This is a genomic window from Streptomyces diastatochromogenes (assembly GCF_002242805.1).
Classification (GTDB): domain Bacteria; phylum Actinomycetota; class Actinomycetes; order Streptomycetales; family Streptomycetaceae; genus Streptomyces; species Streptomyces diastatochromogenes.
The window spans coordinates 55,087-108,891 of sequence record NZ_MCGQ01000013.1 but is presented as its reverse complement, the minus strand read 5'-3'; the positions used below and the strand labels follow the sequence as shown (position 1 = coordinate 108,891).

General features: G+C 71.5%; 61 protein-coding genes (2 of these 61 cut by a window edge). 21 read left to right on the top strand and 40 right to left on the bottom strand.

All coding sequences use genetic code 11. The annotated features are described in order from the left end of the window. Window positions 1-134, top strand: partial view of a PP2C family protein-serine/threonine phosphatase gene (locus BEK98_RS15275; protein WP_094217061.1) — the 3' end only. 1,165 nt of this gene lie to the left of the window's left edge; 134 of the gene's 1,299 nt are visible here — the last part of the coding sequence; its start codon lies off the left edge, out of view; it ends in the stop codon at window positions 132-134. A 39-nt stretch (window positions 135-173) separates the two neighbouring features. Here BEK98_RS15275 and BEK98_RS15270 read toward each other — a convergent pair whose 3' ends face one another. From BEK98_RS15270 to BEK98_RS15250, 5 genes are all read right to left on the bottom strand, one after another. Next, a complete protein-coding gene (locus BEK98_RS15270; RefSeq protein WP_208643127.1) occupies window positions 174-521 on the bottom strand; it encodes a DUF2516 family protein in 348 nt (115 codons plus the stop codon). A gap of 106 nt (window positions 522-627) precedes the next feature. Beyond that, a complete protein-coding gene (locus BEK98_RS15265) occupies window positions 628-1,224 on the bottom strand; it encodes a hypothetical protein (protein WP_094217059.1) in 597 nt (198 codons plus the stop codon). A gap of 88 nt (window positions 1,225-1,312) precedes the next feature. Then, complete coding sequence (locus tag BEK98_RS15260) at window positions 1,313-1,804, bottom strand: helix-turn-helix domain-containing protein (RefSeq protein ID WP_094217058.1); 492 nt, start codon at window positions 1,802-1,804, stop codon at window positions 1,313-1,315. Window positions 1,805-1,926: 122 nt separating this feature from the next. Continuing rightward, window positions 1,927-2,652: a class I SAM-dependent methyltransferase gene (locus BEK98_RS15255; protein ID WP_094217057.1), complete on the bottom strand. Its 726-nt coding sequence runs from the start codon at window positions 2,650-2,652 to the stop codon at window positions 1,927-1,929. A 66-nt stretch (window positions 2,653-2,718) separates the two neighbouring features. After that, window positions 2,719-3,516, bottom strand: coding sequence for an MBL fold metallo-hydrolase (locus BEK98_RS15250; RefSeq protein ID WP_094217056.1), 798 nt, complete (start codon window positions 3,514-3,516; stop codon window positions 2,719-2,721). A gap of 86 nt (window positions 3,517-3,602) precedes the next feature. Here BEK98_RS15250 and BEK98_RS15245 point away from each other — a divergent pair, with 86 nt between their 5' ends. From BEK98_RS15245 to BEK98_RS15225, 5 genes are all read left to right on the top strand, one after another. Next, window positions 3,603-4,196, top strand: coding sequence for a CGNR zinc finger domain-containing protein (locus BEK98_RS15245; protein ID WP_094217055.1), 594 nt, complete (start codon window positions 3,603-3,605; stop codon window positions 4,194-4,196). Window positions 4,197-4,297: 101 nt separating this feature from the next. Continuing rightward, window positions 4,298-5,158: a GNAT family N-acetyltransferase gene (locus tag BEK98_RS15240; RefSeq protein ID WP_094217054.1), complete on the top strand. Its 861-nt coding sequence runs from the start codon at window positions 4,298-4,300 to the stop codon at window positions 5,156-5,158. 106 nt (window positions 5,159-5,264) lie between these two features. Continuing rightward, complete coding sequence (locus BEK98_RS15235) at window positions 5,265-5,648, top strand: DoxX family protein (RefSeq protein WP_094217053.1); 384 nt, start codon at window positions 5,265-5,267, stop codon at window positions 5,646-5,648. Between the two features lie 43 nt (window positions 5,649-5,691). Next, the gene (locus tag BEK98_RS15230) at window positions 5,692-6,897 is read left to right on the top strand and encodes an NAD(P)/FAD-dependent oxidoreductase (RefSeq protein ID WP_094217052.1); all 1,206 of its coding nucleotides are present in this window, start codon (window positions 5,692-5,694) and stop codon (window positions 6,895-6,897) included. Window positions 6,898-7,016: 119 nt separating this feature from the next. Next, on the top strand, window positions 7,017-7,913 hold the full coding sequence (locus BEK98_RS15225) for an RNA polymerase sigma-70 factor (protein WP_094217051.1): 897 nt from the start codon (window positions 7,017-7,019) through the stop codon (window positions 7,911-7,913). Here BEK98_RS15225 and BEK98_RS15220 read toward each other — a convergent pair. From BEK98_RS15220 to BEK98_RS15210, 3 genes are all read right to left on the bottom strand, one after another. Next, entirely contained in the window at window positions 7,850-9,250 is a 1,401-nt protein-coding gene (locus BEK98_RS15220; protein ID WP_094217050.1) for an MFS transporter, read from the bottom strand. The genes BEK98_RS15225 and BEK98_RS15220 overlap by 64 nt on opposite strands. Before the next feature lie 174 nt (window positions 9,251-9,424). Next, complete coding sequence (locus tag BEK98_RS15215) at window positions 9,425-9,910, bottom strand: HAD domain-containing protein (protein ID WP_094217049.1); 486 nt, start codon at window positions 9,908-9,910, stop codon at window positions 9,425-9,427. Window positions 9,911-9,921: 11 nt separating this feature from the next. Further along, window positions 9,922-10,545, bottom strand: a complete 624-nt coding sequence (locus BEK98_RS15210) for an RraA family protein (RefSeq protein WP_094217048.1) — start codon at window positions 10,543-10,545, stop codon at window positions 9,922-9,924. A gap of 158 nt (window positions 10,546-10,703) precedes the next feature. Here BEK98_RS15210 and BEK98_RS15205 point away from each other — a divergent pair, with 158 nt between their 5' ends. Then, complete coding sequence (locus BEK98_RS15205) at window positions 10,704-11,543, top strand: nitroreductase family deazaflavin-dependent oxidoreductase (RefSeq protein WP_094217047.1); 840 nt, start codon at window positions 10,704-10,706, stop codon at window positions 11,541-11,543. 18 nt (window positions 11,544-11,561) lie between these two features. Here the strand turns inward: BEK98_RS15205 and BEK98_RS15200 are convergent, their stop codons facing one another. From BEK98_RS15200 to BEK98_RS15180, 5 genes are all read right to left on the bottom strand, one after another. Further along, on the bottom strand, window positions 11,562-13,619 hold the full coding sequence (locus BEK98_RS15200; RefSeq protein WP_094217046.1) for a HelD family protein: 2,058 nt from the start codon (window positions 13,617-13,619) through the stop codon (window positions 11,562-11,564). Between the two features lie 40 nt (window positions 13,620-13,659). After that, window positions 13,660-14,286: a TetR family transcriptional regulator gene (locus BEK98_RS15195; RefSeq protein ID WP_094217045.1), complete on the bottom strand. Its 627-nt coding sequence runs from the start codon at window positions 14,284-14,286 to the stop codon at window positions 13,660-13,662. A gap of 9 nt (window positions 14,287-14,295) precedes the next feature. After that, entirely contained in the window at window positions 14,296-16,554 is a 2,259-nt protein-coding gene (locus tag BEK98_RS15190) for an aminoglycoside phosphotransferase family protein (RefSeq protein ID WP_094217044.1), read from the bottom strand. A 193-nt stretch (window positions 16,555-16,747) separates the two neighbouring features. After that, window positions 16,748-17,488, bottom strand: a complete 741-nt coding sequence (locus tag BEK98_RS15185) for an HAD family hydrolase (RefSeq protein ID WP_244201863.1) — start codon at window positions 17,486-17,488, stop codon at window positions 16,748-16,750. A gap of 32 nt (window positions 17,489-17,520) precedes the next feature. After that, window positions 17,521-18,372: a winged helix-turn-helix domain-containing protein gene (locus tag BEK98_RS15180; protein ID WP_094217043.1), complete on the bottom strand. Its 852-nt coding sequence runs from the start codon at window positions 18,370-18,372 to the stop codon at window positions 17,521-17,523. Between the two features lie 157 nt (window positions 18,373-18,529). Between BEK98_RS15180 and BEK98_RS15175 the strand changes: the two genes are divergently transcribed. Then, complete coding sequence (locus tag BEK98_RS15175) at window positions 18,530-18,718, top strand: hypothetical protein (RefSeq protein WP_094217042.1); 189 nt, start codon at window positions 18,530-18,532, stop codon at window positions 18,716-18,718. An 11-nt stretch (window positions 18,719-18,729) separates the two neighbouring features. On the opposite strand, the gene BEK98_RS15170 is transcribed toward BEK98_RS15175, so the two are convergent. The 3 genes from BEK98_RS15170 to BEK98_RS15160 form a co-directional block, all read right to left on the bottom strand. Then, entirely contained in the window at window positions 18,730-19,638 is a 909-nt protein-coding gene (locus BEK98_RS15170; RefSeq protein ID WP_094217041.1) for a winged helix-turn-helix domain-containing protein, read from the bottom strand. A gap of 303 nt (window positions 19,639-19,941) precedes the next feature. Further along, a complete protein-coding gene (locus tag BEK98_RS15165; protein ID WP_094217040.1) occupies window positions 19,942-21,219 on the bottom strand; it encodes a GNAT family N-acetyltransferase in 1,278 nt (425 codons plus the stop codon). A gap of 59 nt (window positions 21,220-21,278) precedes the next feature. Further along, on the bottom strand, window positions 21,279-21,869 hold the full coding sequence (locus BEK98_RS15160) for an RsiG family protein (protein ID WP_094217039.1): 591 nt from the start codon (window positions 21,867-21,869) through the stop codon (window positions 21,279-21,281). Window positions 21,870-22,028: 159 nt separating this feature from the next. On the opposite strand from BEK98_RS15160, the gene dtd reads away from it, so the two are divergent. Beyond that, on the top strand, window positions 22,029-22,454 hold the full coding sequence (gene dtd / locus BEK98_RS15155) for a D-aminoacyl-tRNA deacylase (protein ID WP_094217403.1): 426 nt from the start codon (window positions 22,029-22,031) through the stop codon (window positions 22,452-22,454). Here the strand turns inward: dtd and ygfZ are convergent. The 6 genes from ygfZ to BEK98_RS15120 all read right to left on the bottom strand — a co-directional run bounded on the left by ygfZ (window position 22,451) and on the right by BEK98_RS15120 (window position 26,991). Further along, window positions 22,451-23,416, bottom strand: a complete 966-nt coding sequence (gene ygfZ, locus BEK98_RS15150) for a CAF17-like 4Fe-4S cluster assembly/insertion protein YgfZ (protein ID WP_094217038.1) — start codon at window positions 23,414-23,416, stop codon at window positions 22,451-22,453. The two genes, dtd and ygfZ, sit on opposite strands and share 4 nt — an antisense overlap. Window positions 23,417-23,426: 10 nt before the next feature. Continuing rightward, window positions 23,427-23,864, bottom strand: a complete 438-nt coding sequence (locus tag BEK98_RS15145; RefSeq protein ID WP_094217037.1) for a Fur family transcriptional regulator — start codon at window positions 23,862-23,864, stop codon at window positions 23,427-23,429. Between the two features lie 16 nt (window positions 23,865-23,880). Further along, window positions 23,881-24,456 (bottom strand): heme-binding beta-barrel domain-containing protein, encoded by a 576-nt coding sequence (locus tag BEK98_RS15140; protein ID WP_094217036.1) that lies wholly within the window; start codon window positions 24,454-24,456, stop codon window positions 23,881-23,883. A 209-nt stretch (window positions 24,457-24,665) separates the two neighbouring features. Further along, a complete protein-coding gene (locus tag BEK98_RS15130; protein WP_094217035.1) occupies window positions 24,666-25,508 on the bottom strand; it encodes a hypothetical protein in 843 nt (280 codons plus the stop codon). Beyond that, window positions 25,505-26,275, bottom strand: a complete 771-nt coding sequence (locus tag BEK98_RS15125) for a hypothetical protein (RefSeq protein ID WP_094217034.1) — start codon at window positions 26,273-26,275, stop codon at window positions 25,505-25,507. Before BEK98_RS15125 ends, BEK98_RS15130 begins: the two co-directional genes overlap by 4 nt. Further along, window positions 26,272-26,991 (bottom strand): hypothetical protein, encoded by a 720-nt coding sequence (locus BEK98_RS15120; RefSeq protein ID WP_244201862.1) that lies wholly within the window; start codon window positions 26,989-26,991, stop codon window positions 26,272-26,274. The genes BEK98_RS15125 and BEK98_RS15120 overlap by 4 nt, the downstream gene beginning before the upstream one ends. A gap of 113 nt (window positions 26,992-27,104) precedes the next feature. On the opposite strand from BEK98_RS15120, the gene BEK98_RS15115 reads away from it, so the two are divergent. Next, window positions 27,105-27,467: a DsrE family protein gene (locus tag BEK98_RS15115; RefSeq protein ID WP_094217032.1), complete on the top strand. Its 363-nt coding sequence runs from the start codon at window positions 27,105-27,107 to the stop codon at window positions 27,465-27,467. Between the two features lie 10 nt (window positions 27,468-27,477). Here the strand turns inward: BEK98_RS15115 and BEK98_RS15110 are convergent, their stop codons facing one another. The 7 genes from BEK98_RS15110 to BEK98_RS15080 form a co-directional block, all read right to left on the bottom strand. Then, window positions 27,478-27,741, bottom strand: coding sequence for a DUF3099 domain-containing protein (locus BEK98_RS15110; RefSeq protein ID WP_094217031.1), 264 nt, complete (start codon window positions 27,739-27,741; stop codon window positions 27,478-27,480). Window positions 27,742-28,004: 263 nt separating this feature from the next. Continuing rightward, window positions 28,005-28,292, bottom strand: a complete 288-nt coding sequence (locus tag BEK98_RS15105) for a DUF1416 domain-containing protein (protein ID WP_010351646.1) — start codon at window positions 28,290-28,292, stop codon at window positions 28,005-28,007. Window positions 28,293-28,336: 44 nt separating this feature from the next. Further along, window positions 28,337-29,182, bottom strand: a complete 846-nt coding sequence (locus tag BEK98_RS15100; protein WP_094217030.1) for a sulfurtransferase — start codon at window positions 29,180-29,182, stop codon at window positions 28,337-28,339. Window positions 29,183-29,315: 133 nt separating this feature from the next. Then, window positions 29,316-29,396: an Ms5788A family Cys-rich leader peptide gene (locus BEK98_RS51270; RefSeq protein ID WP_350751515.1), complete on the bottom strand. Its 81-nt coding sequence runs from the start codon at window positions 29,394-29,396 to the stop codon at window positions 29,316-29,318. Window positions 29,397-29,594: 198 nt separating this feature from the next. Continuing rightward, entirely contained in the window at window positions 29,595-30,290 is a 696-nt protein-coding gene (locus BEK98_RS15090) for an LmeA family phospholipid-binding protein (RefSeq protein WP_094217029.1), read from the bottom strand. 113 nt (window positions 30,291-30,403) lie between these two features. Continuing rightward, entirely contained in the window at window positions 30,404-30,679 is a 276-nt protein-coding gene (locus BEK98_RS15085) for a hypothetical protein (RefSeq protein WP_094217028.1), read from the bottom strand. Beyond that, window positions 30,676-31,050, bottom strand: a complete 375-nt coding sequence (locus BEK98_RS15080) for a hypothetical protein (protein WP_094217027.1) — start codon at window positions 31,048-31,050, stop codon at window positions 30,676-30,678. Before BEK98_RS15080 ends, BEK98_RS15085 begins: the two co-directional genes overlap by 4 nt. Window positions 31,051-31,213: 163 nt before the next feature. Between BEK98_RS15080 and BEK98_RS15075 the strand changes: the two genes are divergently transcribed. Then, the gene (locus BEK98_RS15075; protein WP_094217026.1) at window positions 31,214-32,053 is read left to right on the top strand and encodes a helix-turn-helix domain-containing protein; all 840 of its coding nucleotides are present in this window, start codon (window positions 31,214-31,216) and stop codon (window positions 32,051-32,053) included. Next, window positions 32,035-32,241, top strand: coding sequence for a DUF397 domain-containing protein (locus tag BEK98_RS15070; protein ID WP_094217025.1), 207 nt, complete (start codon window positions 32,035-32,037; stop codon window positions 32,239-32,241). Before BEK98_RS15075 ends, BEK98_RS15070 begins: the two co-directional genes overlap by 19 nt. 32 nt (window positions 32,242-32,273) lie before the next feature. Here BEK98_RS15070 and BEK98_RS15065 read toward each other — a convergent pair whose 3' ends face one another. The 4 genes from BEK98_RS15065 to BEK98_RS15050 all read right to left on the bottom strand — a co-directional run bounded on the left by BEK98_RS15065 (window position 32,274) and on the right by BEK98_RS15050 (window position 36,029). Beyond that, entirely contained in the window at window positions 32,274-33,305 is a 1,032-nt protein-coding gene (locus BEK98_RS15065; RefSeq protein WP_094217024.1) for an SGNH/GDSL hydrolase family protein, read from the bottom strand. A 442-nt stretch (window positions 33,306-33,747) separates the two neighbouring features. After that, window positions 33,748-34,866, bottom strand: a complete 1,119-nt coding sequence (locus BEK98_RS15060) for a hypothetical protein (RefSeq protein ID WP_094217023.1) — start codon at window positions 34,864-34,866, stop codon at window positions 33,748-33,750. 4 nt (window positions 34,867-34,870) lie between these two features. Then, on the bottom strand, window positions 34,871-35,125 hold the full coding sequence (locus BEK98_RS15055; RefSeq protein WP_094217022.1) for a MoaD/ThiS family protein: 255 nt from the start codon (window positions 35,123-35,125) through the stop codon (window positions 34,871-34,873). 52 nt (window positions 35,126-35,177) lie between these two features. Next, window positions 35,178-36,029, bottom strand: coding sequence for an alpha/beta hydrolase family protein (locus tag BEK98_RS15050; RefSeq protein WP_094217021.1), 852 nt, complete (start codon window positions 36,027-36,029; stop codon window positions 35,178-35,180). A 181-nt stretch (window positions 36,030-36,210) separates the two neighbouring features. Here BEK98_RS15050 and BEK98_RS15045 point away from each other — a divergent pair, with 181 nt between their 5' ends. The 6 genes from BEK98_RS15045 (at window position 36,211) to BEK98_RS15020 (ending at window position 41,782) form a co-directional block, all read left to right on the top strand. Beyond that, window positions 36,211-36,990 carry a winged helix-turn-helix transcriptional regulator gene (locus BEK98_RS15045; RefSeq protein WP_094217020.1) on the top strand — a complete coding sequence of 260 codons (780 nt, stop codon included), beginning with the start codon at window positions 36,211-36,213 and terminating at the stop codon, window positions 36,988-36,990. Between the two features lie 97 nt (window positions 36,991-37,087). After that, on the top strand, window positions 37,088-38,113 hold the full coding sequence (locus tag BEK98_RS15040; RefSeq protein WP_094217019.1) for a LacI family DNA-binding transcriptional regulator: 1,026 nt from the start codon (window positions 37,088-37,090) through the stop codon (window positions 38,111-38,113). A gap of 94 nt (window positions 38,114-38,207) precedes the next feature. Next, window positions 38,208-39,221 carry a S1C family serine protease gene (locus BEK98_RS15035; RefSeq protein ID WP_094217018.1) on the top strand — a complete coding sequence of 338 codons (1,014 nt, stop codon included), beginning with the start codon at window positions 38,208-38,210 and terminating at the stop codon, window positions 39,219-39,221. A 30-nt stretch (window positions 39,222-39,251) separates the two neighbouring features. After that, window positions 39,252-39,482, top strand: a complete 231-nt coding sequence (locus tag BEK98_RS15030) for a hypothetical protein (RefSeq protein ID WP_094217017.1) — start codon at window positions 39,252-39,254, stop codon at window positions 39,480-39,482. Between the two features lie 90 nt (window positions 39,483-39,572). Continuing rightward, the gene (locus tag BEK98_RS15025; RefSeq protein WP_094217016.1) at window positions 39,573-40,307 is read left to right on the top strand and encodes a response regulator transcription factor; all 735 of its coding nucleotides are present in this window, start codon (window positions 39,573-39,575) and stop codon (window positions 40,305-40,307) included. Then, entirely contained in the window at window positions 40,304-41,782 is a 1,479-nt protein-coding gene (locus tag BEK98_RS15020; RefSeq protein ID WP_094217015.1) for a sensor histidine kinase, read from the top strand. The genes BEK98_RS15025 and BEK98_RS15020 overlap by 4 nt, the downstream gene beginning before the upstream one ends. A gap of 52 nt (window positions 41,783-41,834) precedes the next feature. On the opposite strand, the gene BEK98_RS15015 is transcribed toward BEK98_RS15020, so the two are convergent. Then, window positions 41,835-42,155 carry a hypothetical protein gene (locus tag BEK98_RS15015; protein WP_094217402.1) on the bottom strand — a complete coding sequence of 107 codons (321 nt, stop codon included), beginning with the start codon at window positions 42,153-42,155 and terminating at the stop codon, window positions 41,835-41,837. Between the two features lie 129 nt (window positions 42,156-42,284). Here BEK98_RS15015 and BEK98_RS15010 point away from each other — a divergent pair, with 129 nt between their 5' ends. Then, on the top strand, window positions 42,285-44,336 hold the full coding sequence (locus BEK98_RS15010; RefSeq protein ID WP_094217014.1) for a pectinesterase family protein: 2,052 nt from the start codon (window positions 42,285-42,287) through the stop codon (window positions 44,334-44,336). 68 nt (window positions 44,337-44,404) lie between these two features. After that, on the top strand, window positions 44,405-45,124 hold the full coding sequence (locus BEK98_RS47940) for a hypothetical protein (RefSeq protein ID WP_107428275.1): 720 nt from the start codon (window positions 44,405-44,407) through the stop codon (window positions 45,122-45,124). Between the two features lie 11 nt (window positions 45,125-45,135). Here the strand turns inward: BEK98_RS47940 and BEK98_RS15000 are convergent, their stop codons facing one another. The 3 genes from BEK98_RS15000 to BEK98_RS14995 form a co-directional block, all read right to left on the bottom strand. Continuing rightward, window positions 45,136-46,917: an ABC transporter ATP-binding protein gene (locus BEK98_RS15000; RefSeq protein ID WP_094217012.1), complete on the bottom strand. Its 1,782-nt coding sequence runs from the start codon at window positions 46,915-46,917 to the stop codon at window positions 45,136-45,138. A 94-nt stretch (window positions 46,918-47,011) separates the two neighbouring features. Then, a complete protein-coding gene (locus BEK98_RS50850) occupies window positions 47,012-47,134 on the bottom strand; it encodes a hypothetical protein (protein WP_279635466.1) in 123 nt (40 codons plus the stop codon). 167 nt (window positions 47,135-47,301) lie between these two features. After that, window positions 47,302-49,095: a bifunctional metallophosphatase/5'-nucleotidase gene (locus BEK98_RS14995; RefSeq protein WP_094217011.1), complete on the bottom strand. Its 1,794-nt coding sequence runs from the start codon at window positions 49,093-49,095 to the stop codon at window positions 47,302-47,304. A gap of 170 nt (window positions 49,096-49,265) precedes the next feature. Here BEK98_RS14995 and mshD point away from each other — a divergent pair, with 170 nt between their 5' ends. After that, window positions 49,266-50,192, top strand: a complete 927-nt coding sequence (mshD, locus tag BEK98_RS14990) for a mycothiol synthase (protein ID WP_094217010.1) — start codon at window positions 49,266-49,268, stop codon at window positions 50,190-50,192. A 7-nt stretch (window positions 50,193-50,199) separates the two neighbouring features. On the opposite strand, the gene BEK98_RS14985 is transcribed toward mshD, so the two are convergent. The 3 genes from BEK98_RS14985 to BEK98_RS14975 all read right to left on the bottom strand — a co-directional run. Beyond that, window positions 50,200-51,726 (bottom strand): ABC transporter permease, encoded by a 1,527-nt coding sequence (locus BEK98_RS14985; RefSeq protein ID WP_094217009.1) that lies wholly within the window; start codon window positions 51,724-51,726, stop codon window positions 50,200-50,202. Further along, window positions 51,723-52,589 (bottom strand): ABC transporter ATP-binding protein, encoded by an 867-nt coding sequence (locus tag BEK98_RS14980; RefSeq protein ID WP_094217008.1) that lies wholly within the window; start codon window positions 52,587-52,589, stop codon window positions 51,723-51,725. The genes BEK98_RS14985 and BEK98_RS14980 overlap by 4 nt, the downstream gene beginning before the upstream one ends. 553 nt (window positions 52,590-53,142) lie before the next feature. Next, window positions 53,143-53,805: the 3' portion of a zf-HC2 domain-containing protein gene (locus tag BEK98_RS14975; protein WP_094217007.1), read on the bottom strand. It continues 177 nt past the right edge of the window; the window shows 663 of its 840 coding nt (coding positions 178-840); the start codon falls outside the window, past its right edge — the gene reads right to left on this strand; its stop codon occupies window positions 53,143-53,145.

Sequence of the window (53,805 nt, the reverse complement as noted above, 5' to 3'; positions counted from 1 at the left end):
TGGTCCGCCGGCAGCTCTCCGAGGGGCTGCGGGGCGAGGAGCTGCTGCGGGCCGCGGTGAGTGAGGTGCGGGACCTCAATGGGGGCGAGCTGACGGACGACGTGGCCGTGGTGCTGCTGGATCGGGCGCCGTAAGGGGCCTCGCGCCGTAGGAGTGACTCCCTTTGGGGCGCTTCAGCGGCCGCCGTTGTACGGGCCGTACGGGCCGTCGCTGCTGCTTCCGCCGCGGCGGCGGTTCCAGCCGCTGCCGCCGGAGACCCGCTTGAGCGCGGGGCGGACGTCGACGATGTAGACGATGCTGGCGACCAGGCCGGCGATCGGCAGGATGCCCAGGATCGAGAACAGGTAGCTGACCACGAGCGCGATGCCGAGGATGATCAGCCAGAAGATCTTGTTCTGCTTGTCGGCCGCGCGGAAGGCGTCCTCGCGCCGGAACGCGGCGTCGAAGAGCCCGAATGCGGCGAGGGCCATCAGGATGATCTTCAAGATCCCCATGAACCCCGCGAAGCCCAACATCAGCATGCCGTCCACCGCCCGCCGTCTCCCGATCCGTACCTCGCCACCGTACCCATAGAACGGGCCGGACACCCCAAAGGTGCCCGGCCCGTCCACGCCTCGTCGGTGGGGATCACTTCGCCGGCGGGGTCGTCTTCTTCGCGGGGGCGGCCTTCCGCGGGGCCGGGGTCTTCCTGGCCGCGGGCTTCTTCGCCGTGGCGGGCTCGGTCTTGGCCTCGGCCGGCTTCGGCTCCTCCTCGGCCTCGGCCTGCTCGGACCTGCCCTCGACGGTGATGGCCAGTTCCTCGATCTCCTCGGCGGCCTCGCCGCGCCAGGTCTTCACGGCCTGCTCGCCGTGCTCGGCGACCCGCTCGTAGGTCTCGCGGGCCTTGACGGCGTACTCGGCGGCGACGCCGACACCGCGCAGGGCGAGGTCCTGGGCGTTGTCGCCGAACTTCTTCAGGTCGACGTCGAGGGTGCTGATGAACTCGTTGACCTTGGTCTGCAGGGTGGCCTGCGCCTCCTTGGCCCGGGCGGCGGCCTTCTCCTGCACGGCCTTCGGGTCGGTGTTGCGCACAGCCTCGATCCGGGCCGGGGCCTCGGCGCGCAGCTGCTCGACCAGGCCGGGCACCTTCTTGGCCTGCTGGAGGGCGAGGTCGGCGGTGCCGGCGGCGAAGTAGAGCGGGGTCGGGTCGCTGAGGGTCTTGCGCAGGTCGTCGGTGATGGCCATGGTGATGGTCCTCCCGGATTCGCGTTCGGCTGAGGGTTGGTGTGGTCCGCGGTGTCGGCGGCCGGAGGCTGACTTGTCGAGGGCCTGCCTATCCGGCCGTCCGCCGCGGACCGGCATCACTGCCGCCGGCCGTGCGGGTGCCGCGTACGTCGGTGTCGCTCGGGTCATCGGTGTCGCCGGGCGGTTCCTCCCCAGCCCCCTCACCGAGGTCCTCGGCCGGGTCGCCGACCCCGAATCCGTTCTCCTTGCGGAAGGACTCGTAGATCTGGAGCAGCACCTGCTTCTGCCGCTCGTTGAGCGAGGGATCGGCGAGGATGACGGCGCGGGTCTCCACGTCGTCCCGGTCCCGTTCGGCGTCGAGGATGCCGGCGCGGACGTACAGCGTCTCGGCGGAGATGCGCAGGGCCTTGGCGACCTGCTGGAGCACCTCCGCGCTGGGCTTGCGCAGCCCGCGCTCGATCTGGCTCAGGTACGGATTGGACACCCCGGCGGCGTCGGCGAGCTGCCGCAGCGAGAGCTGGGCGTTGCGCCGCTGCTCGCGCAGGTACTCACCGAGATTGCCGACGTTGAGCGATGCCATGCCCCCACCTTGCACCACCCGCGCTAACTATTGCAAGCACCTGCTTGCAATAGTGCGCCACGCCACGCCCGGACTTCACCCGGACGCCGCAAGGGTGCCCGTTCGGTCTCCCGCAGGTCGTCCTACGGCCGCCGCGCGACGAAGACGAACTCCCTGCCCGGCCGGTCAGGAGCGTCGCGCACGCTCTCGACCACATACCCCTGCGCGGCCAGCTCGGTCTCGATCTCCTGCCGCTCGCGGAAACGCAAGGTGGAGTCCGATGTGAGCACCTGCCCGTCCGCGGCGAACACATAGGTCCAGCGGAACGTCACCAGCGGCTCGCTCACCTCGATCAAATGGACCCAGCTCTCGACGGCGCCGACGCCCGGGATCTCCGTGACCCGGTACGAAGCCTCACGGTTCCACTCCTCCCAGGCGCGCCTGGCCGGATCCCTGGTCTCGAACACCAGATACCCGCCGGGCCGCAGCGCCTCGTAGGCGCCTCGCAGGGTCTTCCGCCACGCCGGTGGATCGGCGATGGCCTGGGCGACGTTCGCCGTCATGGTCGCCAGGTCGACCCGCAGCGGCGGAAGTGTCGTCGCATCGCCGCAGATCCAGCGCACGCGCTCGCCGCCCGGCTTGCCGCGGGCCACGTCGACGGACGCCCGGGCGGGATCGACGCCGACCACGTCGATCCCGCGACCGGCCAGCAGGAGGGCGAACACGCCGGTCCCGCAGCCGATGTCCAGCACCTGACGCGCCTCGAACTCTTCCGTCATGCGGACGTACGCGTCGAGATCGCCGCGGTCGGGGTCGAGTGGGTCGTAGATCGCGGCGAGGCGTGGGTGCCCGAAACACTCGTCAGCCATGCGGACGAACGTAGAGGTGGCCGAGCTTGGGCGCCTACTCGCTTTCCAGCAGTCCTGGTGCCCCCCTCAGCGGCCCCAGTCCAGGCGGTCGGCCAGACCGGCGGCGGTGAAGGCGGCTGCCAGCTCGTCGCGGCCTTCGGTGAAGTGGGCCCAGCTGTCGTAGTGGACGGGGACCACGCGGCGGGCGCCGAGGATCTGGGCGGCCTCGGCGGCCTGGGCGCTGCTCAGGACGATCAGCTCGTTGTCGAAAAGTGCGCGGAAGCGGGGGGCGCCGGCGAAGAGGAGGGCGGTGTCGACGGGGGCGAAGCGCTCGGCGATCTCCTTGACCGCGTCGAGGGAGGCGTTGTCGCCGCTGACGTAGACGGTCGGCAGACCCTCGCCGGTCAGGACGAAGCCGACGACCTGGCCGGTGATCGGCTCGACCTCCGCACGCGGGCCGGGGCCGTGGACGGCGGGGACGCCGGTCACGGTGATCGTGCCGCCGTCGGGGCGGTCCAGCTCGACGGACTCCCAGTCGGCCAGGCCCTTGACCTGCTCGCCGAGGGTTTCGCCCAGGCGTTCGCCGCCGCCGGGCGTGGTCAGGGTGCGGGGAACGCCGACGAGCAGAGCCCGGCCGGAGATGTCGAGGTTGTCGGGGTGCTCGTCGTGCGAGAGCAGGACCACGTCGACGGGGCCGAGGTCGGCGGGGGTGCCGGTGGAGGGGGCCGTCTTGGTCAGGAACCGGCCGTCGGGACGGGCGTAGTCGCCGGGGGCGTCGAAGGTCGGGTCGGTCAGGAAGCGCAGGCCGCCGTACTCGAAGAGGGCGGTCGGGCCGCCGAAGACGCGGACCGGGAACGGGTTGGTCGTTGCGGGGAGAGAAGACACAGAGCACCTCACGGATGAAAACCATCGAACCGTGAGACGACCGTAGCCGCTTCTCACGGATGCGCGCAAGCCATACCATGAGGAGTATGAAGGAGCCCGTGACCGAAAAGCCTGGCCTGCCACCCGCGCAGGGCGAGGACGAGCACCTCTCTCTCGCCCTGGCCAACAGTGCGATGGCGCTGCCCGGCGGACTCACAGTCGATCTTCTGGGCACTCCCGCGCAGGCGAACCAATGGCTGACGGAACGCGGTCTCGCTCCGGTCGACGCCGGCATGCGGGAGATGTGCGCGACACAGCTGCGCTCGCTGCGCGAACAGATCAGGTCGCTGTTCGCCTCCCGCGCCGAAGGTCTGCCCGCCCTCCCCGCCGCGGTCAGGGCCGTCAACGACGCGATGACCCGCGTCCCCACCGCCCCGCTGCTGCAGTGGGACGACAGGACCGGCCCCTACCGCACCGCCCCCCACCCCACCACCGCGCTCGTGGACCACGCCCTGGCCACCCTCGCCGCCGATGCCGCCGACCTGCTCACGGGCCCCGACGCGGACCGCCTCACCGCCTGCGGCTCCGCCCCCTGCAACCGCTACCTGCTCCGCCACGGCCGCCGCCACTGGTGCTCCACCCGCTGCGGCGACCGCGCCCGCGCCGCCCGCGCCTACGCCCGCCGCACGACCTCCCCATGACGCCGCGGCGATGGGGGGCGACCGCGGGCCGGTCGCCGAGCTCGGATGTCGCCCTGGCGGAAAACCACGGGGCACGCCCGCGGCATGGGGAATCATGAAGCATGCGCCCGGATGACTGGCACCTCACCGAAGACGTCGACGACTTTCTCGCCCGAGCCGGGGACTTCCTGCGCTCGCGGCCCGGCACGCACATCATGCAGCTGACGTGGGCCGAGAGAGTGCGCACGCGCGGGGCGGCCGCGTTCGGCACCGCAGCCCCCGTCTTCGGCGTGCTGGAGCGAGCGGGCGAGGTCCACGCCACCTTCTACCGCCTCCCGCCCCGCGCTCTGGGCCTCTCTCCGCTCTCGCCCGAGCAGGCCGACTCCCTCGCCGCCCGCCTGGCCGCCCTCGGGCACTCCCTCACCTCCGTCAGCGCGGACCACGGCACCGCCACCGCTTTCGCCGAGGCCTGGCAGCGGCACACCGGCGCGACGCCGAAACTCCGCGACACACAGCTCCGTCTGTACCGACTCGGCACGCTCACCCCACCGGAGCCGCACCCGGCGGGCCGTGGCCGCGTCCTGGGCGAGCGGGACCTTGAGCAAGTCATGTTCTGGTGCGGTGAGTTCGCCAAGGCCGTCGGGGAAGCCGTCTCCATCGACGCCGACTCATGGGCCGGCACACGCTACGCCGACAAGCGCTACACGCTCTGGGAGACCCCGGACGGCACCCCCGTCTCCCTCGCGGGCATGAACCCGCTGATCGGCGGCCAGGTCCAGGTGGACGTCGTCTACACCCCGGCCCACCTGCGCGGTCACGGCTACGCGGCCGCCGTGACGGCGGAGGTGAGCCGCGCCGCGCTGGCCGCGGGCGCGCGGGAGGTCGTCCTGTTCGCGGACCTGTCCAACCCCACCAGCAACGCCCTCTACCAACGCCTCGGCTATAGCACGCTCACCGACTGGGCTGCGTACGACTTCTCGTGAACCGACACATCCCCCCCGCATGAAGTGATCTGACTCACACCCTGTCACAGCCGTCCACCGCGCGGTGTCTTGAGGCCGAACTCCCGAAACGAAGGAGGAGGGCCTCATGGACCTCGCGCTGTGGATCGCCACCGGGTTGCTCGCCGCCGTTGCTCTGGCCGGTGGTGTCAGCAAGGCGTTCATGCCCCTGGAGAAGCTGGCCGCGGCCCCCGGCGGGGAGTGGACCGAAGGTTCCGGTGCCGGCTTCGTCAGGTCTCTCGGGGTCCTCGAACTGCTGGCCGCGGTCGGCCTGATCCTGCCCGCCGTGGTCGGCGTCGCGCCGGTTCTGGTGCCGGTGACCGCCGTCTGCTGGGTCCTGCTGATGGTCGGCGCGATGATCACCCACATCCGCCACGACGGTCTCCAGTTCGTGGTGTTGAACCTGGTCTATCTCGCGCTCGCGGCCTTCATCGCATGGGGTCGCTTCGGCCCCGCGTCCTTCACCGCCTGACCGACGGCTCCGCGTACCGAACCCCGAAGCGAAGGAAGAGATCATGACCGAGAACACCCAGGTGCTCGTGATCGGCGGCGGATACTCCGGCGTCATGGCGGCCAACCGCCTGACCCGGCGCGACGACGTGACCGTGACCCTGATCAACCCGCGCCCGTCCTTCGTCGAGCGGATCCGCCTGCACCAACTGGTCGGCGGGTCCCACGACGCGGTCGTCGACTACAGCAAGGTCCTGGCCGGGGGCGTACGGCTGGTGGTCGACAGCGTGACACGGATCGACGCGGTCGAGCGCGGCGTGACGTTGGCGGGCGGCGGCACGGTCGGCTACGACTACCTGATCTACGCCGTGGGCAGTGGCAGCGCCGACCCGAGCGTGCCCGGAGCTGCCGAGTTCGCCTACCCGATCTCCTCCCTGGAGGAGGCGCAGCGGCTGCGGCCGGCCCTCGACGCCGCGCCCGGGGCGGCCGCGGTCACCGTCGTCGGAGCCGGTCCGAGCGGCATCGAGACCGCCGCAGAGCTGGCGGAGCAGGGCCGTACCGTGACCCTGGTCTGCGGCGGGGTGCTCGGCCCGTACCTGCACCCGCGGGGCCGGCGCTCGGTCGCGAACCGGCTGGCCAAGCTCGGTGTGACCGTGCTCGACGGTCCCGGCACGAAGGTGACGGCGGTGACCCGCGATGCCGTGCGGCTCAGCGGCGGCCGCGAGCTGCCGAGCGCGGTGACCATCTGGACCGCCGGATTCGGCGTGCCGGACCTTGCCGCGCGCAGCGGGCTGAGCACCGACGCCCTGGGCCGTCTGCTCACGGACGAGACCCTGACGAGCGTGGACGACGTACGCGTCGTCGCGGCCGGGGACTCGGCGGCGCCGTCGGATCTGCCGCTGCGGATGAGCTGCCAGGCCGCGATGCCTCTGGGCGCGCGGGCCGCCGACACGGTGTTGGCCAAGATCGCGGGTGAGCAGCCCTCGCCCCTGAACCAGGTGTTCGCCGGCCAGTGCATCAGCCTGGGCCGACGCGCCGGCATCTTCCAGTTCGCCCACAGGTACGACGTCGCGGTGGGGTTCCACATCGGCGGTCGCCCTGGCGCGAGGCTCAAGGAGTTCATCTGCGCGGGCATCGTCGAGCAACTGGCCGACGAGGCGGGCAAGCCCGGTTCCTACCGCCTTCACCGCTTCTCAGGAGGTGCCAAGCGCCGGCAGCTGCTGGAGGCCGAGCGCGACGCGGCACCGGCCGTCGCCGAACGGACGGCCTAGGGACTGTCCTGCGCGGCCGGCCCTTGAGCAACGGATCGTCGGCGGATGAGGATCTTGCCGTGGATGCATGTCAAGGGCGCCGGCAGCCAGGGCCGGCCGCGCACGAGGGGGATCGAGAGATGAGCGACCACGTCAGCGACCCGGCGACCGAGGTGTTCGCCGCCCACCGCAACCTGCTCTTCACCGTCGCGTACGAGATGCTCGGATCGGCGGCCGACGCCGAGGACGTCCTCCAGGAGACCTGGCTGCGGTGGGTCAAGGTCGACCTGGGGCAGGTGAGCGACCAGCGCGCCTACCTGGTCCGGATCACGACCCGGCAGTCGCTCAACCGGCTGCGCACCCTGCAGCGCCGCAAGGAGGCGTACGTCGGCCAGTGGCTGCCCGAACCGCTGCTCACCGCGCCGGACGTGGCCGAGGACGTCGAGCTGGCCGAGAGCGTGTCGATGGCGATGATGCTCGTCCTCGAAACGCTGTCGCCGACGGAGCGCGCCGTCTTCGTGCTGCGCGAGGTCTTCGACGTCGGCTACGACGAGATCGCGACCGCCGTCGACAAGAGCCCCGCCGCCGTCCGCCAGATCGCGCACCGCGCCCGCCGGCACGTCGATGCCCGCCGCCCCCGCGAGGTGGTCTCCGCGAGCAGGACCCGGGCGGCCCTGGAGTCGTTCCGGCGCGCACTCGACACCGGGGACCTGCAGGGTTTCCTCGACGTGCTCGCCCCCGAGGTCGTCCTGGTGGGCGACGGCGGCGGCATCAAGCAGGCCGCGGTGCGGCCGATCCTCGGCGCGGACAAGGTGGCCCGCTTCATGCTCGGTGGTCTCGGCAAGAACAAGCTCCCGATCACCGTCGCTCCCACCGTGGTCAACGGCAGTCCGGCACTCCTCGTACACCTGGACGGCGAGATCGACGGCGTCATGGCGTTCCGCTTCGAGGACGGTCTCATCACCGGCCTCTACTACGTCCGGAACCCGCAGAAGCTGACCCGCGTCGCGTCCGAGACCCCGCTGACCCTGCGCTGACCGACGCGCCGTCGGCGCGGGCGGGGACGGCCCGGCCGGACGACCAGGGCGGCGGTGAGGCACACGGCTCCGGCGACGGCCAGTCCGGATGCGGGGCCGAGAGCCGCCGTCACCCCGGTGGCGGCCGCCAGGGTGAGTGTCTCCAGGCTCATCCGCACCGTGCTGAACAGGGCGGCGCCCGCGCCTCCGCGATGGGCGGGCACGTAGGTGAGTGCCTGCCCGTCCGGGACGCCCTCGGTCAGCCCGAGGCACAGGCCGATGACCCCGGCCGCGACGAGAAGAGCGGCGGGACGGCCGGTCACCTGGAGGACGGCCGCGGTGCCGGTGCAGGCGAACAGGGCGGCGGTCACCAGCGGCCGGGCCAGTCGCCGGGCGAGCCGCGCGGCAAGAAGCGGGAGGACCGTCGAAGGCACGGTCAGCAGGCTGAGCATGACCGCCGCCTCGCCCGCCCCCACGTGCTGGACGGAGCCGAGTTGAGGGAGCGCGGTCAGTCCCACCACGAGCATCCCCATGAAGGCGCCCGTCGCCACGGCGTACGCGCGGTAGGCGGGGATCCGCAGCAGGTCCACGGGGATCGCGGGATCGGCTGCGCGCCGTTCCACGCGGACGAGTCCGGTGGCGCAGGCCGCCGCGACGAGCATCAGCCCGGTCGGCCCCCACCACGGGACGCCGGCCCCGAAGCCCAGCCCGAGTGCGGTCACCGCGGCGGCGACGGTCGCCCCGAAGAGGACGGCGCCGGCGCGGTCGAAGCTCCCGGACGGCTCGGGGTTGCGCAGGCCCGGAAGCCCGAGCGTGGTCAGGGCCGCTACGGCGGCGACGGCACCCGGCACGACGAAGACGAGGGGCCAGCCTCCGACGGCCATGAGGGCCTGGGCGACGACCGGGCCCAACGCCAGACTGCTGCCCAGCACGGCGCCCGCGTAGCCGTACACCCGACGCCGTTCCTCCGGCGGGTACACGGCGAGGACCATCGACGATCCGCCGGCGGCGCACATCGCCGCCCCGATGCCGCCGACGGCGCGCAGCGCCACCAGGGACGGCAGGTCGGGAGCGAGGGCGGAGAAGAGGCCGGTGGCCGCTACGACGATGTTGCCGACGGCGAAGAAGCGGGTGCGGGTGCCGCGATCGACAGTCGCTCCGGCCAGCAGCAGGGCCGCGGCGAAGAGGCCGTTGTAGGCGAGGACGATCCACGGCCCCAGGGCGGCCGGGCCCGGCAGTTGGGCCGACACATCGGGGACAGCGGCTGTCGCGCCCGTGATGGCCAGGGGGAACACGGCCGTGGAGACGAGGTCGGCGACGAGGACACGCCGACGCTGACGAACAGACAGGGTGAACATGGGGTGCGCTCCGGAACAGGAAGATCCGAGCGCCACGAAGGCGCTCCTGGCCAGGGGTCAGGAGCGACGGCGAGAACTGGGGTTGTGCGCCGCCGCTCTAGCGACGGCGCACCCTGTCTGATTCCGGCACGGGCCCACGCTAACAGCGGCCTCGGCGAGCGGGACACCCGTTTTTCAGGTGCTGTGGAGCCACTCCCGCACGGCCTCGAAGTCGGGCTCCGTCAGGCCGTAGCGGTGGTCGACGCGGTGCAGGAGGGCCGGCCCGGGATGGTGGACGGCGACCCAGGAGCGGTCGGCCTCGGTGAGTTCGTCGTCGATCCAGACGAAGGGTCGGCCGGCCGCCCAGGCGACCAGGGGGCGGGTCTTCCAGTGCAGCAGGCCCGGTGGTTCGTCCTCGTCGGGCCACTCCACGACCGGCAGCGGGGGCAGGCCCAGCCAGGGCGCCAGGGAGGTGTTCGCGTCGTCCATCCAGGTCGTGGCCCACACCAGCTCGCAGCCCAGCGCCGCGAGCCGGCCGCCCAGCGCGGGGTCGACGCGGTTCAGCAGCGGATGCCCGGCGGCGTCCGGGGGCAGGGCGCGGTCGTTGTCGTACACCGGGTAGGCGCGGTCTGCCGCCCCGAACGGGATGAGCGGACCGTCGACGTCGAGGAAGAGCAGCATCACCGACAGGATCAGCCCTCGAAGCCCCCCTCGGCGAGGATGCCGTCGATGCGGGCGCGGTGCGCCTTCTCCCAGTCGTCCAGGCTCTCGGCGGCCTCCTTGGCCAGCTTGGCCCGCGCGGCCGCGAGGACCTCCGCCCGGCGGCCGGCCGGTACGGCGACCACGCCCTCCTCGTCGGCCACGACCACGTCCCCGGCCTCGATCCGCACCCCTCCGCAGCGCACGGGCTCGTTCAGCGGTCGTACGGCCTTCTTGGCGCCCGGGATCGGGATGACGCCCCGCGCGAAGACCGGGAAGCCGCTCTCGCGGACCTCGGCGAGGTCGCGGATCAGGCCGTCGGCGACGAAGGCCAGGACACCGCGCCGCTGGGCCACCGCGCAGACGTTCCCGCCGGCCAGCGCCCAGTTCAGGTCCCCCGACTCCACGACGATCACCGAGCCGGGCTCCGCGCGGTGGATCGCCGCGTGCAGCATCAGGTTGTCGCCGGGCGGGCAGCTCACCGTGAACGCCGGTCCGGCGATCCGCGGCACCGGGGTCCACAGCGGCCGGATGCCGATGTCCATCACCTGGTCGCGGCCGAGCAGGTCGGCGAGGGTCGTCGTGGGGATGTCCTGGAACTCGGTGGCGTCAGTCATGAACAGGACGGTAGCGTCACGGACATGACTGCCGGGTCGGCCTTGAGCCGTGAGCGAGTTGGGTGCCCGGCCTCTGAGTGAGGTCCGCGCGGGCCAGGAGCCCGCCGCTTTCTCTGCGCACCGAGAACAGCCATCAGCCGCAGAGAAAGAAGACTTGAGTGCCCAACCCGTTCAATCAGACGATCATCGACGAGTTCCGCGCCCACCACGGCCGCATGAGCGGCTACTTCGAAGGCGCCCGGCTCATCCTGCTCACCACCACCGGCGCCTGCACCGGCACCCCGCACACCACCCCGGTCGGCTACCTCCCCGACGGCGGCGAGCGGATTCTCGTCATCGCCTCGGCCGGGGGCTCGCCCCGGCACCCCGACTGGTACCGCAATCTGCTCGCCCACCCCGAAGCGACCGTCGAGAGCGGGGTGTTCACCTACCCGGCGCGGGCCGAGGTTCTCACCGGCGAGGAGCGCGACCGGGCCTTCGCGCGGGCGGTGGAGACCGACCCGGGCTGGCAGGCGTACCAGGAGAAGGCGGGCGGCCGGGTGATCCCCGTCGTCGCGCTGCACTCCATCGCGCAGGGCGGGCCGGGGAACATCGCCGCGGACTCCCCCGGCGAGGCGATCCGGCTCGTCCACGACGTGTTCCGGCGTGAACTCGACCTGATCCGCAAGGAGATGGCCGCGGGCAACGGCTCCACGCTCGGCGCCCAGCTCCGCGTCAACTGCCTCACCCTCTGCCAGGGGCTCCACAACCACCACACCGGCGAGGACACCATGCTGTTCCCGTTCCTCGCCGGCCGCCATCCGCAGCTCGCCCCCACCCTGGAGCGGCTGGAGCGGGAGCACGGGCGTATCGCCGAACTCGTGGAGCAGCTGCGTCACGCGGTCTCCGGCGACCACCCCGACCCGGCCGCCGCCCGCGCCGAGGTGGACCGGCTGACGGCCGAGCTGGAGGCCCATCTGGCGTACGAGGAGGAGCAGTTGGTGCCCGTACTGGGCTGAGGCGCCCGTGGGCGGCCGCTAGAACGGCAGCGGCCGCCCGTGTACGACGTCCAGCCGGGACACCGCCCGCGTGAGCACCACGTACAGCCGGTGCGCGCCCCGCTCCTCCGCCTCGACGACGGCGGCCGGTTCGACGGCGACGACGTGGTCGTACTCCAGGCCCTTGACCAGGCTCGCGGGCACCAGGGTCAGCCGGGCGCCGAGCGCGTCGGGTCCGGCCGGGTCGAGGCCGGCGGCGGTGAGCGCGTCGCGCAGGCGGGCCACGTCCGCGTCCGCCGCGACGACACCGACCGATCCCTCGTGGGCGAGGGCCTCGCGTACGGCCGTCACGGTCGTGCCGGGCACGTCGTCGGTCGGCCGGAGGGTCAGCTCGCCGTCCGCCCGCAGCGACCGGGCGGCGGGTACGGCCACGTCCAGCCGGTCCAGCAGCCGGTTGGCCAGCTCGACCACCGCGGCGGGCACCCGAAACCCGGTGGTCAGCGGCACCACGGCCGCGTCCGCCTTGCCGAGGTGGCGCAGCTGGACGTCCCAGTCGCGGGCCGCCCACGGGGTGGTGCCCTGGGCGAGGTCGCCGAGGACGGTCAGCGAGCCGAAGACGGCGCGGCGGGCGACGGCCCGGCACTCCATCGGCGAGAGGTCCTGCGCCTCGTCCACGACGAGGTGGCCGTACCCCTCGGGGTGCTCGATCAGCCCCGACAGCTCGTCCAGGAGGACGAGGTCGGCGGCCGACCAGCGGGCGGACTTGTACGAGCGCGGCGGGCGCGGCCACCGCAGTGCCGCCTGTTCGCCGGGGTCCAGCAGCCCGTCGGCGGCCCGCGCCAGCACCTCGCCGTCGGTGAGCAGTCCGGTCAGGACCTCCTCGGGCCGGACCTTCGGCCACATCACGTCGAGCCGGGCGGTGAGCGCCCGCAGCCGCTCGATCCGGCGCAGCCAGGCGTTCGGCGGCGGTCCCGACCGCCGCTCCACCTGTTCCTGCAGCCGTCGTACCACCCGGGCGCGGACCCGCTCGCGCCCGATGGCGTACGGCGGCTCCTCCGCGCGCACCTCGTCGACGATGCCGGCCAGCTGACCGGCGGTGACCCGCAGCCAGTAGGAGCCGTCCCGTACGGCGAGGTCGGTCACGCCGGTGGTGGACACGCGCGCGTACAGCGCCCGGCGCAGCACCTCGGCCATGCGGGCGTCGTGCTTGACCGCGGCCGTGGGGGTGGGGTCGGTGCCGGTGACCGGGTGGCGGGCGATCTCGTCCAGGAGGGTGGACTGCCGGACCCCGCTCTCACCGAGGGAGGGCAGCACCTCGGCGATGTAGGTGAGGAAGGTGCGGTTGGGGCCGAGGATCAGCAGGCCGGAGCGCTGGATGCGCCGGGGGTGGGTGTAGAGCAGGTACGCGGCGCGGTGCAGGCCGACGGCGGTCTTGCCGGTGCCCGGGGCGCCCTGGACGCACACGGAGGCGGTGAGGTCGCCGCGCACCAGGTCGTCCTGCTCGGGCTGGATGGTGGCGGCGATGTCCCGCATCGGGCCGATCCGGGGCCGCTCGATCTCCCGGGCGACGATGCCGCTGACCTGTGCCTCGCCCCGGCCGAGGTACTCGTCCTCCAGCCCGGTGAGGTCGGCGGAGTCCCCCTGGCTGCCCGGCGCCCAGCCGAACCGGCGCCGCACCTCGACGCCCTGCGGCTCGCGCGCGCCGGCCTGGTAGAAGGCGCGGGAGACCGGGGCCCGCCAGTCGACGACGAGGGGCGGCGCGGCCGGGTCCTCGGTGATCCGCAGCCGGCCCACGTGGTAGTGCTGCCCGCCGTGCTCGGGGTCGGTGCCGGCGAAGTCCAGCCGGCCGAAGAACAGCGGGCCCCGGGGCAGTTCGCGCAGCGCCTTGGCCCGGCTGCGCAGCCGGTGGCCGAGGACCTCGGCGTCGGCACCGGAGGCGGAGACGTCCTCGCCGATGACGACCTGTTCGGCGGCGCCGTCGACCATGGCGGCGAGGGCGGCGCGGCAGGTGTCGTGGTAGGCGCGTTCGCGGTGGAGGGTGACCTCGATGGCCTGGGCTTCCTCGATGTCCTCGGGTGCGGGGTGGAGTGACGTCATGGCTCCACCGTACCCAGAAAACGTAACCGAGTTAAATATATTACCGAGTCTCACTCGACTGGCCGGTCAGCCCGGGCAGCCCCGCCGCCAGCCGTCCGAAGGCCCGCTCGGCCGCCTCCACCGCGTCCGGCCGTACCCGCTCCACGCCCTCCCCCGCCGCGATCCGCCGCCAGTTCTCCAGCGCGAGGATCCGCTGGACGGCGATGATCTGCCCCGCGGCGAGCCGGGCGTCGAGACCGCCCCCGAGCGCCTCGGCGAGCGCCGCCTCCGACCGCTCCAGATAGCCGTACACCCGCGCCACCAGGGCGGGAGTCCCGTACAGCAGCCGGTGGAAGGCGAGCACCGCGGGATGGTCGTTCAGGCCCGTGACCGGATCGCACCGCTCCAGCCCGTCCAGGAAGTTCCGGCGCAGCGCGTCCAGCGGGTCGGCCGCCTGGGCGACCACCCGTGCGGCCTCCGTCTCGTGGTCCGCGATCCGGTGCAGGACCAGGTCCTCCTTGGCCGGGAAGTACCGGAAGAGGGTCGGCTTGGAGATCCCGGCCGCGGCGGCGACCTCCGCGACCGACACGGCGTCGAAGCCACGCTCCAGGAACAGCCGTACGGCCGTGTCCGACACGTCCTGGTACATCCGCTGCTTCTTGCGCTCGCGCAGGCCCATCTCACCCATGGGGCGAGCCTACGCAGTGCCCTCCGCACCGCTCCGCAGGCCCAGTGCGCGGGCCAGATAGGGATTCGACCGGGCCGGGGTCATCAGGCCCAGGGAGGCGGTGGCCGCCGCCAGCGTCATCGCGTACGAGTCCAGCGCGCGGCGCACGTTGGGCGCCTCCCGGCTCGCTCCGGTGACGAGCCGGTCGAGATCGACGTACGCGGAACGGACGATCTCGATCCACCGGTACACCCGCCAGTCCTCACGCCAGTTCCAGGTGTGCTCCGGGGGCAGGCGGCGCTCCCAGCGGCGGAACAGGCGGTCCCGGATCTCCGGCCGGGTCGGGGTGAGGTGCATGTGCCGGACCAGGTCGTAGAGCGGGTCGCCGACCAGGGCCATCTCCCAGTCGATGAGGGTCAGCGCCAGGCCGTCGTCGCGGCGCACCAGGTTCCAGGGGTTGAGGTCGCCGTGCAGCAGGGCCGGGGCGCGGTGGGCGACCTGGTGCCGGGCGAGGATCTCGCGCAGCCGGGGCGCGTCGGGCAGGCCGAGGAAGCGGGCCAGTTGCTGGGACTCCTGGGGCAGGCCGCGGACCAGCGCGACGAGTTGGTCGCTGAGCCAGCCGTAGAAGCCCAGCCGGCCCGCGACCGGGTCGACCTGGCCGTAGTCGACCTCGGTGAGCGCGGCCAACTGGTCGACGAGGCCGTCCGCCTCGTGCGGCAGCAGCCCGTTGACCGGGTGGTCCGGCTTGCGGCCGGGGTCGCGAGGTCCCTCGTAGGTGTGGATGGCGAAGCGGTCCCCGGAGTACGTCCGGCTGCCGGAGTAGCTCTCCCCGAGCGCCAGGATCCGGGGCGCGGCCACCTTCGCCGGGGACCGCTCGATCGCCCGCAGCACGGCGTGCTCGCTGAGGAAGCTGCGTTCGATCCGGCGGACGTCCGCCACCCTGCGCCGCACCACGACGGGGAAGGCGGTACCGGGCACCCGCACGACCGTGTTGAGGTGCGCGGTGCCCTTGAACACCCGGTCGGCCGGGGCCGCACCCTCCAGGAGCAGGGCGTCCCCGACGGCGGAGTGCGGGAGGTCCGGGTGCTCCGGGACCCGCCGGTCCCGCTTCCAGCCGATGGCCGGGGCGACCCGCCCGCCCCGCGCCGCGCCGCCGCGCCACACCGCGCCGCTCGCGGAGGCCTGCCAGCGGAAGAGGATCCCCTCGATCTCCCGCTCCCTGGGCACATCGCCCAGCCGCAGCGGTTCGGCGGCCGCCTCCAGGGCGCTCTGGACCCGTGCCGTCGCCTCGTCCAGGCTCTTCTGGTCGAGGGACTCCCGCAGGGACTGCGCCGCCCTCATCACCTCGGGGTACACGGACTGGGCCCGCTCGAAGGCGACGTAGTGGCGCAGATCCTTGGCCGCGCCGTTGACGGCGGCGGGACGCACCGCCTGCATGGCCCACATCCACGCTGCGACGACCTCGTCCTCCTGGTGGCTCGGGTAGCGCATCCGGACCAGGTGGGTGGCGAGATCGTGCAGCGGGTCGCCGTAGCTGGCCAGCTCCCAGTCGACGCAGATCAGGGGCGGGTCTCCGCCGTACGACATGATCAGGTTGTCGCGGTGCAGATCCGCGTGGAGCAGGCTGTACGGGCGCCGGGCCATGGCCGGAACGCGTGCGGCCAGCCGGATCAGGGCGTCCTCGGGGATGCCGAGGGCCGCGAACAGACCGCCGAACGCGGACCAGTTGGGCTCCCGGATCTGCTGGTCGGCCATCCGGACCAGGGCCCGCAGAAAACCCTGGCTGTCGGTGTAGTTGCGCGGCCACAGCGCCGGCAGGGGCGGCAGCGCGGCGCCGCTGCGCACCCGGGCCGTCTCGGCGAGCAGGCCGGCCAGCGCTCTTATCAACAGGGCGTCGACCGGTTTCCCGTCGCCGCACACACTGGAGAGCGGTACTCCGTCCACATAGCTGTGGATGGCGAAGCCGTCGCCCTCGGCCAGGCACTCGGGCGCGTTGGGCAGCACGCCCTTGACGGCCCGCAGGATCGCCGCCTCGTTCTCCCAGGTCCGGATCACCACCGGCAGGGCATCCGCGCGCCGCATCCGCACGGTCACGGGGACGCCCGGCTCGCGGCGGAGCAGCCGGGCCACCGGCTCGGTCAGCTCCACCACGTAGTTCTGGTGGTGGAACCCGCTGCTCGGCCGTCCGTGGGCGACGGCGTGCTCCAGGAACGCCTTGCCGACGGCGGGGGGCAGAGACCGGTCGGCGCGCCCCCCGGTCGTGCCGTGGGGGACGGATGGTGCGCCCACGGGCCGCTCCGGGGTTCGCTCGCGCCGAGATGACACGGAAGAGGGACGGACGCCTCGTTCGCCATCTCTTACGCGGAAATCCGAGGGATCGCTCAGATCGTTGCGCGGATGCTATCGCACCGGGGACTCGTCGGTGAGCAACTTCCACACGGCCTCGAACCACGCCGTCATGCTGTCCACGACCTGCCGGCCGCTAGCCTCGCAGCACCTGCAGCAAGGGCTCCAGCGACCCCACGACGAGGCCGGCTCCGGCCGCCCGCAGAAGCTTCGCCTTCTGGCCGTTACGCGCGTAGCCGAGGAACGGGACGCCGGCGCGTTGTGCGGCGGCGAGGTCCGAGGGGGAGTCGCCGATCATCACGGCGGCCGAGGGGGCGGCGCCCATCGCGTTCAGGGCCCGGTTGAGGCAGTGCGGGTCGGGCTTGAGGAGGTGCAGGTCGGGGGTGCGGCCGTAGATGTGGGGGGCGAAGCAGCCGGTGAGGCCGCGGCCGTCGAGGTAGGCGCGGACCACCCGGGGGGAGTTGTTGGTGGTGATGGCCAGGCGGGAGCCGACGGCGGTCCAGGTGCGTATCAGGGGGTCGGCGTAGGCGGTGGGCAGCGCGGAGGTCGCGGCCCGCAACTCCTCCTGGGTGAGACGTTCCTCCAGCTCCGTGACCAGGTCGCTGCCGGGGTGCCGGCGGTCCACGGCGCGCAGCACCGCGTGCGGGTCCAGCGAGTCGTGCCCGGTGTCGCTCTCGGTGTCGCTGAGCAGTCCGTGCAGCCCGCGCCCGGCCAGCCACTGCACCAGCCCGGCCGCCACCCGCTCCGCCTTGTGCCCGGCGAACAGGCGGCAGATCGGCCCGTCGAAGTCCCAGAGCACGACCCGGGCACCGGTGATCAGTTCCGACAGCTTCTCGATCTCGTTCGCGGTCTGTTCGTCCGCCGGTTCGGTCGCCACCGGTCCAGTCTGCGTCGTCGTCTCAGAAGTCACTAGGAGAGTGTCAGGTCCGTGGTGATGGTTTCCCAGAGGGCGTCGAACCACTTCTGGGACTCCTCCACGAACGCGGCGTCGCGTCGCCCGGCCCGCTTCTCGAAGGAGAAGAGGAGGGACTCGGAGCCGACGGTGTCGTACATCTCCAGCGTTCCGCTGTCCGTCGGCTCCTCGCGGCGCGTGATCATGTAGTACGCGTACAGCGCCTCCACGCCGTTGAGCAGATACAGCTTGGCCGGCGGGGTGAACGGCAGGGCCCGGAAGGTGACGTGTACGTCGATGTCGTGGGTGGAGCGCAGGGCCTGGAGGTTGTACTGCAGGACCTGGCCCTGGGCGTTGCGCATCGCCAGCCAGCGCTGGTGCACGGTGTCGTCGTCGGGGCGGGCGTCGACCGAGACCGGGAAGGCGAGGTTGATGTCCCGGGACGGCAGCAGGATGCGGGCGTCGATCCGGTCGGGGCGCAGCCGGCCCTCGTGGATCAGGCGGAGCGGCTCACCGAGGGCCGGGATGAGGGACTGCGCGGTCAGGCAGGCCGCGTCGATGCGCACGTGCGGCGCGGAGAACGCCTCGGTCAGCCGGGGGGCGAGACCCACCATCGTCGGCTGGGGTTCGTCGCGGGCGGGGGCCGGCCCGGCGACGCGCGGGGGGCTGCCCTTGCTGACGTTGCTGAGCAGACCGTCGGCCGCGAGTGCCCTCAGGGCCTGGCGTACGGCACCGCGCTCCACCCCGAACTCCACGGCCAGATCCGCCTGGGTGGGCAGGCGCTCGCCCGCCTTCAGGTCGCCGGTGCGGATGCGTTCCCGCAGGATGTCGGCGATCTCCTGGGGTGTGAGCCTTCTGCTGCCGTTCACTGCCACGTTCTCCTGAGCCACGACCAAACGCTACAACCCTCATCCATCTAAAGGGAGTTGTTCCGAAGTTGTTTGTAAGTAGCGACCAAGTGGGGACAACATAATCAGAGTTGGTTGCCAACTTAGTCAAGTTGGCAGGCCGAAAGGGGGAACCACCATGCCCGTCCTCGCACTCCTCTGCGCCGTCTTCGTCGTCGGCTTCGAGCAGGTCGTCCAGTGGAAGTTCGGCGCCGCCGGCATCGTCGGCCTGCTGCTGCTCTCCGTCGGCATCAAGGCCAAGAGCCCGGCGGTCAGCTCCGCCGGTGCCGTGCTGCTCGCGGTGCTCCTGGCGGGACCCGCCCTCTGATCCGGGCCCTGCTACGTCAGCACCAGCTCCGAACTGATCGTCTCCCACAGTGCGTTGAACCACAGGTGGGACTGCTCCACGAACGTGGTGTCGCGCAGGTCGGCGCCCTGTTCGAAGGGGAACAGCATCGACCGCGTGCCCTCGGCGTCGTACAGCGCCAGGTGCTCGTGGTCGATCTCCCGCTCGCGGCGGGTGAGCGTGTAGTACGCGAACAGCGCCTCGGCGCCGTTGAGCAGATAGAGCTTGACCGGCGGGGTGAACGGCAGCGCACGGAAGGAGACGCGCACATCGATGCCGTGCGTGGTGCGCAGCGCGTTCAGGTTGTGCCGCAGCACCTGGCCCTGGGCGTTGCGCTGGGCCAGCCAGCGCCGGTGCAGCAGGCCGCCGTCGGAGGCGTCCACCGGCGCCGGGAAGGCGAGGTCGATGTCGCGGCTGGGCAGCAGGACCCGGACGTCGATCTTGGCCGGTTTCAGCTGTCCGGCGTGGATCTGGCGCAGCGCGACGCCCAGGGCCAGCGTGAGCGAGACCGAGGTCAGACAGAGGGCGTCGATCTCGACGTGCGGGGCGGCGAAGGCGGCCGCGATCCGCGGGGCGAGGCCCACCATGGTGGGCTGCGGCGCCGCGGGGCCGGCCGCGGGCCGGGCGTGCCCCTCGGGTGCGGCCACGGTGGCGGGGCTGCCCTTGGACACGTTGGTCAGCAGGTGCTCCGACTGCAGAATGCGCAGGGCCTCCCGTACGGCGCCGCGCTCCACGCCGAACTCGTCGGCCAGCTTGGCCTGGGTGGGCATGCGCTGGCCGGGTCGCAGCGCACCGGAACGTATCCGGGCGCGCAGTGCGTCGGCCACCTCGCGATGTGACGTGCGTGACCGCTGTGGCCTCTTCCGTTCACTGGCGGAGGCGTGTTCCGGGTCCACGAACAAACACTACAACTTCCCGCCATCTTCCGGCAGTTCGCGGAAAGGTGGTTATGAGACGCATCCAAGCGGAGATAAGTACAGTGAAGTTGGTCGCCAACTTGAACAACATGGTCGAGCTTCCCCAGTGGTTGGCCGACCGGGCTCCCTTCCGGAGGGGAGCCGGGAGCCCGGGCAGGGGGCGGCCACCGAAGCGCACAGTCACAACTGAACAGCCGGCACAGCCACAACTGAACAAGGTCACCGCACAGCCACAACTGAACAGCTAGCTACGGATGCACAGTCAGCGTCGGCCGGACGAGGGGAGCCTCAGAAGATGTCCGGGCACCACGGTCGCCCGGACGTGCGAAACAGGGCGTCGGCCTTCCGGGCGGCGCCCTCTCGTTCTTCCCGGACCCGGCCGAGGGCCGCGAGCCGCACCAGGGACTCGTCCCCGAGCCAGACCGTGGCCAACTCGCCCACCGGCAGCGTGAGATCGGCGGCGGCACCGCCCGCCGGAGCGCAGGACGCGCCCTCCGGCGAGGCCTCCAGACGGAACCGGCCCCCGGCCAGCCCTCCCCCACGCTCGGCTTCGCTCGCGCGAGGGGACCCCCATCCGTCCACGACCTCCAGCACCAGCGAGCCCGTGCCCTCGTACGTCCGCGCCTCCAGGGCCCGTACGACGTCCAGGATCCGCACCCACAGCCAGTCCGCGTGCTCGGTGACGCGGGCCGCGCGCGGGTCGGGCAGGAAGAACGGCAGCAGGTCGTCCGGGCCGCGCCAGCCGCTCTTGACCTTCGTGATCCAGTCGATCGAGCACAGGTACCGCCACAGGGCGCGCTCGGCCGCCGGGGTCGCGGCGATCAGCCAGTTGACGTCGGCGGTGTCGTGCGGCTGCTTGTCGTGCCAGTTGTCGTCGGACTCGTACGACACCAGGCCCTCGACCTCGCCGGAGGCCGAGCGGTAGACGGCGTAGAACGGCTCGGTCCACTCGGTGCCGAAGCGGACGGCGCCGGTGTGCACCTGCCAGTACAGCTCGTCCCGGCTGACCGCGCCGGGCTGCGCGCGGCGGACCCGCTCGTACAGCTCGGGGCCGAGCTTGCGGACGTCCTCGCCGTCCACCAGGTCGATCCGGCCGCCGTCCTCCGGGCCGGACCAGCGGGGATCGAGACCCGCGCGGGGGACCTCGACGGTCCACTGGGTCGTCCAGGTCGCCGGGCCGAAGCCGTAGCGGCCGTAGATCGGGTACTCGGCGGCGATCAGGGTCCCGACGACGTCGCCGCGCTCCTTGGCCGCCGCCAGGTCCCGGTTCATCATGCGGGTCAGCAGGCCGCGGCGGCGGTGCGTGGGGGTGACGGTGACGTTGGAGACCGCGTTCGCGGGGACGGGGGCGCCGCCCACCGCGGTGACCTCCTGGGCGAAGGAGCGGTACGTCGCCACACAGCGGCCGCCGTCGAAGGCGCCGAGCAGCCGGCCCTCGACGAACTGCCGGCGGCGCGCGTCCAACTGCTCGGCCGTCAGCACCGGCTCGTGCAGGAAGCCGGTCCTCAGGGCGCGGTGCCAGTCCGCGAAATCGGCCTCGGTCACGGTGCGGACGTCAGTCGTCATGGGGTCACGGTAGGCACGCGACCGGTGCCGTGTCGCCCGGATTTCCGTCCCCCGCCCGGTCAGGTGAGGAGGTCGTCCACCTGCGCCTCGCCCTCCCGGTAGCGGCGGGCGATCTCGCCGCTGCAGTCGTCGGCGGTGCGCTGCAGGTGCTGGCGGCGCCGGGAGACCTCCTGCTCGTAGCGGACCAGGCGGCCCATGGCGGTGGTCAGCTCCAGGTCGGTACGGGCCTCCAGGTCCGACAGCTCGACCTCGCCGAGCATCTCCGCGGCCAGCCGCCGGTACTCCTCGTTGTGCGGAGTGCCGAGCGTGACATGGCGGGCCGAGGAGCGCTGTCTGGCCGGGGCGTCGGTGAGGATCTCCGGGAGCCGCTCCACCACGGAGGCGTCCGCGGGCGCCGGCACGGACGCCCGGCCCCGCCGGGCCAGTTCCGCGCGCAGGATGTCGATCCGGCCCTGCAGCAGCCGCCGCACATAGCTGAGGTCCGCCTCGTCGCGCTGGGCGTCACGGCGCACCACACGCAGTTCTGGCAGGCTCAGCCGGGCCAGGTCGTGCTCGGGCGGCTCCGCGGGCAGCGACGGGCCGGACGGGCCCTCGGCGCGCTGCGCGGGCGGCCGGTGGGTCTCCAGCCGCCCCGTACTCGGTGTGCTCATGTGCTTGTGACCGTCCCCTCGACCGGCGTGTGGAAGCATCGTGCCACCCCAAGTGGCCGCTATGTGACCGAGTGCCCCCGAACGGCCGCAGATGGGGGCTTAAGGATCAATAATGGACCGCCTGTGTCCGCAGCCGGGGCACCCGGCATGATGGTCCGCATGCGTGCGGTGGTGCAGAGAGTGGACGGCGCGAGTGTCGTCGTGGACGGCGAGACGGTGGGCGCGATCGAGGGCGAGGGCCTGTGTGTCCTGGTGGGGGTGACCCACGAGGACACCAAGGAGAAGGCGGCCCAACTGGCCCGCAAGCTCTGGTCGATCCGCATGCTGCAGGACGAGAGGTCCTGCTCGGACATCGACGCCCCGCTGCTCGTCATCAGCCAGTTCACCCTCTACGGCGACGCCCGCAAGGGCCGCCGCCCCACCTGGAACGCGGCGGCCCCCGGCGATGTCGCCGAGCCCCTGGTCGACGAGGTGGTCGCCCAGCTGCGCGCGCTGGGCGCGACGGTGGCGACGGGTCGGTTCGGGGCGCAGATGCGGGTGTCTCTGACGAACGACGGGCCCTTTACGGTGCTGCTGGAGATCTAGGGCTCTACGACGGTCTCCTGAGCCGCCGCCGTCTCCCCCGCCACCAAGCGCGCATCGGTCGGCACGTTCCGCTTCACCAGGGCCAACGCGATCGGGCCCAGTTCGTGGTGGCGTACCGAGGTCGTCACGAAGCCGATCTTGCGGCCGTCGGGGCCCTCGTCCGCGAGGCGGATCTCGGTGCCGTGGACCGGCAGGTGGACCTCGCTGCCGTCCAGGTGCAGGAAGACCAGGCGGCGCGGCGGCTTGCCCAGGTTCTGGACGCGGGCCACCGTCTCCTGGCCGCGGTAGCAGCCCTTCTGGAGGTGGACCGCGGTGCCGATCCAGCCCAGCTCGTGCGGGATCGTGCGGTGGTCGGTCTCGAAGCCGACGCGGGGCCGGTGGTGCTCGACGCGCAGCGCCTCGTGGGCGAGCAAGCCGGCCGCGGGCCCGTACTTGGCGGCGAAGGACTCCAGGTCGGCCCGGGGCAGGAAGAGGTCACGGCCGTACGCCGTCTCGCGTACGACGACTCCCTCCGGGACCTCGGCGATCGAGCCGGCCGGCAGGTTGACGACCGCGAAGTCGGCGGTGCGGTCGGCGACCTCGACCCGGTAGAAGAACTTCATCGACTCCAGGTAGGCGAGCAGCGCCTCCTGGGTCCCGGGCTCCACATGGGCCCAGACCGTCGTCCCGTCGTCCACCAGGTACAGCGCGTGCTCGATGTGGCCGTGCGCGGAGAGGACCAGGGCCTCGGTGGCCTCGCCCACGGGCAGATCGCTGACGTGCTGGGTGAGCAGCAGATGCAGCCAGCTGAGGCGGTCATCGCCGGTGACGGTGACCACTCCGCGGTGGGAGAGGTCGACGAATCCGGTGCCGTCGGCGAGGGCGCGCTGCTCGCGGAACAGGTCGCCGTAGTGGGCGGCGACACCTTCGTCCACACCCTCGGCGGGGACGGCGCCGGGCAGGGACAGCAGAGGGCTCTTCATACGGGTAAGCCTACGACTTGGTACTTGAACCCTTGAGCGAACAGTCCTGGCAGCGGCCGAAGATCGCGAAGTGCTTCATGTCGGTGTCGAAGCCGAACTGCTGCCGCAGCTTGGCCGTGAACTCCGCCGCCACGTCCATGTCCGCCTCGATGACGTTCTCGCAGTCGCGGCACACCAGGTGCAGATGGTGATGGCGGTCGGCGAGGTGGTAGGTGGGCGCGCCGTGGCCGAGGTGGGCGTGGCTGACCAGGCCCAGCTCCTCCAGCAGCTCCAGCGTGCGGTACACGGTGGAAATGTTGACCCCCGACGCGGTCTTCCTCACTTCACCGAGGATGTCGTCGGGGGTCGCGTGCTCAAGGGTGTCCACGGCTTCGAGCACGAGTTGCCGCTGCGGCGTCAGCCGGTAGCCGCGCTGCCTGAGGTCGCTCTTCCAGTCGGTGCTCACCACACCGACGAGTCTAGAACTACTTGAAGAAGGCGATGCCGTCGTCCGGCATGTCGTCGGGCAGGGCCTTGGCCCAGCGCTCCACGTCCTCCGGGGTGACGACCTTCTTCAGGTGGGCCGACATGTAGGGGCGCAGCTCGACGTCTGGGGTCTGCTTCTCGCCGACCCACATGAGGTCGCTCTTGACGTAGCCGTACAGACGCTTGCCGCCGCTGTAGGGCTGGGAGGCGGCCGTGCGGGCCACCGCGTCCGTGACCAGTTCGATCTGCGGCTTCTTGGCGGCCATCTCGCCGTACCAGATCTCGATGACGCCGTCGTCGCGGGTCATCGTCACCTCGACCTTGCGGTCGGCGTCGATCCGCCAGAAGCCGTGTTCCGACTCCAGCGGGCGGACCTTGTTGCCGTCGTTGTCCAGGACCCAGGTGTGGGACTGGTACTCCAGGAAGTCGCGGCCGTCGTGGGTGAAGCTGACCTCCTGCCCGAAGTTGCACTTCTCCGAGCCGGGGAAGTCGTGGACGCCCGCGCCGGCCCAGTTGCCGAGCAGGAAAGCGAGGGGGACCAGGTCCTTGTGGAGGTCGGACGGGATCTCGATCATGAGCGGCAGTTCCTAGGTGTGGGTCAGCGCTGGCCCTGGTACAGCTTCTTCACGGTCAGTCCGGCGAAGGCGAGGACGCCGACGCAGACCAGGACCAGCAGGGTTTCGAAGAAGATCTCCACGGATGCTCCTTGAGCGAGGGTGGGCGTACGACAGAGCCGGGCCCCAGCTTACGCGTCCGGGGCCCGGCGCTCCTGGCCAGGTGCGCCTCAGCCGAGCAGCTGGCTCTGCAGGACGACCGTCTGCTGGAAGGGGACGGCGGGGGCGGTGCCCTTGCGGGACTGCAGGATCACCGCGAAGACGTCCCCCGCGGCGACGTAGGCCTGCCGGACCTGCTCGGCGCCGTACGGCTTCGCCTCGACATAGGCGGTGCGCTCGACCCGCGAGACGGCGGCCCCCTCGGGGAAGCCCTCGTCGTAGACGGCCTCGCCGGTCCCGCGCACCTGGTAGGCCGGGGTGCTGTAGGCGACGTTGTCGCTCGCGAACTTGTTCTCGACGACGTTCGCCGTGCCGAACTGCAGCAGGTAGATGCGGGTCCGGGTGCCGTCCGGGGTGGTCCAGCCGCGGGCCGCTATGTGCCGCAGACCGGTGTCGACCAGCTTCTGCCGCAGCTCGTCCCGCTCCTCCTTGAGGGCGTACTCCGCCAGGTAGTCCTTCGTCGCCAGCCAGCCGTCCGAGCCGCGCAGCGCCTTGTCCTCCTCGGCGCCCTCGGGCGCGGGCAGGAGCAGGGCGCGCAGGTCGGCGTAGTGGGCGCCGGCCCGGTTCGCGTCGGCGAAGGGCGCGGGGCTGCCGGAGGGCAGCGGCGGCCGGGTCAGCTCGGGGTAGGCCCAGCGGCCGTCCGAGGCGGTGGCCAGGCCGGGGACGTCCGTCCGGTCCATCCGGGTGATCCCGTACGCCGTTCCCGCCCCGACGACCGCGAAGACGGCGACGGCCGCGGTCCAGCGCAGGAGCGCGCGCAGGGCGCGGCGGTCCTTGCCGGGGGCGGGCGGCGGGGCCTCGGGCTGGTCACCGGTCACGATCGTCGTCTCCGGTGCCGTCTCCTGCTCGCTCATACGGCCTCCCCCGGTTCGGCGATGCGGTCGAGTTGGGTGCGCAGGAGCTTCGCGACCCCCTCGGTGTCGAGTGGCTGCCCGCCGGTCGCGGTGGCGGTGACCAGGATGTCGCCGACGTACGCGGAGCAGAGCACCGTGTCGAGGTCCTCGTCGGTGCCCTTGGGCGAGCGGAAGCACCTGGCGTTCTCGTGGCCCTGGATCTTCGGGCCCGGGCGCAGGCTTCCCAGGGCGTCGAGGAACGCGTTCTGGGCGGTCGAGGCCGAGCGGACCGCGGCGCTGTCCTCCATCCGGGCCAGCACGATGCTCACCGAGTAGTCGCCCTCGTTCCACATGTCGGCCTGTGACGCCCCGCTGAAGTAGCTGCGCATCGCCATGCCCTTGATGTGCTGCCGGTCGATCTGCTGCTCCAGCCGCCGGCGCAGGGACCGGGGCAGACCGCTCACCGACTCCTTCCGCAGGGCGGTGGCCTGGGCACCGCTGAGCTGGGCGTCGGAGCCGAACTGTCCGATGTCCGGGCCGCGGACCCAGAGGCCGGTCCCGAACGGTACGAGCATGCCGGCGAGCCCGTGCCGCGTCGCCGCCGCCTTGTCCTTGTCGGCGGTCACCTCGGGGAACTTCCAGACGGGAGCACCCGCGTCGCGGTCGGCGCCGCGCACGGTCACGACGGTGTAGCCCACTCCGGCGACGAGGGCCGCGGCCACCAGCACGGAACCGGCGACGGCGGCGATACGGCCCCGGCGCCGGGGCTCGTTCTGCTTCTCGGTCACAGCCGCTCCATCTGCCGCTCGGCCAGGTCCGTGATCGTCTTCTTGGTGATCGGCTTGGTGCCGTAGATCCAGATCTCCATCGCGATGTCCCCGCGCCAGGCATGCGCCTCGGCGCTGTAGATCGGCCCGCGGTTGTACGCGTACGCCCTGCCGTCCCCCGTTCCGGGGATGCTCCAGCTGCCGGTCGGGGACGCGGACTCCGCGTCGTCCTGGAAGTTGTGGCTGGTGTCGACGGCGCCCATGGAGTCCTCCTGCCGGTACTGGACCAGCCGGATGTTCACGGCGTACGCGCCGCCGGCCTTCCAGCCGGTGACGGCCGCCCGGCGGAACTCGTGCGCATCGAGATCGCTGAACTTGTCGCCCGGGTCGGGGTACTCGTCGGCGTACGCGCCCAGGCCCATCCAGCCCTCGGCCGGCACCCAGCCCGCCTCCCTCGCACCGTTCGGCTTCGCCAGCAGCAGCTTGCGCAGGTCGCCGTCGGTCCTGACCTCGCGGTCCTGCGCGGCCGAGAGCGGCTCGACCTCGCCCGTGGCCTGCTTGATCACCGGCTGGGAGAGCGACGGCAGCTTGGTGGGCCTGCGGTCGGCCTGGACGACGTACCCCGCACAGGTGCCGGCGACCAGGCCGAGCACGGCGGCGGCGCCGATCAGCAGGGGCGTACGGCCGCGCCGACGTGGTCTTTCTGCTGGTTCTGCCGGCACTTCTGGTTCTGCCAAGACGTCTCCCTGGGTACTCCCTGGACAACGGGAAGCGTGGATTCGTCATCCGCGCGCACAGAAGACTCATGGCATGTGCATGGAGTTGTAGGGGGACGGATTACGATTCGGACATGGCGAAGAAGCTCGTGATCAAGGTGACCGCCGGGGCCGACGCACCCGAGCGCTGCTCACAGGCGTTCACGGTGGCGGCCGTGGCCGTGGCCAGCGGGGTCGAGGTCTCGTTGTGGCTGACCGGGGAGTCGTCCTGGTTCGCGCTGCCGGGGCGGGCGGCGGAGTTCGAGCTGCCGCATGCCGCTCCGCTGCCGGACCTGATCGACTCGATCCTCGCGGCCGGCCGCATCACGCTGTGCACGCAGTGCGCCGCCCGGCGCGAGATCACCGAGAAGGACGTCCTGGAGGGCGTACGGATCGCGGGCGCGCAGGTCTTCGTACAGGAGGCGCTGGGGGACGAGACGCAGGCGCTCGTCTACTGAGCAGCCCGTCTCACGTCTTGGGCGGCTTCTTGCCGTCCAGCTCGTCCCACCACTCGTCGGACTGCGGGTCGCCCGAGGGGTCGTCCCACCAGCGGTCGTCGGGGCCGCGCCGGTTGGCCACCATCGCGGCCACCGGCGGGATGATCATGGCGACCACGCACATCCCGACCGCCGCGGGGATCGACCAGAAGCGCACGACTCCCCAGGCCAGGACGAAGAGGACGAGGCAGATCCCCATCATGGCGAAGTAGACGTGCCGACGCCGACTCAGCATGAGTCCAGGGTAGGCCGCGGGCAAGCACTTCGGCGCGATCCCGACAGGCCTCCACGCGGCCGATCAAGAGGCCGCCGAGAGCCGACGGACGGAGTCCGGCGCAGCGGCCTCGAAGCCTGCGAAGCAGTGCGAGAGACGCGTCAAGGAGGGGACGTGCCGACGCCGACTCAGCATGAGTCCAGGGTAGATCCGGGCAGGCCGAAGGGCCGCACCCCAGGCGTCCAACCCGGGGGGTGCGGCCCTTCAAGCGGTGCTGAGGTTGCTCAGACCGCGATCGCCACCTCCGCGAGACCGCCCTGCTGGGCGACGACCGTGCGGTCGGCGGTGGCACCGGGAACCAGGGCACGGACGGTCCAGGTGCCCTCGGCCGCGTAGAAGCGGAACTGCCCCGTGGCGGAGGTGGGGACCTCCGCGGTGAACTCGCCGGTCGAGTCCAGCAGGCGGACGTAGCCGGTCACCGGCTCGCCGTCGCGGGTCACCTGACCCTGGATCGTGGTCTCACCGGGCTTGATCGTCGAGGCGTCCGGGCCGCCGGCCTTCGCTCCACACATGTCTATCTCCAGAGGGGTCTGACCAGAAGGTCGGTCGGGATGGGTTACTTGTTGGCGCCGAGCTCGATCGGCACGCCGACGAGGGAGCCGTACTCGGTCCAGGAGCCGTCGTAGTTCTTGACGTTCTGGACACCCAGCAGCTCGTGCAGCACGAACCAGGTCAGGGCCGAGCGCTCACCGATGCGGCAGTAGGCGATCGTGTCCTTGGCGAGGTCCACGCTCTCCTCGGCGTACAGCTCCTTCAGCTGGTCGTCCGACTTGAAGGTGCCGTCGTCGTTGGCGTTCTTCGACCACGGGATGTTGCGGGCGGTCGGGACGTGGCCCGGACGCTGCGACTGCTCCTGCGGGAGGTGCGCCGGGGCGAGCAGCTTGCCGGAGAACTCGTCGGGCGAGCGGACGTCGACCAGGTTCTGCGCGCCGATCGCGGCGACCACGTCGTCACGGAAGGCACGGATGGAGGTGTCCTGCGCCTTGGCCTTGTAGTCGGTCGAGGCACGCTCGGGCACGTCCGAGCCGTCGACCAGCTCGCGGGCGTCCAGCTCCCACTTCTTGCGGCCGCCGTCGAGGAGCTTGACGTTCTCGTGGCCGTACAGCTTGAAGTACCAGTAGGCGTACGACGCGAACCAGTTGTTGTTGCCGCCGTAGAGGATCACCAGCGTGTCGTTGGCGATGCCCTTCTTCGACAGGAGCTTCTCGAAGCCCTCCTGGTCGATGAAGTCACGGCGGACCGGGTCCTGGAGGTCCTTGGTCCAGTCGATGCGGATCGCGTTCTTGATGTGGTTCTTCTCGTAGGCGGACGTGTCCTCGTCCACCTCCACGATGGCGATCGTGGGGTCGTCCAGGTGGTCCTGGACCCAGTCGGCGTCTACGAGGACGTCGCTGCGGCTCATGCTCTTTCTCCTCCGGGGCAGTTGCGGCGAGGCGTGCGAGTGCGTACGGGTGCGGTTCCGGTTTCGTCCGGAGGGCGCACGGGTGCCCTTCCAGCAGGGCAGGGGGTGAGATGCGGAAGTCGGGGACTTTCGCTCAGAAGGGGCGACAGAGCATGGCGGCAACGCGGCACAGGTCGACTGCCCGCCGCTTTGTGAGATCCGCCTGTCGCTTCATGGGCCCGATCGTAGGGACGTCCGGGCGGGCGTGTCACCGGTGTGTCGGATTTTGAGACGCGATCGTCCGAATGCCGGGATGATAGAAGCGCCCGGGGCGTCGCGGGACGGCCTCCGGGCGCTTGCGTCGGTCATGCATCTGCGGTGCGGACTTGGATGTCTCGCCTGTCGGACACCCGCCGTTCCACCGCCTGTCGTACTACCCCGCCAGCCGGACGTCCGAACCCTTCACGCTGATCTCCACACCGTCCTGGGCGGCCTGCACCTTGTCCAGCTTGATACCGCCGGGCAGCTGGCCGATCTTCACCTCGGAGACGTCGACCGCCTGGTTGCCGAACTTGGGCAGCCCGTCGGCGTGCACCTTCACGGTGTCGCCCTGGAGCGTGACCGTACCGAGCACCGGGAGCGGCACACCGGCGACCACGACCGTGGCCCTGACCTTGCCGTTTCCGCCGTAGGCGAGGCCGGTCACCTTGCCGGTGGCGCCCAGGGGCAGGTCGACCGGCTGGTCCTTGACCGCGTTCAGCAGCTGGTCGTAGGCGATCGTCGCGGTACCGGTGGCGGTGGCCGCGGTGGCGGAGCTGTAGTCGCCGGAGAAGTCGACACCCTTCATGTCGGCCGTGAGGTCGTCGATGCGGATGGTCTTGCCGTTGGTGGCGGTGGCCGCCTCGTAGTCCTTGATGCCGACCTCGACGTCGTCCAGGGAACCGCCCGCGACCTGGGTGAGGAACGGGAAGCCCTTGATGTTCACGTCCGGGGTCGACGCCAGGTTCTCCGACGTCCGCAGCTTGTCCGCGGCCTCGCCCTCGGCGAAGTGCACGGCGACACGGTCGGCGATCACGAAGAGCCCGCCCAGGATCACGACGAGGATCAGGATTATTCGCAGGGCGCGCATGGTGGTGTTTCCCCCGGGTCGGCGGTCGTGTGCGGTGGTGTACCAATACGCCACGGTAACCGGACGCACCGGGCCGCCGGGGGATTGTGGATCACCTGTGACAAGGGCCCGGTTCAGCGGCCGGCCACGGCAACGGTTGCCACGAGCAGCGCGGTGACACAGAGGGCGACGAGGACGCCGCTCACCGCCGCGCCGTCGACCAGCCGGGGCCGCCGGGCGCGGGGGGCAGGGGCGCGGCCGACCTCGGGAGCGTCAGCCGTACTACCGGTCAGCCCGTGATGGAACGGCGGGAGCGCGTACGCCGGCCAGTCGCGCGTCCGGTCTCGCGGCGCCGCGTGCTTCCGCTGCCGCCGGCACTCCTCGTACGGCAGACCTCCGCCGCCCCTCATGCGCGGTGCTCCTGCCGCTGGTGCTGCCGGAGCAGGACGTTCGCGTCGGTCTCGGCACTGCGGTCGCACACCGCCCGCGCGGCCTCCCGCCCCTCCGCCAGCTGCAGGCACGCCGGGCACCCCGGCACCGGCCGGGGCGGACGGCCGACCGCGTCGAGCGGCGCGGACGGCAGTGCCGCGGTGCGGTCGTTCGCGGCGCGAACCCCGGCGTGCAGCCGTTCCCGGTCCGTGGCCGGACGCAGCGCGGCGGGGTCGGCCTGCCATTCGCGACCGCCGCCGACGGGGCGGAGCATCGCGTACGGCCCCGATCGGTCCTGGTACTCACCGATTCTGTCGGTGGCGGGGTCGTAGAGCAGAGTTCCGGGCTCCATCGGTTTACCTCCTTTTGCCCAACATCTATACGGAATGCGACAGTTGGACTACTCTGCGTATTCCTGGGTGTTACGAGCATGGCCCAGGACGGAGGCGGATACGCGCAGAACGGCCGCTAGTTCCACAGCGGGCGCTCCAAATTCCACAGCCGGGAGGGGTGCGGTGCCGCAGCGGAGGGCGATCACGGGGCGCAGTCAGGAGCCGAGGTTGCGGTTCGCGGAGGAGCTGCGGTTACTGCGGGCCGAGCGGGGCGTGTCCCTGCGGGGCCTGGCGGAGGTGGTGGGCTGGGACGCGTCCCAGTTCGGGAAGATGGAGAACGGGCACACGCTGGGCGGCCCTGAGGTGGTCCAGGCGCTGGATCAGTACTACGGCACCAACGGGATGCTGCTCACGCTGTGGGAGCTGGCGGTGGCCGACCCGACGCAGTTCAAGGAGCGGTATCGGCGGTACATGGTGTTGGAGGCCGAGGCGGTGAGTATGTGGCACTACGCCACCTCGAACCTCCCTGGCGTTCTTCAGACTCCCGAGTACGCGGCGGAGTTGCTCGCACAGGGCGGGCTGGCGGGGGCGGAGCTGGAAAAGCAGGTGGCGGCTCGTATGGGACGCCGTGAGCTGCTGCTGGCGGAGGGCGGGCCCCAGTTCCGCACGATCCTCTCCGAGACGGTGCTGCGGAGCGCGCTACGCGATCCGGGAGAGTGGCAGGAGCAATTGCGCCATCTTCTTGCCATGGGGAAGCGGCCCAATGTCATCATCCAGGCCCTGCCGTTCGCGATGGGGCTCCACGGACTGTCCAACACCGACACGATGTTCCTACGTGGAGCCGGTCGAACCGTAGCGTGGGTCGAGACGGGCTACTCGGGCGAACTCGTCCAGGAAAGTACGGCCGTCGACCAGCTCCAGCTCCGATACGATCGAGTACGCGATTTGGCCCTAACCCCAGACAAATCGCGGGAGTTCATCGAACGGATGCTGGAGGAAGCGCCATGCGAGCCATCGATCTGAGCACCATCACGTGGCGTAAGAGCAGCTACAGCAACCAGGACGGCGGACAGTGCGTCGAAGTCGCCGACAACCTCCCTCTCGTCCCCGTCCGCGACAGCAAGGCCCCCTCCCAGGGCGCCCTCCTCTTCGAGGCCGGCGCCTGGGTCGCCTTCGTGGACGGGGTCAAGCGCGAGGGGCTTCGCGCCTAGGCCGCACCGCACCCAGCGGGGCTGCGTGCCCCCTACCGGTTGAGGACCTGCTCGACCTTGTCGGCCACCTGCTTGGCCTGGATGTCGCGGCCCTTGTCATTGGGGTGCGCGTACCAGGGGATCTTGGTGCCGAGGAGATCGAGCTGGGAGTCCTCCAGCAGGCCGCCGATGCCCCGGTCGGCGCCGTCGCACGCCGTGTTGGTGCCGGTGCTGGCGTAGAGGTCGACGAAGTCAACGCCGCCCTCGGCGTCGGCGGCGGCCTTCTTCATGGCGTCGTTCAGCCGCTTCTGGATCTGGTCCAGGACCGGCAGGGCGTCCTGGGGGATGTCGGCGAACGGCAGCTGCGTCTGACCGGGCGCCGCGGTCAGGCACTTGGTGGTGTCCTCGGGGACGAGCCGGGGGTAGCCGACCAGGACGCGCTTCGCGGCGGGGGCGAAGTAGCCGATGCGGTCGAGCAGCTCCTCCAGTTCCCCACCGACCTGCTCGAACTGACCGTCCAGCCACTGCTTTCCGTCCCCGGTCTCGAAGAACTCACCGCACTTGGCGGCCGGCTCGTCCCCGTCCACCGGGTCTCCCGGCAGCAGAGAGGGCTTCCGGAGCTCGTCGGAACACTGCTTCAGGATGCGGTTGAAGCCCAGCGTGTTGCCGCCCATGCTTCCCACGGTCAGCTGGGTGTCCTGCTTGAGCGCGTCCTGCTGCGGCGGGACCTCGCCGGCGCCGAAGGGCAGCTCCTGCTTCTCCCAGAAGTGGTGGATGAGCGCGCCTCCGCAGGAGACGTCCGACTGGACGTCGAGCGTGATGCCCTTGTCTGCCAGGCGCCGGGTGGCGACGGCGGGATAGTTGTCCGTGGCCTGGAAACACCAGCCCCTCTCGCTGTCCTGGTTGTTCACGGGAGCGATGCCGAAGTTCGCGGTGTACGAGTCGCCGAAGAAGACGGTCGGTACGGGGTCGGCGGGTGCCGCGCCGGCGCTTCCCGCCGGGCCGGCGAGCGCCAGGCAGCTGCCCAGCGCGACGGCCGCGGCGGTCAGCCGCCGTACCACCGGAGAATTCGTCGTCTTACGCATGGCCGAAGACATGGCTGTGCCCTTTCACCGAGGCCCACGAGGAGAGCCGAGCAAGTCGGAACGCTCCGTATTCATTCATGCACGGAACGTGATACTCCAGTGGATGTGAGCCAAACCAGGCATTCCTGGACAACCCCTCGCGTGTGCCCATCTCGCCTGTTCAGCAAGGGCGTTGAGGAGGCGCGGCCGACGAGTCCGAATGTGATCTTGACCCGAAAGGGGAGGAGCCTGCCCGGCCATCGCGAGGGCCGGGCGGCGCGGCCGTGCAATGAAGGGGTAAAGACGTCTGGCGCGCAGTCGGCCATGCCGCACAGAGATGCGGCCATCGAAGATGAGTTCCGTGGCCGACGCTGTTGCCTTTGCGTACTTGGCCAGAAGTCTGCCGACGGTGCGTCGGCCCCCGCGCGCCCGCAGCCGAAGACGGTCCGCAGGTCAACGGCGCTCAGCCCAGGGCGCGTCCCAGTACCCACACCACCGGCGCCGCCGCCGACAACGGAAGCGCCACGCCCGCCGTGAAGTGGACGAAGCGGGAGGGGTAGTCGTAGCTGGCCACCCGGTGTCCGATCAGGGCGCAGATCGCCGCCGCCGCTCCCAGGGCCGCGCCCTTCGTGCCGAAGCCCGTCATGCCGCCGACCGCGATACCCGCGCCGGAGGCGGCGAGCAGGGAGACCACGACCGACGCCGGGGTCGGCAGGGGCAGGGCGCGGGCCAGGACGGCTACCGCGACCGCCGCCGCGCCGACCGAGACCGCGTGCGGCTGGGCGGCGAGGTAGCCCGTGGCCAGGACGGCGAGGGACGAGGAGGCGACCGTGGCCATCAGGCCGTACATCCGCTCGTCCGGTGAGGCGTGCGAGCGCAGCTGGAGGACCAGGGACAGGAGGACCCAGACGCCCAGGGGGCCGAGGATCGCGGCCGGTGCGTGGTCGCGGCCCGCGGCCAGGACCGCCGCGTCCGCAGTGAGTCCGCCCAGGAAGGCCAGCGCGATGCCCTGCCGGGCGGGCCACATGCCGTTCAGCCGGAACCAGCCCGCCGCCGTCACGGCCTGAAGCATCACCAGCGGTACGACGAGGGCGTACGAGGCAATGGAGGCCGTCACCGCGAGGAGCAGACCCAGCACGGCGGTGAGCAGCGCCGGCTGCATGCCGGGCTCGATGATCGGGGAGCGGCCCTCCAGGCGGGCGCGCTGCGCGTCGGTGACGCGGGAGTTGCCGGCGAGGGTGGCGGGGCCGTAGGCGGTGGCCGCCTCTGCCTCGGGAGCGGGCTCCGGCTGCTGCGGCTGAGGGGGCTGGGGGGCCGGTGCCTGCGGGGCGTACGGCTCCTGCGGCGGCAGGTACGACGTCTCCGCCGCCTGCACGTGCCCGTGTGTCTGCGTCTCCCAGGTCTGGCCCTGCCACTGCTGGGTGTGCTGCTGGTCGTAGCCCTGCTGCGGGTACGCGTCGGCGTACTGGTCGTACCCGGCCTGGGACTGCCCGGGCCAGGCCTGCGGCGCCGCCTGGTGCTGCTGCTGTCCGTACGGGTCGTACCCCTCGTACGGCCCGCCCTGATACGGCTGGTCGCTCATCGCCTCATCCTCCTGCGAACGGCGGGAGCACCTCGACCGTGCCGCCCTCGGCCAGCCGTACCGTCTCATGCGCGCGGGTCCCCACGGGGTGACCGTCGACGATGAAGGAGCATCGCTGCAGGACGCGCGTGAGTTCACCGGGGTGTCGCTCACGCACCGCGGCGAGCGCGTCGGCGAGCGTGGCCGCGTCGTACGGCTCCTCGGCGACCTGGGCCGCGGCCTTGGCAGCGGCCCAGTAGCGGACCGTGACCTTGGGCATCTGGTTCCTCAATCGACAGCGGGAGACACATCAAAAGATTGTTGGAGTCAGGCTAGCTCGCCCTCGCGGCCACCCAGTCGCCGATCCGGGCCAGCAGGGCCTCGTCCGCCGCGTGTTCCGCGTGGCCCATGCCGGGCTCCAGCCAGAGTTCGCCGTGGTCACCCGCGGCCTGGGCGAGCATCCGGGGGTGGTCGAGGGGGAAGTAGCCGTCGCGGTCGCCGTGCACGATGAGGAGCGGGGTGGGGGCGATCCCCGGGACGGCCTGAACCGGGGAGAGCGGCACCGGGTTCCACTCGCGGTGGTGGATACGGGTGCGCAGGCCGTAGCGGCCGACCAGGCGGCCCTCGGGGCGGGTGACCAACCAGTGCAGGCGGCGCATGGGGGCCGTACCCCGGTAGTACCAGCGCGCGGGGGCGCTGACCGAGACCACCGCGTCGACCGTGCCCGGGTACAGGGCCGCGTGCCGCAGCACCACCGAGCCGCCCATGGAGAAGCCGACGGTGACCACGCGCGCGTGCCCGAAGCCGCGCGCCCACTCCACCGCGGCGGCCAGGTCCAGCACCTCCTTGTCGCCGACCGTGGACCGGCCGCCCGAGGCACCGTGGCCGCGGAAGGAGAAGGTGACGACGGCACCGTAACGGGCGAGCACGTCCGCCACCCTTCGTACATGCGGCCGGTCCACGTCCCCGGTGAAGCCGTGGGCGATCACGAACACCAGGTCATCGGAAGGTGTACGGGAGGCATCCGGCACTGCTTCGTATACGACCGCTGCCGGGTTGTATACGGAATCGACCGGAACACCGTCAGCCGTGCGCAGAAACGTCCGGATAGGGGCCTTTCTGCCTGTCTCGCTATTCGGACGAACGGTGGAACGTGCCGCATGACCTGCCGGACGGTTGCTCATGTGGGCTATTCTGCTGGGCAGAGGACTCGGGCAGCGTAGCCCCCGGGTCCTTTTGTGCTTTCGGAAGCGTTGTATACGAAGCGGGAAACCTCAGGTGACCGTGGATGTACGGGGCCTTCGGGATCGCAGAGCAGTGCCGCACCGCACACGTCCTCGCAGGGACCGAGGAGGAACCAGACGTATGAGTTCTCTGCTGCTCCTGACCAACGCCCTCCAGCCGTCGACGGAGGTGCTGCCCGCACTCGGCCTGCTCCTGCACAACGTGCGGGTCGCCCCGGCCGAGGGACCCGCTCTCGTCGACACCCCCGGCGCCGACGTCATCCTCATCGACGGCCGCCGCGACCTGCCGCAGGTGCGCAGCCTCTGTCAGCTGCTGCGCTCGACCGGACCCGGCTGTCCGCTTCTCCTCGTCGTCACCGAGGGCGGCCTGGCCGCCGTCACCGCCGACTGGGGCATCGACGACGTCCTGCTCGACACCGCGGGCCCGGCCGAGGTCGAGGCCCGGCTCCGGCTCGCGATGGGCCGGCAGCAGATCGTCGCCGACGACTCCCCGATGGAGATCCGCAACGGCGATCTGTCCGTGGACGAGGCGACGTACTCCGCCAAGCTCAAGGGCCGGGTCCTGGACCTCACCTTCAAGGAGTTCGAGCTCCTCAAGTACCTCGCCCAGCACCCGGGCCGGGTCTTCACCCGCGCCCAGCTGCTGCAGGAGGTCTGGGGCTACGACTACTTCGGCGGCACCCGGACCGTCGACGTGCACGTACGGCGGCTGCGCGCCAAGCTCGGCCCCGAGCACGAGTCGCTGATCGGGACCGTCCGGAACGTCGGTTATCGATTCGTTACGCCCGAAAAAGGCGACCGGTCCGCTGACGAGGCCAAGGCCAAGGCAGACCGGGCAAAGGCGGAAGATGCGGACGCATCGGCGGCCCTGGACGGGTCCGAGGTCCACGTCGACGCATAGCGGAGGCATGGGACCCGCTTGTGCGGGGCATTGCTCCCGCACAGCCGGGATGCGATACGCCCTGCCCAGAGCGGGTCCATCCGCGTAGACTCCGCGCGTGGCCAAGGTGACTCGGGATGATGTGGCACGGCTGGCTGGAACTTCCACCGCCGTCGTCAGTTATGTCATCAACAACGGACCCCGGCCGGTCGCCCCGGCCACGCGCGAGCGTGTCCTCGCGGCGATCAAGGAGCTGGGGTACCGGCCCGACCGGGTCGCCCAGGCCATGGCGTCGCGGCGCACCGACCTCATAGGCCTGATCATCCCGGACGCCCGCCAGCCCTTCTTCGGCGAGATGGCGCACGCCGTCGAGCAGGCCGCCTCCGAGCGCGGAAAGATGGTGCTGGTCGGCAACACCGATTACATCGGCGAACGCGAGGTGCACTACCTGCGCGCGTTCCTCGGTATGCGGGTGTCCGGCCTGATCCTCGTCTCCCACGCCCTGAACGATCTGGCCGCGGCCGAGATCGAGGCCTGGGACGCCCGGGTGGTGCTGCTGCACGAGCGCCCGGAGGCCATCGACGACGTCGCCGTCGTCACCGACGACCTGGGCGGCGCCCAGCTCGCCGTACGCCACCTGCTGGAGCACGGCTACGAGTACGTCGCCTGTATGGGCGGCACGGCCGAGACGCCGGCCGTCGGCGACCCGGTCTCCGACCACGTCGAGGGCTGGAAGCGGGCCATGGCCGAGGCGGGCATTTCCACCGAGGGCCGCCTCTTCGAGGCGCCGTACAACCGCTACGACGCCTACCGGGTGGCCCTGGAGGTGCTCGCCGGCCCGAACCGGCCGCCCGCCGTCTTCTGCTCCACCGACGACCAGGCGATCGGCGTGCTGCGAGCCGCGCGCGAGCTGCGCATCGACGTGCCCGGGGAGCTGGCGGTGGCCGGGTTCGACGACATCAAGGAGGCGGCGCTCGCCGACCCGCCGCTGACGACGATCGCCTCGGACCGCTCGGCGATGGCCCGGGCCGCGGTGGACCTCGTCCTGGACGACGGGCTCAGGGTGGCGGGCTCGCGGCGCGAGCGGCTGCGGACGTTCCCGTCCCGGCTGGTGGTCCGCACGAGCTGCGGCTGCGGAGTCTGAGCCCAGGCTTCCTCATATCGGGCAAACGAGGTTCTGCCGGGCTTCTCAGGGAGCACTCAGGAAGCTCTCATGGTCGCGGGTCATGCTCATTGTCATGACCGAGAGCCAGGGCGCATACAACCAGCAGCACAGCTACTCCGCTCCCGTGAACCCCGAGTGGCCGCCCCCGCCGCCGTACGAGCCCCCGACGGCCACGATGCCGGCCCCCGAGCCCGCCCCCGCGACGCCGCGGCGGAAGCGCACCCGCGGCCCGATCGGGCTGCTCGCGGCGGTGGCGATCGTCGCGGCCGCGGTCGGCGGCGGCACCGCCTACGCCTTCCAGGAGCTGACCGGCAAGGACACGGTCTCCTCCTCCGGTACGACCACCACGGTGGTGCCCTCCAGCAAGAAGGGCGACGTCGCCACGATCGCCGCCGCGGTCAGCCCGAGCGTGGTCGAGGTCCAGGCGACGCTCAGCAACGGTTCGTCCACCGGCTCCGGCGTGATCATCGCCAGTGACGGCGAGATCGTCACCAACAACCACGTCATCTCCGGCGCCGCCTCGATCAAGGTGCGCACCAGCGACGGCAAGAGCTACACCGCCGAGGTCGTCGGCACCGACAGCTCCAAGGACCTCGCGCTGATCAAGCTGAAGGGCGCCTCCGGTCTGAAGGCCGCCTCGCTCGGCAACTCCTCGAACGTCCAGGTCGGCGACGCGGTCGTCGCGATCGGCTCCCCCGAGGGCCTGACCGGCACCGTCACCAGCGGTATCGTCTCCGCCCTCGACCGTGACGTGACCGTCTCCACGGACGAGAACCAGGGCCAGAGCCAGGGCGGCGACGGGCAGTGGCCGTTCCAGTTCGGCGGCCGCCAGTTCAACGGCGACACGGGCTCGTCCACGACCACCTACAAGGCGATCCAGACGGACGCCTCGCTCAACCCCGGCAACTCCGGCGGCGCGCTGATCGACGCGAGCGGCCACATCATCGGGATCAACTCCGCGATGTACTCGTCGAGTTCGCAGGCCTCGTCCTCCTCGGACGCGGGCAGCATCGGCCTGGGCTTCGCCATCCCCGTCAACACCGTCAAGTCCGACCTGGCCAAGCTGCGGGCGGGCTCCACCAGCTGAGACCCCCCGCGGGGCACGAGGGAGTACGTCATGATCAAGCAGGTTTCCCACCAGGTCGCCGGCATCGGTCCGGCCGACCTCCCCCTGGCCCTCTCCGTCGCGCACGCACTGCACGCGCTGACCTCGGTCCCGCGCGCCCCGGAGGTGCCGCCGGTCCCCCAGCTGATGGGCCTGCGCACCTCCACCGACCGCCCGCACCGCCGCAAGGTGCCGCTGCACCGCCTCTCCGGGTTCCGCGAGCTGAGCACGCTGGGCGCCTGAGCCCGGCGCACGTTCCCGGCGGCCTCGACTCGTGCGAGGCTGAGAGACACCCGACCACCCGATCCACCGCACCCCGAGGAATCGCGAGCGATGAGCCCCGCCGAAGGCGACCGTGACCCCCAGCGCATCCTGATCGTCGACGACGAGCCCGCCGTCCGCGAGGCGCTCCAGCGCAGCCTCGCCTTCGAGGGGTACGACACGCAGGTCGCCGTCGACGGCGCGGACGCGCTGGACAAGGCGCAGGCCTACCGGCCCGACCTGGTCGTCCTGGACATCCAGATGCCGAGGATGGACGGGCTGACGGCGGCGCGCCGTATCCGGGGCGCGGGGGACACCACGCCGATCCTGATGCTCACGGCCCGCGACACAGTGGGCGACCGGGTGACGGGGCTGGACGCGGGCGCCGACGACTACCTGGTCAAGCCCTTCGAGCTGGACGAACTCTTCGCCCGCATCCGCGCTCTGCTGCGCCGCAGCACCTACGCGGCGGCCGTGTCCGCCGAGGCCCAGGAGGACGAGGCGCTGACCTTCGGCGACCTGCGCATGGACCTCGCGACGCGGGAGGTCACCCGGGCCGGCCGCCAGGTCGAACTGACCCGCACGGAGTTCACCCTCCTGGAGATGTTCATGGCCCACCCGCGCCAGGTGCTCACCCGCGAGCAGATCCTCAAGGCGGTGTGGGGCTTCGACTTCGAGCCGTCGTCCAACTCCCTGGACGTCTATGTCATGTACCTGCGCCGCAAGACGGAGGCCGGCGGCGAGCCGCGGCTCGTGCACACGGTCCGGGGTGTGGGGTACGTCCTTCGTCAGGGCGGCGCGGAGTGAACAAGCTGGGACGCCGGTACCGGGCCCTGCCGATCCGGGCACGCCTCGCGGCGCTGGTGGCGGCGGCGGTGGCGTTCGCGGTGGCCGCGGTGTCGGTCACGTGCTGGTTCATCGTGGAGCGGAAGCTGTACGACCAGCTCGACCGCGATCTGCAGAAGGCCTCGTCGCCCCAGCGGCTGGGGGACACGATGACCACGCTGGAGTCGTGCCCGCAGAAGCCGAGCCAGTCCGACATCGGCGGCTTCCGCATCCACAGCAACTACTACCAGCTCGTGAAGCGGAACGGCACCGCCTGTGTGTTCGCGAACTCCGCGGGCCGGGTGAAGACCACCTCCGCCGACATCGAGGTCATCGCCGAAGAGTCGGTCCGCGACGGCATAGTGCACCAGAGTTCCCTCGTGCGCACCGGCACCGACTCCGACGGCAACGCCGTGCGCGTGCTGACCCAGCCGCTGACCATCACCCAGGGTCCGGGAACTCCGCCCCAGCTGTATCCGGACACGGCTCTCCAGGTCGCCATACCGCTGAAGAACACCCAGAACACCCTCAACGACCTCGCCCTGATCCTGCTTCTCGTCTCCGGCATCGGAGTGATCGGGGCCGGCGCGGCGGGGCTCGCGGTGGCCCGTGCGGGACTGCGTCCGGTCGACAAGCTCACGGAGGCCGTCGAGCACGTCGCACGGACCGAGGACCTGAGTGTCCGCATCCCCGTGGAGGACGAGAGCGAGGACGAGGTCGCCCGGCTCTCGCGCTCCTTCAACTCGATGACCACCGCGCTGGCCAGCTCCCGCGACCTGCAGCAGCAGCTCATCGCGGACGCCGGCCATGAACTGCGCACCCCGCTCACCTCCCTGCGCACCAACATCGAACTGCTCACCCGCAGCGAGGAGACGGGCCGCCCGCTCCCTCCGGAGGACCGCAAGGCGCTCCTCGCCTCGGTGAAGGCGCAGATGACGGAACTGGCCGCCCTCATCGGCGACCTGCAGGAACTGTCCCGCTCTGAGGGCCAGCGAGGCGAACGCGTCCAGGTCGTCTCCTTCCAGGACACCGTCGAGGCCGCCCTGCGCCGGGCCCGCCTGCGCGGCCCTGAGCTGACGATCACGGCGGACCTGGAGCCCTGGTTCGTCCGCGCGGAGCCCTCCGCCCTGGAGCGGGCGATCGTCAACATCCTCGACAACGCGGTGAAGTTCAGCCCCGAGGGCGGCACGATCGAGGTCCAGCTGACCGACGGCGCCCTGACCGTCCGCGACCACGGCCCCGGCATCCCCGCCGACGAACTCCCCCACGTCTTCGACCGCTTCTGGCGCTCCCCCAGCGCGAGGGCCCTCCCGGGCTCGGGCCTGGGCCTGTCCATCGTGGCCCGCACGGTCCAACAGGCGGGCGGCAAGGTGACGCTGGCACGGGCGGAGGGCGGCGGAACGGTGGCGACGGTACGACTGCCGGGGGCGGCTACGGCTCCGCCGGAGGCGGTGTAGGTCAGGAGAAGCCGAGCATTTGAAGGCGAGCGCCCGCCCGGCTGCCCCCGCGTCATCCGCCTCGGCCTGGTGTCGAGGATGAGCAGGCTGCCGACGCTTCCATGGCGAGACGTACCTTCTCGGCAGCGATGCGATAGATGTTGCCGAGGATGTCGGGCGCCTGGTCGAACTCCTCGTCGGTGAGGTCCAGCCCGATCTTCTCACGAACCACCTGCCGGCTGGCCGCCACCCGCTCGGCGATCTGCTCCGCCGTAAGTTGTTGCGCCGCCAGCTCCTCCACGAGCTGTCCCAGAGTCATCCCCCGCTCCTTGGCCACCTGGGCGAGGTGATCGCGGGTCTGCCGGGAGACCCGGATGGTTGTGTGGTCGGCCATAGCCAACACCATGGACCCGCCGCAGACACCGCCGACCCGTATTCCACCGGCTCACCCATTCGAGGCAACCTTCCCCTTCCCCACGGCAACTCCATGTCACCCACACCACCACCGGGACTGGAGTCGCCCATGAGCCCCCGCACCCCCCGCCACCGCAGAAGCCGCAAGGCCCTGGCCCTGGGCCTGCCGCTCGCCGTGACCGCTGCCGGCGCCCTGACCTACGGGCTCTTCGGGGCCGGTACGCAGCCGAAGGCATCCGCCGCCACCGCCTCCGTACCCGCCTGGGCCACCGCCACCGCCGACGGGTTCGCGTCCGTCGACGCGCTCGGGCAGAAGGGGACGTACGGAGGGCGTGGCGGGCAGATCGTGACCGTGAAGACGCTCGCCGATCTGGAGAAGTACGCCACCGCCAGTGAGCCGTACATCATCGTGGTCGCCGCGGCGATCACCATGGACCCGGTCGGGAAAGAGATCAAGGTCCAGTCGAACAAGACCATCATCGGCTCCGGTACCTCCGGGCAGATCGTCGGTGGTGGCTTCTTCCTCGGGCAGGGCGTGCACAACGTGATCATCAGGAATCTGACGATCCGGGACGCGTACCAGGGCGAGTGGAACGACAAGGAGCACGACTACGACGGCATCCAGATGGACGGCGCCCATCACGTCTGGATCGACCACAACGACATCCGGCACATGGCCGACGGGCTCATCGACAGCCGCAAGGACACCACCTACCTGACCGTCTCCTGGAACAAGCTCAGCCAGGAGAACAAGGCCTTCGGCATCGGCTGGACCGACAACGTCACCGCGGACCTCACCCTCCACCACAACTGGATCCGCGAGACCGAGCAGCGCAACCCGTCCACGGACAACGTCGCCCACGCGCACCTCTACAACAACTTCCTGGAGGACGTGGCCGGGACGGACATCAAGTCCTCGTACGGCAACTACTCCCGCGGCAAGACCAACATGCTGCTGGAGAACTCCTACTTCCAGGGCATGAACAACCCGGTGATCAGGGACAGCACGGCCACCCTCGTCCAGCGGGGCAACCTCTTCTCGGGCACGAGCGGCAGGAACGAGAGCGGGGGCACGGGCGCGTCCTGGGATCCGAAGAGCTACTACGGCTACACGCTCGACAAGGCCGCCGATGTGCCGGCTCTTCTCAAGTCCGGAGCCGGGCCGCGCAGTTCGCTCGGCACGTCTGCCAACAGCACCAAGGCGGCCACCACCCTCACCGTCGCCCAGGACGGGTCCGGGCAGTACAGGACGGTGCAGGCCGCCGTGGACGCCGTACCCGCGAACAACCCGTCGCGGGTCGTCATCGCGGTGAAGCCGGGGACGTACCGGGAGACCGTCAAGGTGCCCGCGAACAAGCCGCACGTCACGGTCCAGGGCACCGGCGGCAGCCGCAAGGACACGGTGATCGTCTACAACAACGCGGCCGGGACCAAGAAGCCCGACGGGTCCGGGACGTACGGCACCGGCGGCAGCGCGACCGTCGCCGTCGAGGCCGACGACTTCCAGGCCCGCAACCTCAGCATCGCCAACGACTTCGACGAGGGCGCCCACCAGGACATCGCCCAGCAGGCCGTCGCCCTGCGCACCTCCGCCGACAAGGTGTTCCTCGACGGGGTCATCGTCAGCGGCGACCAGGACACCCTGCTCCTCGACACCGCGGCCAAGGAGAAGCTGGGCCGGGTCTACATGACCAACTCCTACGTCGTCGGCAACGTCGACTTCATCTTCGGGCGGGCCACCGCCGTGATCGACAGGTCCGTCATCACGCTCAAGAAGCGCTGGGACGGGACCTCCGCCGGCTTCGTCACCGCACCCAGCACCGCCGCGAACCGCAAGGGCATCCTGATCACCGACTCCACGGTCAACGGCGGTGTCTCGGACCGGAGTTTCTACCTCGGGCGCCCCTGGCACGCGGGCGGCGACGCCTCCCTCGACCCGCAGACCACGGTCCGCAACACCACCCTGAGCGCCGCGATCAAGTCCACCCCCTGGACGGACATGAGCGGCTTCTCCTGGAAGGACGACCGGTTCGCCGAGTACAAGAACACCGGGGCGGGCGCGGGCGCCGCGAGCGGTGACCGGCCCCAGCTGACCGACGCCCAGGCCGCACAGCAGGAGGTCGCGGACTGGCTGGGTGACTGGACGCCCGCAGCCTCCTGACCTGACGTCGACGCCCCGCTCTATGATCCCTCCGCACAAGTGTCCGAGGAGAGATCGGTGGGCGGGGCGTGGACGCGTACGGCGGGATCGAGCGCGAGTACCGCAGGCGGAAGAAGACGTCGCCTCTCATGGCCCTCGGCTTCGGGTTGCTGGGGCTGAACGCCTTCTTCCAGATGAACCGGCACCACACCATGCCCGAGTGGGTTCCGGCGTCAGTCGCCGCGTGCTACGTCCTGCTGGCCGCAAACTTCCTGCTGTACATGCGCCGCGCCCGCACACTCGTCGGGGCCCGCGGGATCACCGCACGGCGGGCCCTGACCGAACGCAGCCGCACCTGGCACGAGATCTACGACATCCGGGCCGAGCCGGTGCCGACCAGGACCGCGTACGCCGACAAGTGGATCACGTACCTGTACGACACCGACGGCCGCCGCTTCTTCCTGCCGCACATGGACGGCGGCCAGCTGGACGACCCGCCGACCGAGGTCGCCGCACTGAAGGAGGCCGCCGCCCGGCACCGCGGTATGGGGTGGGGGCCGCAGCCGGAGGTGGAGGCGCGGATCCGGCGCAGGGCCGGGCACCGCAAGGCGTGGGAGCGGGCGTTCATCAGCGGCCTCGTCGCCCTCGCCTGCAGCTTCCCGCTGTGGGTGGTGCTTCTGGCCACCACGCCGCATCCGCCGACGCTCCTCCTCTTCCTGTGCCTCCCGCTGGGCACCTTCGCCGCCGTCGCCGCACTGCTGCACTGGCGCTGGGAGTCCCAGGTTCCCTGGACCCTGCGACAGCGCTGAGCGGCGGCTCCCTACCAGCGCAGGATCATCGTCTCCTCCGGCGCGGGTGCGGCGACCGCCTCCGGCAGAGGAGACGCGAGGCGTGCGTACGCACCGCCCCGCGCCAGCAGTTCCTCGTGCGTCCCCGCCTCCACCAGGCGCCCGTGCTCGACGACCAGGATGCGGTCGGCGTCGGGGGCGAGGCTCAGGTCGTGGGTGATCATGATGGTCGTACGGCCGGACATCAGACGGCGCAGGGGCTGGACGACCTGACGGGCGGCCACCGCGTCCAGGCCCGCCGTGGGCTCGTCCAGGACGAGGACCGGGGCGGCGCGCAGCATCGCGCGGGCGATGGCGATGCGCTGGAGCTGGCCGCCGGAGAGCGCGGCCGTGCCGGGGGCGATGTGGGTGTCGTAGCCGTCCGGCAGGGCCGCGATGAAGTCGTGGGCCGCCGCGTCCCGGGCCGCCTGCTCGATCTCGGAGTCGGTGGCGCCGGGGCGGCCGCAGCCGATGTTCTCGCGGATGGTGCCGTTGAGGATCAGCGTCTGCTGCGGCAGCAGGGCGATCTGCTCGCGCAGGAAGTGCAGCGGTACGTCGGTGAGCGGGACGCCGTCGAGGGTGATCACGCCGGTCGAGGGGTCGTAGAAGCGGGTGAGGAGCTTGGCGAGGGTGGACTTGCCGGCGCCGCTCGCGCCGGTGACCAGGACCAGCTCGCCCGGTCCGGCGGTGAAGCCCACGTCCCTCAGAGAGGCGCGGGGGGACTCCGGGTAGCGGAAGGAGACGCCGTGGAAGCCGACCCAGCCCTGGACCGGCCAGGGCGCCACCGGTTCGACCGGATCCGTGACCGACGGCTCGGCGTCGAGGATCTCCCCGATGCGCTGGGCGCCGGCGGTGGCCGCGGTGACGGTGAGGCCGAGCTGTCCGAGGCTGCGGATCGGCGGGTACAGGTACCCGAGGAAGGCGGCGAAGGCGAGCAGTTGCCCGAGGCTCATCCGGCCGGCCGAGATCTCCCAGACCCCGAGCCCGATGACCGCGAGCACGCACAGCGTCTCGACGACCTCCACGAACTGCTCGTACATCTCGCTCAGCCGCGCCCCGCGCACACTGGCCCGCATCCAGGAGCGGGCCTCGCGGTCGAGCCGCCGCTCCTCGTCCCGCTGCCGGTTGTAGGCCTGGGTGAGCACGACGTTGCCCAGCGACTCCTGCACCACCGAGGTGATCGCGCCGTCGGCGACCCGCTCGTCCCGGGACGCCTGCTGGATACGGCCGGAGAAGCGGCGGGCGGCGAGCAGGAACAGGGGCGCGAGGACGAAGGTGGCCAGCGCCAGGTCCCAGCGCAGCCAGAAGGCGGCGCACGCGTAGAAGACGGCGGAGAAGGCGGCGGAGACGGCCCCCACCACACCCGACACCACCAGTTGCTCGATGGACTCGACGTCCCCGGTGAGCCGCTCGACCAGGTCCCCCTGCCGATGCTTCTGGAAGAAGTGCGGCGGCAGATCCTGCACATGCCGGAAGACGGCCGCCCGCAGCCGCAGCACGAATCTCTCGGCGGTCCAGGTGGCCAGCGAGTTGCCGAGGTAGCCGACCAGCGCGGCGAGCGCGGCCACCCCGAGCCAGGCACCGGCCGGCCCCCAGAAGGCGGCCAGCGAACCGGCCTTCAGGGCGTGGTCGGTCAATTCGGCGAACAGCAGGATCGCCGTGGTCTCCGCGACCGCGGCGACCACCACAGACGCCACGATCATCACCAGCCATCCGCGGTCCCCGCGCGTCAGCGGCCAGAACCGGCGAAAGGCCTCGCGGGCTTCCCGCACCATCGACAACTCCTTTCCACAGCTGTGGACATGGCCGAGGCGGGGCCACCGGTGCGACCACGCATCACCGGTTGACCCCGCCTCGTGGCGGACTCGCTCAGCCCTTGTTCCCGACCGGCCGACGCTTCGGCGCGGGCACGGGCTTCTTCGGCGCCGGCTTCTTCGGGGCCGGGGCGGGCTTGTGGTGCTTCTTGACGGGGGCGAGCTTGTGGAAAGACATTGGCTTTTCCTTTCGAAGTCGTTCGCTTTCGACATGGAAAACATTACGGGATTCGAGAGCCGGAAAAGGCCAATTCCCATGAGACCTCAATGAAATAGCCCTGAGAGAGATTCTCAGGGCTATTCCGGAACCGCAGTGCTATTCACACAGGTTTTATGTCACGGGTTTTACTTCACGACCGCGATCCGGTCGGCCGCCGGCGGCGCGAGCGGTGCCGTCGGGGACGAGTGCGCGGTCAGGTACTTCTCCAGTGCGCCCAGGTCGTCCCCGCCCACCAGGTCGCCGGTGCCCTGGCCGAGGGTCGGGAAGCCGTCGCCGCCGCCCGCCAGGAAGCTGTTGGTGGCGACGCGGTAGGTGGCCGCCGGGTCGATCGGCGCGCCGTTCAGGCGGATGGAGTCGGTGACCACACGGTCGGCGCCGGTCTTCGTCAGGTCCAGCGTGTACGTCAGGCCCGCCGACGGCTGCAGGATCTTCGGGGCCGCCGCGTTGGCCCCGCTCACCTGCTCCTTGAGCACCTGGACCAGCTGGGCGCCGGTGAAGTCCTGCAGGTTCACGGTGTTGGCGAAGGGCTGGACCGTGAAGCCCTCGGCGTAGGTGACGACCCCGTCGCCCTCGGCGCCCTTGGCCGCGTAGGTCAGGCCCGCCCGCACGCCGCCCGGGTTCATCAGGGCGAGGCTGGTCTTCGGGTCCAGCTCCCGGCCGTAGGCGAGCTGCGCGTCGGCGATCAGGTCGCCCATCGGGGACTCGGTGCCGGTGTTGTTGACGTCGGCCGAGATGTAGCCGATGGCACGGTTGCCGATGGGGGCCGCCAGGGTGTTCCAGCGGGAGATCAGGTCCGTCATGTCCGGGGCCTTCGGGACGTCCCGGGTGACCACGTGGTTCGCGGACTTCACGGCCGTACGCGCGATGTCGCCGGTGAAGCGGTCGTACGTCAGCGTGGTGTCGGTGTACAGACGGCCGAAGGAGGCCGCCGAGGTGACCATGCGGGGCCGGCCCGACGGGTCGGGGATCGTGCAGACGTACGCGGCGTGGGTGTGGCCGGTGACGAGCGCGTCGACCGCCGGGGTCACGTTCTTCGCGATGTCGACGATCGGGCCCGAGATACCGGCGCCCGCGCCCGGGGAGTCGCAGTCGTAGTTGTACGCGCCCGAGGCCGGGAAGCCGCCCTCGTGGACCAGGGCCACGATCGAGCGGACGCCCTGGCGCTGGAGCACCTTGGCGTACTTGTTGATCGTCTCGACCTCGTCCTTGAAGGTCAGGCCCTTGACGCCGTCGGCGGAGACGATGTTCGGGGTGCCTTCGAGCGTGACGCCGATGAAGCCGATCCGGACGTCCTTCTTCTTCCAGATCCAGTACGGCTTCAGGATCGGCTTGCCGGTCTTCTCGTCCAGGACGTTCGCGGCCAGGTACGGGAAGTCCGCGCCCTGGAACTCCTCGTCCGTGTAGCAGCCGTCCGTCGGGTGGCAGCCGCCGTTCTGCAGGCGGGCCAGTTCTCGCGCGCCCTCGTCGAACTCGTGGTTGCCGACCGAGGTGACGTCCAGCTTCAGCTTGTTGAGCGCCTCGACGGTGGGCTCGTCGTGGAAGAGCCCGGACAGCAGCGGGGAGGCGCCGACCAGGTCGCCGCCGGCCGCGGTGATGGAGTACGGGTGCCCCTCGCGGGCCGTGCGCAGGTGGGTGGCGAGGTACTCGACGCCGCCCGCGTCGACCGTCTTCGTCGTGCCGTCCGGCTGCAGCTCGGTGACCCGGCCGGAGGAGCCGGACGGGGGTTCGAGGTTGCCGTGCAGGTCGTTGAAGGAGAGCAGCTGGACGTCCTGGTAGCGGCTCGGCAGCGGGTGGCGGCCCTGGTCCTGGTGGGCCTGCGCGGGGAGCGCGGCGGCCAGGGCGGCGGCCGTGGCGAGAGCGGCGGTCGCGCCGAGGAAGGCGTAGGTACGACGTCTGGTGCGTCGGGGCGCGGCTGGCATGGGACCCCCCTGTGGGTCGGCTGTGGCGAGTGGCCGTTTCCGGCGCAGCCTAGGGTCAACGCGCGTAGCGCGACAGGGGGTTCATGGTTACGTCCTGGTTTCCCTTTGGTGATTCCTTTAAGCGCTGCGGTGTCGGCACTTCCGCCCGCCCGCCCCGTACCCTCGTACGCATGAGCAGCGACGACGACGTACGACCCTTCCCCTCCCGCTCCATCGAGACCTTCTCCGCACTCGACCCGGACCGGGCCGAGGCCGTGCTCGGGCTGCTCGCCGAGGCCGCCCGCGTCGACGGGCAGCAGCCGGTGTCCGAGCAGGGGCGGTTGCAGCTGCGCGGCGGCGCCCGCGCCGGTGTGTCGCATCTGCTGCTGACCGTCGGGGACGAACTCGTCGGCTACGCCCAGCTGGAGGACACCGACCCGGTGGAGGCGCCGGCCGCCGAACTGGTCGTCCACCCCGCGCACCGCGGACACGGGCACGGGCGGGCGCTGGGCTCGGCGCTGCTCGCCGCCTCGGGCAAGCGGCTGCGGGTGTGGGCGCACGGCGGGCACTCCGCCGCCCGGCACCTCGCCCAGGTGCTGGGGCTGACCCTGTTCCGCGAACTGCGCCAGATGCGGCGGTCGTTGACCGATCTGGAGCTGGCAGACCCGGTGCTGCCCGAGGGCGTGAGCGTGCGCACCTTCGAGCCCGGCAAGGACGACGCGGCCTGGCTCGCCGTCAACGCGGCCGCCTTCGCGCACCACCCGGAGCAGGGCTCGCTGACCCAGCGCGACCTGGACGACCGCAAGGCCGAGGCGTGGTTCGACCCCGCCGGGTTCTTCCTCGCCGAGCGGGCCGGTGAGCTGGTCGGCTTCCACTGGACCAAGGTGCACGCCGAGGAGAGGCTCGGCGAGGTGTACGTGCTCGGGGTCCGCCCGGGCGAGCAGGGCGGCGGCCTCGGCAAGGCCCTGACCACGATCGGCCTGCGCCATCTGGCCGGCCAGGGGATGCCGGCGGCGATGCTGTACGTCGACGCGGACAACACGGCGGCGGTGTCGGTCTACGAGCGGCTGGGGTTCACCACGCACGAGACCGACCTGATGTACCGCACGGAGACGTGAGCGCGGCTCAGTCCCTGGCACAGTCGTCGGCGCCCTTGGGCACCCGCACCCCGAGCAGCTTCGCCGCCTGGGCCGTGGTCGTGTGCGACGAGGTCAGCTCGGTCCAGTGGGCCTTCACCCGGGCCGCGATCTCGTCGTGCGGGCGGGCCAGCAGCCGCTTGACGACCTCGGTCTGCTGGGCCGAGACGCGCAGGCTGCCGGTGGGCGCGAGCACCACCCCCGAGCCGCTGAGGCTGTCGTCGACGCGGAGGTGACGGAAGGTGGTCAGCGGGTCCGGGTCGGAGCCCAGGACCAGCCACATCGCCGTCACCACCCGGGCGTCGCACAGGGAGGACGCGGTGTCCTCGTCGCCGGCCACCAGCACCGAGGCGACCCCGACCGCGAACTCGGGAACCCGGTTGCCGCCCCAGCGGGTGCCCACGGTCACCTGGTCCGGGGTGCGGGCGGGCAGGGCGGTGCTGTCGCTGGAGAGGTCGAAGACCTCGCCGATGCGCTGGCGCACCGTGAGCCGTACCGTGGCGGCCCGGCCGCCCGCGTCCGCCTGGAGCCGGTCCACGACGGCCGCCCAGTGCCCGGTCCAGCCCCGCCACTCCGGGAAGGCGCAGTAGGCCGAGCCGCCCCGGTCCACGCACGACTGGAGCTTCTCCGGCGCCCGGTACGCGGCCTCCCGCGCCGCCCGCAGCCGCGCCGAGTCGCCCGGCGCCTGACCGACGGCGCCGGCGGCCGTGGCGGCGAGGGCCAGCACGGTCACCGCCCGCAGGGCCCGGGTGCGCCCGCCGGCCACCAGGACCGCGAGGGCCACGCACAGCGCGGTCAGGCCGGCGAGATACAGCGCGTGCCAGGCGGCCGGGCGGCCCAGCAGACCGGACGGGATCGGGTCGGAGCTGAACTCGCCGACCGTGGGCCACAGCCACTGCACCGCGTGCGCGCCGGAGGTCAGCGTGTTGAGGACCAGCACGACGAGGTAGAGCACGACCAGGAACAGGGCGGGGGCCACCGGGTGCGGGGCGACCCGGGCGAGCAGCACCGCGAGGGCGCCGGAGAGCAGCACGGCCAGCGGGGCCACGGCCAGTTCGGCGACCGAGCCGTGCCCGGCGGCGCCCGGCTTCAGCGCCGCCCAGCCGAACTGGACGGCGGCCAGGAGAGCGCTGAGGGCGGCGTACGGCACGACCGACAGGGCGTGGGCCAGGGTGCGGCGGGCGCGCCCCATCGCCAGTACGTCGTGCTGTTCCTCCGTGTGCTGCCGCCGGGAGCGGAGAGCGGCGCGGTTGACGCAGACGAGCAGGGCGAGGGAGAGCAGGAGGGCGCCGGACTGGGTTTCGCGGTCGACGTTCTGCAGGACGGGGTAGGCGTCCATGCCCTCCGCCTTCCCGACCAGCCCGCTGAACATGTTGTCGGCGGTGTTGAGGACGTACAGCAGGCCGAAGAGCAGGACCGGGATCTGGGTGAGGAGATCGCGGGCCTCGAAGCGGGCCAGGTCGAGGAGGGCCGCGGTGCGGCGGGGTGCGGGGGCGGTCGCGAGGGTCGTGCTCATGCCGCGGTCTCCGTGGTGTCGTGCCGGGTGTCCAGGACGAGCAGGTAGCCGTCCTCCAGGGTGGGTTCGAGGAGCTGCGCGCCCGCCGGTGGGTGTCCGACGTTGCGGAAGGTGCCGTCGCCGGTGCGCCAGCCCGCCCTCGCGCCGGGGTCGCGCCGGGTACCGCTCCACACGCGTCCGGCGGCGCGGGCGGTCAGCTCGGCCGGGGTTCCCTCGAAGTGGACGCGGCCGGCGGCTAGCACCACGACGTACTGGCAGAGCATCGCCACGTCCTCGGTCTGGTGGGTGGAGAGCAGGACGGTCCGGTCCTCCCCTGCCTCGGCGATCAACTCCCGGAACCGGATGCGCTGTTCGGGGTCGAGTCCGACGGTCGGTTCGTCCAGGACGAGGAAGCCGGGGTCGCCGACGAGCGCGGCGGCCAGTGCGACCCGCTGCCGCATCCCGCCGGACAGCCGCTTGATCCGCTTGCCGCGCACCTCCCCGAGGTCGACGGCCTCCAGCACCCGCCGCACCTCCCGGTGCCGGGCCGCGCGGTCGGTCAGCTCCTTGAGGATCGCCACGTAGTCGACGAACTCGAAAGCGGTGAAGTCCGGGTGGTGGCCCGGCGTCTGCGGCAGGTAGCCGAGGGCACGGCGGGCGGCGAGCCGGCCGTCCGGGGTGGCCGGGTCGTGCCCGAGCACCGTGAAGGCACCCCGGTCCGGCGGCACGGCCGTCGCCAGCACCCGCAACAGGCTGGTCTTCCCCGCCCCGTTGGGCCCGAGCAGCCCTGTGACGCCGGGGGAGAGACGCAGCGAGACGCCGTCGAGGGCGGCGGTACCGCCGTAGCGCAGGGTGAGGCCTTCGGCCGAGACGATGGTGGTCATGCGGGGCTCCAAGTCGGAGGGGCGAAAGGCAGAAGGCTGGCTGTCACACGGCCTCCTGGCCGGAGGGGCGAAAGGCGAGAGGCCGGGTGTCACGCGGCACTCCGCGCCGGAGGGGCGAAGGGGCAGAGGGCTGGGTGTCAGGCGGCACTCCGCGCCGGAGGGGCGAAAGGCAGCAGGCCGGTGTCACACGGCCTCCTGGCCGGAGGGGCGAAAGGCGAGAGGCCTGGTGTCACGCGGCACTCCGCGCCGGAGGGCCAGGCGCCGCACAGCCCCCCACGCCAGGCGGCCGACAGGCAAGCGGCCCAGGTGGTCACGTGCCGTCGGGTTCCGGGAAGCCGCCGCAGGGCATCGCGGCGCTGCGGGGCGGGGGGTCACCCGCGCACGCGCTCCAGCAAGCCCCCGTAGGACCTCCCCGGGCGATGAGGTGAGGGGATCGCCCGCCGCAGCGCTCCGAGAAGCCGCCATTGGGCCTCGCGGCGCGGCGGGGGATCACCCGCCCGCGCGCTCCAGGAGGCCCCCGTAGGGCCGCCTCGCGGCACAGCGGGGCGAGGGATCATCCGCCGCCCCGCTCCGGCAGGCCCCCGTACGGCCTCGCGTCGAAGTGGTCGCGGGCCTGGTAGAGCAGGACTGCGGCCAGGGCGGTGACGGCTGCCGCTGCCGACTGGCCGGCCGGGGTGAACGGCACCGGCGTCGCGCCGGCGTGTGTGTAAGCCGCCCAGGCCACCAGCGCCAGCCATCCGCCGCCGACCAGGGCGGGCGCGAGGAGTGGTCCGAGGCGGGCGGAGAGGGCGAGCGCGGCCGCGGTCAGTGCGAGCGCGGGCAGCAGCCAGGCCAGGGCCAGCAGCCCGTAGCCCGGGAGGGCGAGGGTGGCCAGCCCGTTGAGCGCGAGGCCGGTTCCGAGCGCGGCGACCGTGCGGATCATCAGCAGCTTGAATCCGTGCAGCGGGGCGACCACGGCCATCTCGTACGTCGGGTCCAGCGCGGGCCGGTACGACAGGGCCACACTCGCGAGGGGGGCCAGCGGGGCGAGGGCCAGGAACAGGACGGGTGCGTGGATCACGTGCACCGCCAGCACCGTCAGCATCAGCACCAGGCCGGTCGCCAGCAGCCAGGAGCGGCGCAGCACCGGGGTCGCGGCGAGCAGCCGCGCCGTGTGGTCGGCGGCTCCGAGCCGGACCAGCAGCGCCTCGAACACTCCGCGCCGGGGTGCGTCCAG

What these genes read in the sequence shown, in the direction of transcription:
- BEK98_RS15270 (WP_208643127.1), bottom strand. Translation starts at nt 521, where the DNA reads ATGCTGATGTTGGGCTTCGCGGGGTTCATGGGGATCTTGAAGATCATC.
- BEK98_RS15265 (WP_094217059.1), bottom strand. Translation starts at nt 1,224, where the DNA reads ATGGCCATCACCGACGACCTGCGCAAGACCCTCAGCGACCCGACCCCG.
- BEK98_RS15260 (WP_094217058.1), bottom strand. Translation starts at nt 1,804, where the DNA reads ATGGCATCGCTCAACGTCGGCAATCTCGGTGAGTACCTGCGCGAGCAG.
- BEK98_RS15255 (WP_094217057.1), bottom strand. Translation starts at nt 2,652, where the DNA reads ATGGCTGACGAGTGTTTCGGGCACCCACGCCTCGCCGCGATCTACGAC.
- BEK98_RS15245 (WP_094217055.1), top strand. Translation starts at nt 3,603, where the DNA reads ATGAAGGAGCCCGTGACCGAAAAGCCTGGCCTGCCACCCGCGCAGGGC.
- BEK98_RS15240 (WP_094217054.1), top strand. Translation starts at nt 4,298, where the DNA reads ATGCGCCCGGATGACTGGCACCTCACCGAAGACGTCGACGACTTTCTC.
- BEK98_RS15235 (WP_094217053.1), top strand. Translation starts at nt 5,265, where the DNA reads ATGGACCTCGCGCTGTGGATCGCCACCGGGTTGCTCGCCGCCGTTGCT.
- BEK98_RS15230 (WP_094217052.1), top strand. Translation starts at nt 5,692, where the DNA reads ATGACCGAGAACACCCAGGTGCTCGTGATCGGCGGCGGATACTCCGGC.
- BEK98_RS15225 (WP_094217051.1), top strand. Translation starts at nt 7,017, where the DNA reads ATGAGCGACCACGTCAGCGACCCGGCGACCGAGGTGTTCGCCGCCCAC.
- BEK98_RS15220 (WP_094217050.1), bottom strand. Translation starts at nt 9,250, where the DNA reads ATGTTCACCCTGTCTGTTCGTCAGCGTCGGCGTGTCCTCGTCGCCGAC.
- BEK98_RS15215 (WP_094217049.1), bottom strand. Translation starts at nt 9,910, where the DNA reads ATGCTGCTCTTCCTCGACGTCGACGGTCCGCTCATCCCGTTCGGGGCG.
- BEK98_RS15210 (WP_094217048.1), bottom strand. Translation starts at nt 10,545, where the DNA reads ATGACTGACGCCACCGAGTTCCAGGACATCCCCACGACGACCCTCGCC.
- BEK98_RS15200 (WP_094217046.1), bottom strand. Translation starts at nt 13,619, where the DNA reads ATGACGTCACTCCACCCCGCACCCGAGGACATCGAGGAAGCCCAGGCC.
- BEK98_RS15195 (WP_094217045.1), bottom strand. Translation starts at nt 14,286, where the DNA reads ATGGGTGAGATGGGCCTGCGCGAGCGCAAGAAGCAGCGGATGTACCAG.
- BEK98_RS15175 (WP_094217042.1), top strand. Translation starts at nt 18,530, where the DNA reads ATGCCCGTCCTCGCACTCCTCTGCGCCGTCTTCGTCGTCGGCTTCGAG.
- BEK98_RS15165 (WP_094217040.1), bottom strand. Translation starts at nt 21,219, where the DNA reads ATGACGACTGACGTCCGCACCGTGACCGAGGCCGATTTCGCGGACTGG.
- BEK98_RS15160 (WP_094217039.1), bottom strand. Translation starts at nt 21,869, where the DNA reads ATGAGCACACCGAGTACGGGGCGGCTGGAGACCCACCGGCCGCCCGCG.
- dtd (WP_094217403.1), top strand. Translation starts at nt 22,029, where the DNA reads ATGCGTGCGGTGGTGCAGAGAGTGGACGGCGCGAGTGTCGTCGTGGAC.
- ygfZ (WP_094217038.1), bottom strand. Translation starts at nt 23,416, where the DNA reads ATGAAGAGCCCTCTGCTGTCCCTGCCCGGCGCCGTCCCCGCCGAGGGT.
- BEK98_RS15140 (WP_094217036.1), bottom strand. Translation starts at nt 24,456, where the DNA reads ATGATCGAGATCCCGTCCGACCTCCACAAGGACCTGGTCCCCCTCGCT.
- BEK98_RS15130 (WP_094217035.1), bottom strand. Translation starts at nt 25,508, where the DNA reads ATGAGCGAGCAGGAGACGGCACCGGAGACGACGATCGTGACCGGTGAC.
- BEK98_RS15115 (WP_094217032.1), top strand. Translation starts at nt 27,105, where the DNA reads ATGGCGAAGAAGCTCGTGATCAAGGTGACCGCCGGGGCCGACGCACCC.
- BEK98_RS15110 (WP_094217031.1), bottom strand. Translation starts at nt 27,741, where the DNA reads ATGCTGAGTCGGCGTCGGCACGTCTACTTCGCCATGATGGGGATCTGC.
- BEK98_RS15105 (WP_010351646.1), bottom strand. Translation starts at nt 28,292, where the DNA reads ATGTGTGGAGCGAAGGCCGGCGGCCCGGACGCCTCGACGATCAAGCCC.
- BEK98_RS15100 (WP_094217030.1), bottom strand. Translation starts at nt 29,182, where the DNA reads ATGAGCCGCAGCGACGTCCTCGTAGACGCCGACTGGGTCCAGGACCAC.
- BEK98_RS51270 (WP_350751515.1), bottom strand. Translation starts at nt 29,396, where the DNA reads ATGAAGCGACAGGCGGATCTCACAAAGCGGCGGGCAGTCGACCTGTGC.
- BEK98_RS15090 (WP_094217029.1), bottom strand. Translation starts at nt 30,290, where the DNA reads ATGCGCGCCCTGCGAATAATCCTGATCCTCGTCGTGATCCTGGGCGGG.
- BEK98_RS15085 (WP_094217028.1), bottom strand. Translation starts at nt 30,679, where the DNA reads ATGAGGGGCGGCGGAGGTCTGCCGTACGAGGAGTGCCGGCGGCAGCGG.
- BEK98_RS15080 (WP_094217027.1), bottom strand. Translation starts at nt 31,050, where the DNA reads ATGGAGCCCGGAACTCTGCTCTACGACCCCGCCACCGACAGAATCGGT.
- BEK98_RS15070 (WP_094217025.1), top strand. Translation starts at nt 32,035, where the DNA reads ATGCGAGCCATCGATCTGAGCACCATCACGTGGCGTAAGAGCAGCTAC.
- BEK98_RS15065 (WP_094217024.1), bottom strand. Translation starts at nt 33,305, where the DNA reads ATGCGTAAGACGACGAATTCTCCGGTGGTACGGCGGCTGACCGCCGCG.
- BEK98_RS15060 (WP_094217023.1), bottom strand. Translation starts at nt 34,866, where the DNA reads ATGAGCGACCAGCCGTATCAGGGCGGGCCGTACGAGGGGTACGACCCG.
- BEK98_RS15055 (WP_094217022.1), bottom strand. Translation starts at nt 35,125, where the DNA reads ATGCCCAAGGTCACGGTCCGCTACTGGGCCGCTGCCAAGGCCGCGGCC.
- BEK98_RS15050 (WP_094217021.1), bottom strand. Translation starts at nt 36,029, where the DNA reads ATGAGCAACCGTCCGGCAGGTCATGCGGCACGTTCCACCGTTCGTCCG.
- BEK98_RS15045 (WP_094217020.1), top strand. Translation starts at nt 36,211, where the DNA reads ATGAGTTCTCTGCTGCTCCTGACCAACGCCCTCCAGCCGTCGACGGAG.
- BEK98_RS15035 (WP_094217018.1), top strand. Translation starts at nt 38,208, where the DNA reads ATGACCGAGAGCCAGGGCGCATACAACCAGCAGCACAGCTACTCCGCT.
- BEK98_RS15030 (WP_094217017.1), top strand. Translation starts at nt 39,252, where the DNA reads ATGATCAAGCAGGTTTCCCACCAGGTCGCCGGCATCGGTCCGGCCGAC.
- BEK98_RS15025 (WP_094217016.1), top strand. Translation starts at nt 39,573, where the DNA reads ATGAGCCCCGCCGAAGGCGACCGTGACCCCCAGCGCATCCTGATCGTC.
- BEK98_RS15015 (WP_094217402.1), bottom strand. Translation starts at nt 42,155, where the DNA reads ATGGCCGACCACACAACCATCCGGGTCTCCCGGCAGACCCGCGATCAC.
- BEK98_RS15010 (WP_094217014.1), top strand. Translation starts at nt 42,285, where the DNA reads ATGAGCCCCCGCACCCCCCGCCACCGCAGAAGCCGCAAGGCCCTGGCC.
- BEK98_RS15000 (WP_094217012.1), bottom strand. Translation starts at nt 46,917, where the DNA reads ATGGTGCGGGAAGCCCGCGAGGCCTTTCGCCGGTTCTGGCCGCTGACG.
- BEK98_RS50850 (WP_279635466.1), bottom strand. Translation starts at nt 47,134, where the DNA reads ATGTCTTTCCACAAGCTCGCCCCCGTCAAGAAGCACCACAAGCCCGCC.
- BEK98_RS14995 (WP_094217011.1), bottom strand. Translation starts at nt 49,095, where the DNA reads ATGCCAGCCGCGCCCCGACGCACCAGACGTCGTACCTACGCCTTCCTC.
- mshD (WP_094217010.1), top strand. Translation starts at nt 49,266, where the DNA reads ATGAGCAGCGACGACGACGTACGACCCTTCCCCTCCCGCTCCATCGAG.
- BEK98_RS14985 (WP_094217009.1), bottom strand. Translation starts at nt 51,726, where the DNA reads ATGAGCACGACCCTCGCGACCGCCCCCGCACCCCGCCGCACCGCGGCC.
- BEK98_RS14980 (WP_094217008.1), bottom strand. Translation starts at nt 52,589, where the DNA reads ATGACCACCATCGTCTCGGCCGAAGGCCTCACCCTGCGCTACGGCGGT.